This window comes from Streptomyces cyslabdanicus (assembly GCF_052663305.1).
Map to the genome: position 1 here is coordinate 57,672 of NZ_JBQRUW010000048.1, position 57,090 is coordinate 114,761.

The following is a 57,090-nucleotide window of genomic DNA, read 5'->3' on the forward strand; positions in this document are numbered from 1 at the left end:
CCAGGAGCAGCCCCTCCACCGGCAGCCGCGTGAACGCCGCGACCTGGAACTGCGCCTGCTTGTTCGGCAACAGGAGCGCGACGGCGACCAGCAGGAGCGCGAGCAGAGTGACCCCGTGGGACAGCCTCCGCGCGGCCACGGGGTGCGCCCCCTTCCACCCGCACCAGGCCCGGCGCACGACCCGGGGCCGTATCGCCCGCAGGACCCGTAGGGGGAACACCGGGGAGGCGACGGGCCCTGCGGGCGATACGGCGGGTTCGGCGGCTTGGGCGGGCGCCGTGGCCTCGGGCTCGCCGCCGTCGGCGACGGTTTTCGCCTCGTCGGTCTTCGACACCGCCGGGAGCCCGTTGTCCCCGGGCGCCACCGTCCCCTCGGCGGGCGTGTCCCCGGCCGTCGCCGGCGTCGCCTGCGGGGTGTCGTCCACCGGGGAAGCGGTCGGGGCGGGGATGTCTCCGGTGCGGGGCGTGGTCGTCGCCCCCGGCCTGCGCGCGGCGGGAACGGACACCGCGGGCCGGGCTGGTGTGGCAGCGGGCGCCTCGGCCTCCGGCTCCGCGCGCTCGCCCGTGCTCGGCACCGCGCCCGTGCTCGGCACCGCGCTCGTCCCCGGTTCCGCGCTCGTCCCCGGCTCCGCGCTCGTCCCCGGCTCCGCCGGGGGCGGAACGGAGGCCTTCGGTTCGTGTCCGTGCGACGCCGGTTGTCCGGCCGAGTCCGATGGTGCACCCGATGACGGGCTTGTATCCGTGTGCTGAGGCACCCGAAGGTCCTTCCGTGCGCGGCGTCGCTGAGGAGGCGGACCACGCCGGGGCCCGCCGCACTCCCGTACGGGAAGGGCCTCACCCGTGTTCACCGGTGCCGGGCAAACACCCGGCAAACGGAGCCCCGCCCACGCGGCCGGGAGCCGTCCGCATGGTGAAATTCCGGCGCCTGTGGCAGCGTGATTCTCGCCACCCTTGATAAGGGATGCGCTCAGATGAGCGGATCATGGGCGGCTGCACTTCTCCAAAGGGTGGCACTCAGTGCCAGGTGTTGATCGTTCATCGATCGAAATCAGACGTGCCGAGAGCCGCTCATGTGAGCGGGTGGGCCCGTCTGCGAGCCTTGATTCGTTCAAGAAGTGAAAACATCCGCACCCTACGGCTTGCCAAGCCTTGACTTTCGATCCGCTGGCGGACGACTGGTTACGGGCGTATGACCCACGAGTGGACGTACCCATAGGCCTTTGATCTGGGTATGTTCCTCGCCGTCAGGGCAGCCACCGCGTCCTCGAGGAGTCGAGACCCGTGTCGGAAAACAAAGATCTTCAGGCAGCCGATCGCGGCAACAGTGTTGAGGGCGTGAAGTTCGTCTACGACTTCACCGAGGGCAACAAGGACCTCAAGGACCTCCTCGGCGGCAAGGGCGCGAACCTGGCCGAGATGACGAACCTGGGTCTTCCGGTCCCGCCGGGCTTCACGATCACCACCGAGGCCTGCAAGGTCTACCTCGGCAGCGGCGAGGAGCCCGCGGCACTCCGTGACGAGGTGAGCGCGCACCTCGACGCGCTCGAGCAGAAGATGGGCAAGAAGCTCGGCCAGGCCGACGACCCCCTGCTGGTCTCCGTCCGCTCCGGCGCCAAGTTCTCCATGCCCGGCATGATGGACACCGTCCTGAACATCGGCCTGTCCGACAAGTCCGTCCAGGGCCTGGCCAAGCAGGCCGGCGACGACCGGTTCGCCTGGGACTCCTACCGCCGCCTCATCCAGATGTTCGGCAAGACCGTCCTCGGCGTCGAGGGCGAACTCTTCGAGGACGCCCTCGACAAGGCCAAGGAGACCAAGAAGGTCACGGTCGACACCGAGCTCGAGGCCGCCGACCTGAAGAAGCTGGTCACCACCTTCAAGAAGATCGTCAAGAAGGAGGCCGGCCGGGACTTCCCGCAGGACCCGCGCGAGCAGATGGACCTCGCCATCAAGGCGGTCTTCGACTCCTGGAACGGCGAGCGCGCCAAGCTCTACCGCCGTCAGGAGCGCATCCCGCACGACCTCGGCACCGCCGTCAACATCTGCTCCATGGTGTTCGGCAACCTCGGCCCCGACTCCGGCACCGGCGTCGCCTTCACCCGCGACCCCGCCTCCGGCCAGCAGGGCGTCTACGGCGACTACCTCCAGAACGCGCAGGGCGAGGACGTGGTCGCGGGCATCCGCAACACCGTCCCGCTGGCCGAGCTGGAGCGGATCGACAAGACGTCGTACGACCGGCTGATGCAGATCATGGAGACGCTGGAGAACCACTACAAGGATCTCTGCGACATCGAGTTCACCATCGAGCGCGGCCAGCTGTGGATGCTCCAGACCCGCGTCGGCAAGCGCACCGCCGGTGCCGCGTTCCGCATCGCCACCCAGCTCGTCGACCAGGGCCTGATCGACGAGGCCGAGGCCCTGAAGCGGGTCAACGGAGCCCAGCTCGCGCAGCTGATGTTCCCGCGGTTCGACGAGGAGGCCAAGGTCGAGCAGGTCGCCCGCGGCATCGCCGCCTCCCCGGGCGCGGCGGTCGGCAAGGCGGTCTTCGACTCGTACACCGCCGTCAAGTGGTCCCGCTCGGGCGAGAAGGTCATCCTGGTCCGCCGGGAGACCAACCCCGACGACCTGGACGGCATGATCGCGGCCGAGGGCATCCTGACCTCGCGCGGCGGCAAGACCTCCCACGCGGCCGTCGTCGCCCGCGGCATGGGCAAGACGTGCGTCTGCGGCGCGGAGGACCTGGAGGTCGACACCAAGCGCCGCCGGATGACGGTCCCCGGCGGGCACGTCGTCGAAGAGGGCGACGTGATCTCCATCGACGGTTCCACGGGCAAGGTGTACCTGGGCGAGGTCCCGGTCGTCCCGCCCCCGGTCGTCGAGTACTTCGAGGGCCGGATGCACCCGGGCGCCGACGACGCGGACGAACTCGTCGAGGCGGTTCACCGGATGATGGCCTTCGCCGACCGCAAGCGCCGCCTGCGCGTCCGTGCCAACGCCGACAACGCCGAGGACGCGCTGCGCGCCCGCCGCTTCGGCGCCCAGGGCATCGGCCTGTGCCGCACCGAGCACATGTTCCTCGGCGACCGCCGCGAGCTGGTGGAGCGGCTGATCCTGGCCGACACCCAGGCCGAGCGCGAGGAGTCCCTCAAGCAGCTCCTCCCGCTCCAGAGGCAGGACTTCGTGGAGCTGTTCGAGGCCATGGACGGCCTGCCGGTCACCGTCCGCCTGCTCGACCCGCCGCTGCACGAGTTCCTGCCCGACATCACCGAGCTGTCGGTGCGCGTGGCGCTCGCCGAGTCCCGCCAGGAGCCGCACGAGAACGAGCTGCGCCTGCTCCAGGCCGTGCACCGCCTGCACGAGCAGAACCCGATGCTCGGACTGCGCGGCGTACGCCTCGGCCTGGTCGTCCCCGGCCTGTTCACCATGCAGGTCCGCGCCATCGCCGAGGCGGCCGCCGAGCGCCGGGCCGCCAAGGGCGACCCGCGTGCCGAGATCATGATCCCGCTGGTCGGCACCGTCCAGGAGCTGGAGATCGTCCGCGAGGAGGCCGACCAGGTCATCGCCGAGGTGGAGGCGGCGACCGGCACGCGGCTCAAGCTGGCGATCGGCACGATGATCGAGCTGCCGCGCGCCGCGCTGACCGCGGCCCAGATCGCCGAGGCGGCGGAGTTCTTCTCCTTCGGCACGAACGACCTGACCCAGACGGTGTGGGGCTTCAGCCGCGACGACGTCGAGGCGTCGTTCTTCACCGCCTACCTGGAGAAGGGCATCTTCGGGGTGTCGCCGTTCGAGACGATCGACAGGGACGGCGTCGGCTCCCTGGTGAAGTCCGCCGTCCAGGCGGGCCGGGCCACCCGCCCGGACCTCAAGCTCGGTGTCTGCGGCGAGCACGGCGGCGACCCCGAGTCCGTCCACTTCTTCCACGAGGTGGGCCTGGACTATGTCTCCTGCTCCCCCTTCCGCATCCCGGTGGCACGCCTGGAGGCCGGCCGGGCCTCGGTCGAGGCGGAGGGCAGCGACCACCGGTAACCGGTGACAGACCCCGGAGTCCTCGTCGTGGTCCCCGACCCTCACTACCGATTGCGACGAGGACTCCGGTCCACGAAAGGAGAGAGGCGGCATCCCGTGCGGGGGTGCCGCCCCTCTCCTACGTTGGATCCACGGTGGACCACAGGCGCCCGCCGTCCACCGCCACCAGGGAGCCGTCGATGCCCGGCTGGAACACACGCGACATGCCCGACCAGAGCGGCCGTACGGCCGTCGTCACCGGGGCCAACAGCGGGCTCGGTCTCGTCACCGCGCGGGAACTGGCGCGCAGGGGCGCCCGGGTGGTGCTGGCGTGCCGGAGCGCGGCGCGGGGGAGTGGAGCGGCCGATCGGGTGAGGCGTGCGGCGCCGGGGGTCGAGGTCGAGTTCGCGCGGCTGGATCTCGGGGACCTGGGATCCGTGCGGGAGTTCGCGGAGTGGTACCCGTACCAGCGGCTCGATCTGCTCGTCGACAACGCCGGGGTGATGGCGCCGCCGTACGGGACGACGGCGGACGGGTTCGAGACCCAGTTCGGGGTCAACCACCTGGGGCACTTCGCTCTCACCGGGCTGCTGCTGCCCCGGCTGCTCGACACCCCGGGCGCCCGCGTCGTGACCGTCTCCAGCGTGATGCACGCCCTGGCCAACGTCGATCCGCGCGACCTCAACAGCGCGCGCCGCTACCGGCGTTGGATCGCCTACGCCCGCTCGAAGACCGCGAACCTGCTCTTCACGCACGAGTTGGCCCGCAGGCTCGCGGCCACCGGGTCCGACGTGGTCGCGGCCGCCGCCCACCCCGGCTACGCCGCCACCAACCTCCAGACCGCGGGGCCCCGGGCGGAGGGCCGCCGGACGGCCGAACGGCTCATGGAGGCCGGCAACCGGGTCCTCGCCCAGCCGGCCGAGGCGGGCGCCCTGCCCACGCTGTACGCGGCGACCTCCCCCGGCGTGCGCCCCGACTCCTTCCACGGCCCGTCCTTCGCCATGTGGCGCGGCGCTCCGGCCCCCTCCTGGCGGGCACCCTGGACCCTCGACGACCGGGGCGGCCGGCTGCTCTGGGAGGCCTCCGAGCGACTCACCGGGGTGTCGTACGACGCCCTGGAGGGCTGAGCCCGAGCCTGAGCCGGCCGTTCGGGTCACAGACCGTCGGGCCTCGTAGGACCCCCGCACCTCAAAAGACCCTCAGATACATGGACCACCCACGCATCCCTGCCTAGGGTCGTGATCATGCCCGACATATCGCTGACCGTGGTCGTCCTGCTGTGCCTCGCCGCCTTCGCGGCCGGGTGGATCGACGCCGTGGTCGGCGGGGGCGGGCTCCTGCTGCTGCCGGCGCTGCTGCTGGGTCTGCCCGGCAGTACCCCGGCCGCGGTCGCGCTCGGCACCAACAAGGCGGTCGCCATCACCGGCACGGCCGGTGCGGCCGTGACCTACGTCCGCCGGGCACCCGTGGACGTCCGCACCGCCGTCCGCATCGGGCTGGCCGCACTCGCCGGGTCCTCGGCCGGGGCGTTCTTCGCGGCCGGGATGAAAACCGACGTGCTCAAGCCGGTGATCATGGTGGTGCTGCTCGGGGTGGGCGCCTTCGTGATCCTGCGCCCCTCGTTCGGCACCGCCCCGGCGCCCGGTCCCGCGACCCGCCGCCGGATCCTCGCGGCGATCGGCCTCGCGGGCCTCGGCATCGGCTTCTACGACGGCCTCATCGGCCCCGGCACCGGCACGTTCCTCGTCCTGGCGCTGACCGCCGTACTCCACCTGGACCTGGTGACCGCCTCCGCCACCGCCAAGATCGTCAACTGCTGCACCAACGCGGGAGCCCTGGCCACCTTCGCCTGGCAGGGCGCGATCCTGTGGCAACTGGCCGCCGTCCTGGCCGTGTTCAACCTGGCGGGCGGCGCCCTGGGCGCGCACACCGCGCTGAAGAAGGGCAGCGGCTTCGTCCGGATCGTGCTGCTGACGGTGGTGTTCGCGCTGGTGGCGAACATGGCCTACCAGCAGTGGGTGGCCTAGTGCCCCGGCGCTCAGCGGCTGCCGGTCAGATGGGCGAAGACGACCACGTTGCCCTGGTAGCCGGTGGACTTCGAGTAGCCGCCGCCGCAGGTGATGACGCGCAGCTCCGGGCGCTTGGCGGGGCCGTAGACCTTCTCGTCGGGGAAGTCCTTGGACTCGTAGACCTCGATGGCGTCCACGGTGAAGACGGCGACCCCGCCGTCCCGGCGGTCGATCTCCACGGTGCTGCCCTTCTTCAGGGCGCCGAGGTTGTAGAAGACGGCGGGCCCCTGGGCGTTGTCGACGTGGCCGGCGACGATCGCGGTGCCGCGCTCGCCGGGGGTGGTGCCGGCCTCGTACCAGCCGGCCAGGTTCTTCTTGTCGGCGGGAGGGACGTCGAGGCTGCCGGACTTCGTCAGACCGAGGCCGGTCAGGGGGGCGTCGATCCGGATGGAGGGGATGCGGATCCGCAGGGGCGGGGACGGCGGCAGCGCCGAGGCGGCGCCGGCTTCGTCACCGGGGTCGAACACGCCCTGCGCCGCGCCCGGTTGGGGCGGAACGTGGGTCTCGACGGCGCTGTGCAGCAGCCAGGCGCCGGAGAAGAAGGCGACCACGGTGACGGTCGCTATCGCGGTGTTGCCTATGCGCATACGGACGACCCCTTTCGGAACCCCGCGGGATTCCTTTCGGCCCCCCTTGCGGCCCCCGACCCCCTCCGACCCCTTCCCCCTCCGGGCCCGAGGGGCGTCGCGCCCGGAGGGGGAAGGGGCGTGCGGCACCGGCGGACGGACAGCGGAGGATGCCCGTCAGATCCCGTCGCCTCTCGCCCGGCGATGCAGGAGCCAGGTACCGCCCGCGGCGGCGACGGCGAGAGCCGCCACACCGGCCGCGGTCCGCAGGGGGTCGCCGTCCAGCGCGCCGCCCACCCCCGTCTTCACACTTCCCCGGGGCTCCACCTGCCCCTGCGCGGCCATCAGCGAGACGACCAGGTCGCCCTTGACCTCCCGGTCGCCCTCGGCGCACTGCGCGACGATCTCGTAGGTCCCCGGCTGCGCGCTCTCCGGCACCCGGAACCGCCCGACCGCCTCGCCCGCGCGCGAGCCGGGCGCCAGCGTGAAGGGACCCGCACCGACCGCGCTGGCGTCACCCGCCGCGGACGCCTTCTTGCCGCACCCCGTGGTGTTCACCGTGACCTGCCCGCCCGGCTCGACCGAGTACGGACTCACCTCCAGACTGCCGCCGGTCGCGCCGTACGCGGGCGCGGCCAGACCGCCCACGGCGGCCACGGCGGCCACGGCGAGCACGGCTCCGGCCATGGCCCTGGCCGGTGGACGGGCGGCGGCGGTACGTCGCATCGGTGCTCCTCCGGGCTCTGCTGGGGGCCACGGCCCGCGACACCCGGGTGTGCCGCTGTCGGCCGTGTCCCTGCCCTTTCGAGGTAACGGGCACACCGCCGCTCCCGCTTGCTGAAGGCGCGTCAGAAATAGGATGAACGGGTGCCAAAACACCCGTCCCGCGTGGGCTCGAGCCGCACGTTTCGGCAGGTCAAGGCCCCTTTGCCGACAGAACATCGAAGACCACCCGGAAGGGCGCGGGGCGCGGGGGTGAATGAGGGCGGACGGACGGAAAGGGGCGATGCTCGAACAATGAGGATTCTCGCTCTCGAATCCGCACATACACCCTATGGTGTGGCGTTCGCCATAGACCGCTCGTCGTCGCCGCGCCCACAGTGGGCGATGACCCTATTCACCGTCGGCGTTCACTGGCGGCGGACGCCCGCTGTCGAGGATTCAGAGGGAATTCAGAGGTTGCCTGTCGCGCGGCGCCGCCTTCGACTGGAGCGTGAGGATTTAGTGGCATTTCACCAGCGCGTCTCACGCTCGGTGAACATCTCGCGGTCGACGTGATGGTGTAGCGTCTGCCGCCGAGCGAAGGGCCCGACCGTGAACCGACCACCGGTTGCCCCGCTCTCGGGGGACGTTTGCGTCATTTCTGCAGGAATGCGCATTCAGGCTCGACAGCAGCCCGCCAGGTTATCTGTCCTGCCCGTTTATGGACGTCTAAGTAGGGAGTTCGCAGTATGGGCACGCAGGTGCCGTCAGTCGGCCGCGGACGGAATGCCGCCGCGGTCGGGACAGTGCTCGCCCTTGTACTGACCGTGACGGTCGGCTGTTGCCTGACGGCGCCGGGCGCCTGGGCGGCCGAACCGCCGATCCCCGGGTCCCCGCTGGACGCGTACAACCACCATGTCCCCTACGACGTGGGCGTGCACAAGATCGCGCGCCTGGCGGCCATCATCGCCTACGTGCTGATGGTCGCGACCGTCGTGCTCGGGGTGATGCTGCGGCTGCGGTTCATGCAGCAGGCCGTCAACCGGTCCACCTTCTACGGCGCGCACATGACGCTGGCGTTGTCCGCGACGATCTTCGGCGGCATGCACGGTCTGACGTTCCTCTACCAGCCGATCTGGCAGATCGGCTGGACGCAGCTGACCGTGCCGTTCGTCGGCGGTGTCCAGCGTCTGCCGGTCGGATTCGGCATCCTCGGCACCGAGTTGGCCATCGCGGTGGCCTGTTCGCTCTGGCTGCAGCGGCGTCTGGGATACCACCGCTGGTTGAAATTCCACCAGCTGGCCTATGTGGCCTTCGCGCTGCTCTGGCTGCACATATTCCTCGTCCACCCAGAGCCGCGGCACCTCAACCCGGTGTCGGTCGGCATCGCGGCGGGCGCCGGAACCGTTCTTCTGGCCTTGCTGATCCGCATCTTCCCGTCGCGTTCCCGACTGCGGCAGCACGCGTTCCCGAGCAGCGCCGGCGGGATCAAGTGATACCAGCGCACCAGGGACATCCGCCGGGACGTTTCCACCCCGCCGGGGCCGGACCGGTACCCGCGCCGGCGACCGGACCGGTGCACAACCCGCCGTACGGCCAGGGGATCCCGGCTCCCCGCCCCGTCCCGTACGCGGCCCAGGGCGTCGCGAACCCCCATCCGACCACGGCGATCGAACCGCAGTCCCCGGCTGAGCCGATCCAGGCGGACTCGTTCGACCTGCCGCGCCCCGTCCTGGTTCCGGAGAAGGAGCCCGTCCGCGTCAGCGTGGACAACAACCGCTGCCACATCTACGGGATCTGCCAGCAGGAGGCGCCCGAGGTCTTCCGGATCTCACAGGGCGGTTCGCTCCACTACACCCGTAACGTCCCCGCCGAGTTCGCGGCCAAGGCACGGCAGGCCGTGCGCTGCTGCCCCATGCAGGCCATCGCGATCAACGGCGGCCAGAAAGTCGGCTCCCGCGTCACCGGCGACCGCCGTCCCGCACGTCCGCCGCGCAGCGGAACGGCCACCAGGAAAAGCCAGAAGCGCATCGTCGTCGCCGGCGCCGGACTGGCCGGCCTGAGCGCGGCGACCCGGCTCAGGGAACGCGGATTCGACGGAGAACTCGTCCTGGTCGGGGAAGAGTCGCACCGTCCCTACAGCCGCCCCCCGCTGTCCAAGCAGTTCCTCGCCGGCGAGCTGAGCGAGGAACAGCTCACCTTCCGGGCGGACGAGGCACTGGAGGCCCACTGGGTGCTGGACACCGGGATCGTCGGCCTCGACCTTCACCAGTCGAGCCTCCAGCTGCGTGGCGGCGAGCGGCTGCCCTTCGACGGGCTGGTCGTGGCCACCGGAGTGGACGCCAAACGCCTCCCCGAAGCGCCGGTCTTCAGCGAACGGGTGCGCACCATCCGCACGCTGCGCGATGCCGTCGCGGTGCAGCGGGCCATGCACGCGGCCAAAGCCCACCGCGTGGTGATCCTGGGCGGCGGATTCGTCGGCTGTGAACTGGCCTGCACCGCCAGGGAGCACGGCATGGACGTGTCCTTGGTGGTGCACAGCGCGCCGCTGCTGCGCCGGGTCCTCGGCGAGCGGCTCGGTGGTGTGGTCGGCGCCATCCAGCGCCGGGCCGGCGTCGACGTACGGCTCAGCACGAAGATCACCGAGTGGCAGGACCACGGCGACATGCTGAGGCTGCGACTGGATGACGACGACGTGATCGACTGCGACTTCGTCGTCCTGGGCCTGGGCAGCGAGCCGCGCACCGAATGGCTGCGCGGCAGCGGACTGGACGTCTCCGACGGCGTGCTGTGCGGCCCCAGCACCCATGTGATCGACGAGTGGGGCCGCACGATGCCGCACATCGTCGCCGCCGGCGACGTGGCGCGCTGGCCGAACGCGCGCTTCGACTCCGAGCCGCGGCGGGTGGAACACCTCATCCACGCCGTGGAGATGGGCCAGCACGCCGCCGACGCGCTGCTGCGCGGCCCGCACCACGCCCCGCGGTTCGCGCCCGTCCCGCGTTTCTGGTCCGAGCAGCACGGAACCAGGATCCAGGCCGCGGGGATCCCGGCCCTCGGTACCGACGTCGAGATCGTCGAGGGGTCGCTGCGCGCCGAGCGCTTCGTCGCCCGCTATTCCCGCGAGACGCCCTACGGGCCGCAGGTCGTGGCCGCCGTCGCCTTCGACATGCCGCTGGAACTCCTCGAATACCGCGACCAGATAGGCCGGTCCCGTCCGCGTCGCAACGTGAGCAGAAGGAAGAGACGATGAGCCGAGGTGGAGGTCCCCGCCGCCGCCGTACCCGCCACGTGTCCGCCGGCGGACTGGTGCCCTGGGCGCTGAGCCTGCCCGCCCGACTGCACGTGCGCTGGCTGGTGATCCTGCTCGTGACGGTGGCCGTGATGGGCGTGTACGGCAGGGCCCTGGTCACCGCGGATCCGATGCCCCCCAGCCAGGCACCCGCAGCCGAACTGGAAAACGGCTCCGAACAGGGCTCCGCCCCTTCGACGACCGCCGCCCCCACCCCCGAGATCCGCTGAGCAGGCAGCGCAACAGCCAATCGAGTGCGACGCCGGGTCCGTTCCGGGCGCCTTGAGGCGGGCCTGACGTCACAACGGACAGCCTGACCTCCGGGGGCCGGCCGTCGCGGTGCGGTGGGGAGGGGTGGAGGGGTTCTGGGTACCCGGGGTGTTTGGGGCGTCTGTAGATGGGGGCGGTGCTCAGAAGGGACAGTGGCATGGATTCTGACAACCGGACCAGGGCGGCGATCGAGGAGCACTGGCGGGCCTCGGAGCGTGGGGACAGTGAGGCCGAGCACGCCGTCTACGCCGTGGACGCGATCCTCGACTACCCGCAGTCGGGTGAACGGTTCCGGGGGCGCGCGGCGATCTCCGCGCAGCGTGGCGGGCACCCCGCCGACCGGCACTTCACCGTTCACCGGATCGTCGGCGGCGGTGACCTGTGGGTGAGCGAGTGCGTCATCACGTACGACGGGGTGCCCACCCGCTCGGTGAGCATCATGGAGTTCGCCCACGGGCAGGTGGTGCACGAGACGCAGTACTTCGCGGACGCCTTCGGCGCGCCCGACTGGCGGGCGGCGCTCGCGGAGCCGATGCCGGGCAGGGAGATCTCCCGGGCCTGACCCCGCTCCGTACAGGCCCTCAGTGCTCGTCGGTCTCCGTCGGCAGGCCGGGGGCGGGGCCCTCGTCCGGCAGCATGACCAGGCGTACGGCCATGTGGCGGGAGCCGGGGGGCCGGTCGCCCTCGCCCGGTTCCGGCGCGTACTTGTGCAGCAAGGTCCGGTACTCCTCGACGAACGCCGCCGTCTGTTCCTTCGTCAGCCACAGGCCGGAGCGGTAGATCTGGTTCCAGCCCGCCGAAGTGTCGTAACCGGCGTACGCCTTGACGACCAGGTTCAGGTCGTGCGTCATCTTGAGCGCACCGATCTTCACCGCGGCCTCGCGCTCGTCGGCCGTCATCTCCAGCCCCGGGGGCGTGAGGATGTCCGTCATGAGCGATCTCCACCAGCGTTCCCGGCCGCTGGACCGCTCCTCGATCTCGCCGATCAGCTTGAGCTCGGCGAGCTTGCGCAGGTGGTAGCTGGTCGTGCCGGTGCTCTCGCCCAGCGCCTTGGCGACGCTGGTGGAGTTCGCCTCGCCGTGCTCGCCGAGGTAGCTCAGGATGTCGCGGCGCACCGGGTTGGACAGTGCCTTGTAGAAGGCCTTGAGGTCCGGGCCGGTGAGAACCCTTGTCTCGGGACGCTCAGCCATGGGGCCACCCTACTGCAAAGGTTCTCTGCAATCATTGCAGAGAACCTTTGCAGAGAAGCTCTGCATTCGTTAGGTTGGGGGTGCGGCGGTCCACGGCGGGCCCGCCCGAACACCGGGGGCGAGATGCAGAGCGAAAAGATCAGGAACATGCCGGACTCACTGAGCGCCCGGATGCGCGACGAGATCGACGACCAGGTCGCCGAGGCCTTCGACGCGTACCTGGAGGACCGCCTCGCCGAGCCGGGCCCCCTGCGCGCCGCACTGGCCACCCGGCGCGGCGCGGGGGTGGTGCTGGGCTCGATCGGTCTCGGTGCGCTCGCCACGGCGGTGGCGCCGACCGGGGTCACGGCCGTCTGCTGGATCTGGGCCGCGATCACCGCCGTCGACGTGACATGGCTGCTGACGGCCCGCCGCCGCTGACGCGCCGCGAGGTGCCGCCCCGACGGTGAAGGTCGGGGCGGCCGCTTCGGTCGAGGCGGGGCGGTCAGTTCACGTTGACCGCGCTCCAGGCCGCCGCCACCGCGTTGTACTCGGTGCTGCCGGCGCCGTAGAGGTCCTTGGCGGCGTTCAGGGTCGCCGTCCTCGCGCCCGCGTACTTCGTGGAGGACGTCATGTAGACCGTCAGGGCCCGGTACCAGATCTGGCCGAGCTTGTCCCGGCCGATGCCCGTCACTGAGGAGTTGTCGCAGGTGGGGGAGTCGTAGCCGACGCCGTTGACGGTCCTGGCGCCGCTGCCCTCGGCGAGCAGGTAGGCGAAGTGGTTGGCGACGCCCGAGGAGTAGTGGACGTCGAGGTTGCCCACCGAGCTGCTCCAGCAGTCGGCCGAGCTGCCGTCCTTGGAGGGCTTGTCCATGTAGCGCAGGGCCGTGCCGCCGAAGCCGGAGCGGACGATCTTCTCGCCGATCAGGTAGTCGCCGGGGTCGGCGGGGTTGTTCGCGTACCACTCGACCAGCGTGCCGAGGATGTCGGAGGTGGCCTCGTTCAGGCCGCCGGACTCGCCCGAGTACGTCAGTGCCGCCGTCTTCGACGTGACGCCGTGGGTCATCTCGTGGCCGGCCACGTCCAGGGCCACCAGCGGGCCGAAGGTGGTCCCGTCACCGTCGCCGTACGTCATGCAGAAGCAGCTGTCGTCCCAGAAGGCGTTGTTGTAGTTGCTGCCGTAGTGGACGCGGTTGTAGGAGCCCTTGCCGTCGCCCGCGATGCCGTTGCGGCCGTGCACGTTCTTGTAGTAGTCCCAGGTCTCGTTGGTGCCGTACTGCGCGTCGACCGCCGCCGTCGCGCGGTCCGCGGCGGTGCCGGTGCCCCAGTGGTTGTCGGCGTCCGTGAACAGCGTGGCGGGGGCGCGCTGGAAGCAGATGCCGAAGATGCACAGGTCGGTCTTGTTCTCCGCGTCGCCGGTGTACGTGTTGCCGCGTGTCGGGTCCTTGAGCTGGTACGTCGAGCCCGAGAGCGTGGTCTCCAGCGACACCGTGCCGCTGTAGAGCGACTGGCCGTCGCCCGTCGCCGTCTCGATGCTGTCCCAGGCGTCGATCTGGGCGCCCGTGCGGGCGTCGGTCAGCACCGTACGGGCCACCGGGTTGCCGAGCGAGTCCAGCCCCACGGCGTTGGTGCGCCAGGCAAGGCGCGGGGTGCCGTGCAGGGCGTCGACGATCAACTCGGGCTTGGCCTTGACCTGTTGCAGCTTCGTACCCAGGTTCCTCGCGCGCAGCGCGTTCACCGCGAGGTCGGCCGCCTTCGGGGCGGAGAGCGTGGGCGTGGTGCTCGGGAGGGACACCGTGCCCCTCGAGGCCCGGTCGGCGCCGCGGTAGTCCCCGTCCGGAGTGAGATGGACGATGAAGTCACCGCCCAGTACGGGCAGTTGGTGGTACGTACGGTCGTAGCGGACGTGTTGTGCGCCGTCCTTGTCGACGATCACGTCCCGTACGGTGGCGGCCTCGGCGGAGGTGAGGCCCAGGGTCGTGGAGTGGTGCGCGAGTGCCGAGGCCGCGTTGTGGATCGCGGCGGCCCGGTCGGGTCTGCCCTCCGCGTGTGCGGCGGGGGAGAGGGCGGCGGCCAGCAGGGTGGCGGTGGTGGTGGCCACACCGGCTGTGGCAAGGCGGGAACCTCGGATGTGCCGTGTCCGACTCATCGGTCTCCTTGAGCGCGGGCGCCCTGGGGCGCGCGGGGGGTGCGCTGATGTCGAACCTAGGATTTAAGTGCTCATGACATGTCATGTCCATAGCACCGCAGGGTGGTGTGTGAGGCAGTGGCGGGTGAGAGGAGAGAATCGTTTCCGTGACGACTTCGAGCACGCCGACGCCGCCGCCCGCACCGCTTCCGTTCTTCGTCTACGGCACTCTGCGCCCCGGCGAGGGCAACCACGGCGAGTTCCTGCGCGGCCGCACCCGCTCAGAGGAGCCCGCCCGGCTGTCCGGCGCGGTGCTCTACGACGGGCCCGGCTATCCGTACGCCGTGGAGGAGCACGACGGGCTGGTCCTGGGCGACCTCGTCGCCGCCCGCCCTGAGGACTACGGAGAGGTGCTCGCCGCCCTGGACCGGCTTGAGGGGTACGTGGCCGGCGACCCGCGCAGCCTGTACGAGCGCATCGAGCGCGAGGTGGTCCGCGAGACCGACGGGACGACCGTACGCGCCTGGGTCTACGTCGCCGGACCGTCCGTCACCCGGCACCTGCGCACCGAGGGCAAGCTGATCGAGGGCGGCGACTGGCGGACACGGCACCGCGTCTGACGGTTCGGGACCGGCCGCCTCCCGCTCGGCCCGCCCGGACCCGGTCACGGGTGGGCGTCAGCGGGCGGCCGCCAGGGCCCGGGCCACGCCGTGCTCCGTGCGGCCCAGGAACTTCGGGTCCGGCTGGAACACCGCCTCCAGGGCCGCCTTGCCGGCCGCGAAGACCTCGCGGGTGCCGCCGTAGTACCAGGTGGCGTCGTGCTTGGCGTCGACGCCGACCCCGTAGGAGTCGATGCCCGCCGCGTCGCACAGGGCGACCGCGCGCCGGACGTGGAAGCCCTGGGTGACCAGGACCGCCCGGTCCACGCCGAAGATCCTCTTCGCGCGGACGCAGGAGTCCCAGGTGTCGAAGCCGGCGTAGTCGCTCACGATCCGGACGCCGGGCACGCCCCGCCGGGTCAGGTACGTGCGCATCGCGTCCGGCTCGTCGTAGTCCTCGCGGCTGTTGTCGCCGGTCACCAGGAGCACCTTGACCCGGCCCTCGTGGTACAGCTTGGCCGCCGCGTCCAGCCGGTGCGCCAGGTACGGCGACGGCTCCCCGTCCCACAGGCCCGCGCCGAAGACGACGGCCACGTCGGTGCGCGGCGCGTCCGCCGTGGTGCGCAGCCGGTCGCCGGCCGCGACGTACGTCCAGGTCGCCGGGGACAGCGCCAGTACGCATACGGCCATCACCACCTGCACCAGCAGCCGCCGCCCGGCACGCGTACGCGGCAGGCGCGGTCGTCCACGCGGCGGTCGGCGCGACGAGCGCGGCACATGCGTCAGACGCATCGGTCAGTCCCCTCCCCAGGCGGCCCCAAGCCCCCTTGGCCACCAAGGACGCGCCACGCGCCGCCCCGGTTCACCACCGCCCCACTCCAGCGACGATGATCGCCACACCGGGGCCCGGCACCTGCCTGGGCCCGTGCTCCCCACCGCCCCCGGGGCGCGGCGGGGCGTGTGCACGAGTGGTGCGGGTCGGGGGTGGACGGTGGCAGCCCGATTGTCGGTGGCTGCGCTTACTGTCGAACCATGGAAGGGATCACATCCGAGGCAGCCCGGTCACGCGAGCACGCTCCGCGGCCGCCCGAGAACCACGTGCCGCCGGCCGGCTACGAGGATCCGGCCGTCGAGCGGTGGGCCGCCGAGCCGGACAAGCGGCCGGGGCGTACGGCGTTCCAGCGCGACCGCGCGCGCGTGCTGCACTCCGCGGCCCTCAGACGGCTGGCCGGCAAGACCCAGGTGGTCACGCCCGGCGAGCACAGTCAGGTGTGGGACGCCAGCCCCCGCACCCGGCTCACCCACTCGCTCGAATGCGCCCAGGTCGGCCGTGAGCTGGGTGCCGCCCTCGGCAGCGACCCCGACCTGGTGGAGGCGGCCTGCCTCTCCCACGACCTGGGCCACCCGCCCTTCGGGCACAACGGCGAACAGGCGCTGAACGAGTTCGCGCGCGACTGCGGCGGCTTCGAGGGCAACGCCCAGTCCCTGCGCCTGCTCACCCGCATCGAACCCAAGCGGTTCGTCGTCGACGCCGAGACGGACGAACTCGTCAGCGTCGGCCTCAACCTCACCCGCGCCGCCCTCGACGCCGCCACCAAGTACCCCTGGCCGCGCGGCGCCCACCCCACCGACCCGGCCTCGCCCAAGTTCGGGGTCTACGAGGACGACCGGCCCGTCTTCGACTGGCTGCGCAAGGACGCGCCCGGCACCCGCACCTGCTTCGAGGCCCAGGTCATGGACTGGGCGGACGACGTGGCGTACTCGGTGCACGACATCGAGGACGGGCTGCACGCCGGCCACATCGACCCGGGCTGCCTGCACGCCGAACCCGAGCGGCAGGAGGTGTTCGCGGTCGCCGTCGGCCGCTACGTCCCGGCCGGCACCGACCCCGAGGAGCTCGCCGAGGCCCTCGACCGCCTCCTGGACCAGGAGTGGTGGCCGCACGGATACGACGGCTCGGCGGTCGCCCAGGCCCGCTTGAAGGACGCCACCAGCCAGCTCATCGGCCGCTTCTGCCTGGCCGCCGAGGGCGCCACCCGGCAGCGGTGGGGAAGCGGGCGCCTCACGCGCTACGGCGCGGAGCTCGTCGTCCCCCGGACCACCCGAATGGAGTGCGCGGTCCTCAAAGCCGTCGCCGACCGGTACGTCATGCAGCGCGCCGAGCAGGAGCGGCTGCGCGCCGACCAGCGGATCGTGGTCGCCGAGCTGGCCGAGGCGCTGACCGCCCGCGCCCCCTACGGCCTCGACCCCCAGTTCCGCGCCCTGTTCGACCAGGCCGCGGACGACCGTGCGCGCAAGCGCGTGCTCGTCGACCAGATCGCCTCCCTCACCGACGCCTCGGCCCGTTCGCTCCACGCACGGCTGGGAGGGCACGCATGACCTCGAGAGAGCACGCATGACATTGACGGCACGTTTGACAGCGCGTTTATGGACACCCGTGGTACGGCTGGGACCCGAGTGAACCCAGTGGCCCCGACCGGCACTCCAGGTGACCCTCCGTGGCCTGATCGGGCCACTCCCTCTTCCCGCACCACGCTCCGTGCGGGACGCTCCCATGTGGCGGCACCCTTACGAGGAGGCATCAAGTGGTCGACGCGGATCAGACATTCGTCATCGTCGGAGGAGGCCTGGCCGGCGCGAAGGCGGCCGAGACCCTGCGCGCGGAGGGCTTCAGCGGCCGCGTGATCCTCGTGTGCGACGAGCGCGACCACCCCTACGAGCGGCCGCCGCTCTCCAAGGGCTACCTCCTCGGCAAGGAGGAACGCGACAGCGTCTTCGTGCACGAGCCCGCCTGGTACGCGCAGCACGACATCGAGCTGCACCTCGGACAGACGGTCGTCGCGATCGACCGCGCCGCCAAGACCGTCCACTACGGCGACGACGGCACCCATGTGCGCTACGACAAGCTGCTCCTTGCCACCGGCGCCGAACCGCGCCGCCTGGACATCCCCGGCACCGACCTCGCCGGCGTCCACCACCTGCGCCGCCTCGCCCACGCCGAGCGCCTCAAACACGTCCTGACCCACCTGGGCCGGGACAACGGCCACCTCGTGATCGCGGGCGCCGGCTGGATCGGCCTGGAGGTCGCCGCGGCGGCCCGCGAGTACGGCGCCGAGGTCACCGTGGTCGAACCGGCCCCCACCCCGCTGCACGGCGCGCTCGGCCCCGAGCTCGGCCAGCTCTTCGCCGACCTGCACCGCGAGCACGGCGTCCGCTTCCACTTCGGTGCCCAGCTCACCGAGATCGTCGGGCAGGACGGCATGGTGCTCGCCGTGCGGACCGACGACGGCGAGGAGCACCCCTGCCACGACGTGCTCGCCGCCATCGGCGCCGCGCCGCGCCTCGCCCTGGCGGAGTCGGCGGGCCTGGAGCTGGCCGACCGCGCCCACGGCGGCGGCGTCAAGGTGGACGAGCGGCTGCGCACCTCCGACCCGGACATCCACGCGGCCGGCGACGTGGCCTCCTTCCCGCTCGGGCTGTTCGACACCCGGCTGCGGGTGGAGCACTGGGCCAACGCGCTGAACGGCGGCCCGGCCGCGGCCCGCGCGATGCTCGGCCAGGAGGTCCGCTACGACCGCGTGCCCTACTTCTTCACCGACCAGTACGACCTGGGCATGGAGTACAGCGGCTGGGCGCCCCCCGGCTCGTACGACGAGGTGGTGATCCGCGGGGACGCCGGAAAGCGCGAGTTCATCGCGTTCTGGGTGAAGGAGGGCCGCGTCCTGGCCGGGATGAACGTCAACGTGTGGGACGTCACGGACCCGATCCAGCACCTGATCCGTACGAGGGCACGGGTGGACACGGAGGCGCTCGCGGACCCGCACGTGCCGCTGCAGAGCCTGACCCCGTAGCCGGGCGAGAGCCTCGCCGGACCACCGTAGACTTCTGGCGTGGCTGGACGGATCAACGACGAGGACGTGAAGGCGGTACGGGACGCGGTCCCGATCGACGCCGTGGTGTCCGAGTACCTCCAGCTGCGGAACGCGGGCGGGGGCAACCTCAAGGGCCTGTGCCCGTTCCACGACGAGAAGTCGCCGTCCTTCCAGGTCAGCCCGAGCAAGGGACTCTTCCACTGCTTCGGCTGCCAGGAGGGCGGCGACACCATCGCGTTCGTGATGAAGATCGACCACCTCTCCTTCTCGGAGACGGTCGAGCGACTGGCCGCCCAGGCCGGCATCACCCTGCGCTACGAGGAGGGCGGGTACAACCCCGCCCACCAGCGCGGCGAGCGCATCCGCCTGGTGGAGGCGCACAAGCTGGCCGCCGACTGGTACGCCGAACAGCTCGCGACCTCCGCCGAGGCCGAGACCGGCCGGGTCTTCCTCGCCGACCGCGGCTTCGACCAGTCCGCCGCCGTCCACTTCGGCGTCGGCTACAGCCCCCAGGGCTGGGACCACCTCACCCGCTTCCTGCGCGGCAAGGGCTTCACCGACAAGGAGCTGGTCCTCTCCGGACTCTCCCAGGAGGGCCGCCGCGGCCCCATCGACCGCTTCCGGGGCCGGCTGATGTGGCCGATCCGCGACATCGGCGGCGAGGTGGTGGGCTTCGGCGCGCGCAAGCTGTACGAGGCGGACAACGGACCGAAGTACCTCAACACCCCCGAGACGGCGATCTACAAGAAGTCCCAGGTGCTGTACGGGATCGACCTGGCGAAGAAGGAGATCGCGAAGACCTCCCGGGCGGTGGTGGTCGAGGGCTACACCGACGTCATGGCCTGCCACCTGGCCGGCGTGCCCACCGCCATCGCCACCTGTGGCACGGCGTTCGGCGGCGACCACATCAGGATTCTGCGCCGGCTGCTGATGGACAACGGCTCGGCTCGCGTGATCTTCACCTTCGACGGCGACGCGGCGGGCCAGAAGGCGGCCCTGCGGGCCTTCGAGGACGACCAGAAGTTCGCCGCCGAGACGTACATCGCGATCGCCCCGGACGGCATGGACCCCTGTGACCTGCGCCTGGCCAAGGGCGACGAGGCGGTCGCCGACCTGGCCGAACCGCGCACCCCGCTGTTCGAGTTCGCACTGCGCCAGATCGTGGCCCGCTACGACCTCGACACCCCCGCCGGCCGCGCCGGCGCCCTGGACGAGGCCGCGCCGGTCGTCGCCCGGATCAAGAACAGCGGCGCCCAGCACGAGGTCGCGGTGCAGCTCGCCGGGCTGCTCGGCATCCTCGACACCCAGTTCGTGGTCAAGCGGGTGGCCCAGCTGGCCCGCTGGGCGCGCGAGCGCGGCGGCCGCGGCCCCGCGCCGGACCAGCGGCAGCGGGGCCCGCAGCAGGACCACGCGCCGACGCGTCCCGCGCCCCGGGGCCCGGCGCTCAACCTGCGCAACCCGGTCTTCGCCACCGAACGCGAACTGCTCAAGCTCGCCCTGCAACGCCCGGAGCTGGTCTCGCCGGCCTTCGACGCCTACGGCATGGACGAGTTCACCGCCCCGCCCTACGCGGCCGTACGCCAGGCGATCCTGGACGCGGGCGGCGCCGAGTACGGCGTGGGCGACCCGCAGGAGTACCTGGCCCGCGTCCGCGAGGCCGCCCCGGACGACACGGTCCGAGCGACGGTCACCGAACTGGCCGTGGAGGCGATCCTGCTGCGCCGGGAGGTCGACGAGGCCTACGCGGGCGCCCAGCTGGTGACGGTCCGCCGCCGCGCGGTCGAACGCCGCATCCGCGACCTCCAGAGCACGGTCGCCCGCCTCGGCACCGGCGGCGACCCCGCCCAACTGGCATCCGCCCAGAACGAGTTGTGGATCCTCCAGCAGTACGACCAGGCTCTGCGGGAGCGTGGCGCGGCGGCGCTGTGAGCGCGGGTCCGGCCGGCGGACGGTCTGCGTAACCGGCCGGTCACGGACGGGACGCAAAAAGTCGCCGCACGCCCCTCGTGGCGGTGATGTGTCGTACCCCACACTGGGTCCGGTTGCCTGAGTCCCCGGAGCGCGGCCGCTCCGTCCCCCACGGGTCCCCCCTTCCTGCGGCTGTGCTCCTCGCGTACGGGACGGACGCCGGCGAGACCGCCGACTCCGCCCCCTCTCGTACCGCTGCCGCACGCCTCAGCAGCGATCATCCTGGAGGTCGCCCCCGTGCAGACCCAGACCCTCACCCAGACCGACGTCGCCACCGGCCACCCCGAGGCGGAGGCGGAGGCGGAGGCGCCGCCCGAGCTGCCCGAGCCGGTTCCCGCCCGCGCCGAGAGCGGCGGTCCCTCCTCCGACCTGTTCCGCCAGTACCTGCGGGAGATCGGCCGGATCCCGCTGCTCACCGCCGCCGAGGAGGTCGAACTGGCCCGGCGCGTGGAGGCCGGCCTGTTCGCGGAGGAGAAGCTGGCCGGCACCCCTGACCTGGACAGCCGGCTCGCCCTGGACCTGGACCGGATCGTCGTCCTGGGCCGGATGGCCAAGCGTCGGCTCATCGAGGCCAACCTGCGGCTCGTGGTGTCCGTGGCGAAGCGGTACGTCGGCCGGGGGCTCACCATGCTCGACCTGGTGCAGGAGGGCAACCTTGGGCTCATCCGGGCCGTGGAGAAGTTCGACTACGCCCGCGGCTACAAGTTCTCCACCTACGCCACCTGGTGGATCCGCCAGGCCATGTCCCGCGCCCTGGCCGACCAGGCCCGCACCATCCGGGTGCCCGTGCACGTCGTCGAACTCATCAACCGGGTCGTACGGGTGCAGCGGCGGATGCTCCAGGAGCGGGGCCACGAGCCGGCCCCCGAGGAGGTCGCCGCCCACCTCGACCTGCCGCCCGAACGGGTGAGCGAGGTCCTGCGGCTCGCCCAGGAGCCCGTCTCCCTGCACGCCCCGGTCGGCGAGGAGGACGAAGTCGCCCTCGGCGACCTGATCGAGGACGGCGACGCCGCCTCGCCCGTGGAGTCGGCGGCGTTCCTGCTGCTGCGCGAGCACCTGGAGGCGGTGCTGTCCACGCTGGGGGAGCGCGAGCGCAAGGTCGTGCAACTGCGGTACGGGCTCGTCGACGGGCGTCCGCGCACGCTGGAGGAGATCGGCCGCATCTTCGGCGTGACGCGGGAGCGGATCCGCCAGATCGAGTCCAAGACCCTCGGCAAGCTGCGCGACCACGCCTTCGCCGACCAGCTCCGCGGCTACCTGGACTGACCCGGGGCCCGTCCGCCGGACAGGCCCCGGGGGCCGCTCACCCCGGGCGAGCGGCCCCCGGCACGAGCACCGCGGGTCAGTCGACCTCGGCGACCGCCTGCGCGAACTGCGCCTTGTACAGGCGCGCGTACGCCCCGTCGGCCTCCAGCAGCTCGTCGTGGGCACCCTGCTCGACGATGGAGCCGTTCTCCATGACGAGGATCGTGTCCGCGTCCCGGATCGTGGAGAGCCGGTGCGCGATGACGAACGACGTCCTGCCGTGCTGGAGTTTGGCCATCGCCTTCTGGATCAGCACCTCGGTACGGGTGTCGACCGAGCTGGTCGCCTCGTCCAGGACCAGGATCACCGGGTCGGACAGGAACGCCCGCGCGATGGTGATGAGCTGCTTCTCACCGGCGCTCACCCCGGAGCCCTCGTCGTCGATCACGGTGTCGTAGCCGTCGGGCAGCGTACGGACGAACCGGTCGGCGTGCGCGGCCCGCGCCGCCTCCTCGATCTCGCCGCGGGTGACCTCGCGGGAGGCACCGTAGGCGATGTTCTCCGCGATGGTGCCGCCGAACAGCCAGGTGTCCTGGAGCACCATGCCGATCCCGGACCGCAGTTCGTCACGCGACATCTTCGCGATGTCGATGCCGTCGAGCGTGATGCGCCCGCCGGTGACGTCGTAGAACCGCATGAGCAGGTTGACCAGCGTGGTCTTGCCCGCGCCGGTCGGGCCGACGATCGCGACCTTGTGGCCCGGCTCCACCGTCAGCGACAGGTCCTCGATGAGCGGCTTGTCGGGGTCGTAGCGGAACGACACGTGCTCCAGCGCGACCTGCCCGCGCAGTTCCTCGGGCCGCACGCCCGGCACCGGGTCCGCCGTCTGCTCCTCGGCGTCCAGCAGTTCGAAGACGCGCTCGGCCGAGGCGACGCCGGACTGCACCAGGTTCGCCATCGACGCCACCTGGGTCAGCGGCATCGAGAACTGCCGCGAGTACTGGATGAAGGCCTGCACGTCACCGATGGACAGCGTGCCCGACGCGACCCTGAGACCGCCGACGACGGCCACCAGCACGTAGTTGATGTTCGAGACGAACATCATCAGCGGCTGCATGACGCCGCTGTTGAACTGCGCCTTGAACCCGGCCTCGTACAGCGCGTCGTTCTGCTCGGCGAACTGCTTCGCCGACTCCTCCTGCCGCCCGAACACCTTCACCAGGGTGTGCCCGGTGTACATCTCCTCGATGTGCACGTTGAGCTGGCCCGTCGAGCGCCACTGCTGCACGAAGTGCGGCTGCGACCGCTTGCCCACGCGGGTGGCGACGACGAACGACAGCGGCACGGTCACCAGCGCGACCAGCGCGAGGATCCAGGAGACGTAGAACATCATGACGAGCACGCCGATGATGGTCAGCAGCGAGTTGATCAGCTGGCCCATCGACTGGTTCAGGGTCTGCCCGATGTTGTCGATGTCGTTGGTGGCGCGGGAGAGCACCTCGCCGCGCTGGCGCTTGTCGAAGTACGACAGCGGCAGCCGCGACAGCTTCGTCTGCACGTCCTCGCGCATCCGGAACATGGTCCGGTTCACCGACCGGTTCACCAGCCGGGTCGCCACCGCCATCAGCAGGCCGGCCACCAGGAACGTGCTCAGCGCGAACAGCAGGACCTCGCCGACGGCACCGAAGTCGATGCCCTTGCCGGGGGTGAAGTCGGTGCTCTTCAGCATGTCGGCGACCGAGCCCTCGCCGCGCTCCCGCATGGAGGCGAGGACCTCGTCCTTGGTCGCACCGGACGGCATCTGCCGGCCGACGATCCCCCCGAAGACCAGGTCGGTGGCCCTGCCGAGGATCTTCGGTCCGATCACGCTCAGCGTGACGCTCACGACCACGCACAGCACCAGGGCGGCGACGGTGACCCGTTCGGGCTTGAACTGGGCGATGAGCCGTTTGCTCGACTCCTTGAAGTTCAGCGAGCGGTTGTCGGGCCCGGATCCGCCCATCATCCGCCCCATCGGCCCGGCCATCAGGCAGCCTCCGCTTCCGTCAGCTGGGAGAGCACGATCTCCCGGTAGGTCTCGTTGTCCGCCATCAGCTCGTGGTGGCGGCCGGTGCCGACGACCCGTCCCTCGTCCAGGACGACGATCCGGTCGGCGTCGCGGATGGTCGACACGCGCTGGGCGACGATGACGACGGTCGCCTCGGCGGTCTCCCGCCCCAGCGCCGCCCGCAGGGCCGCGTCGGTGGCGTAGTCGAGGGCCGAGAAGGAGTCGTCGAAGAGGTAGATCTCCGGGCGCTGCACCAGGGTGCGGGCGATGGCCAGGCGCTGGCGCTGGCCGCCGGAGACGTTGGTGCCGCCCTGGGCGATCGGCGCGTCCAGGCCGCCCTCCAGCCCGCCGACGAAGCCCTTGGCCTGCGCCACCTCCAGCGCGTGCCACAGCTCCTCGTCGGTGGCGTCCGGGTTGCCGTAGCGCAGGTTGGTCGCGACCGTGCCCGCGAACAGGTACGGCTTCTGCGGCACCAGGCCGACCGTCCTCGCGAGCAGGTCCGGGTCCACGGTGCGTACGTCCACGCCGTCGACGAGGACCTCCCCGTCGGTCGCGTCGAACAGCCGGGGCACCAGGCCGAGCAGGGTGGACTTGCCGCTGCCGGTCGAGCCGATGACGGCGGTCACCTCGCCGGGGCGGGCGATCACGTCGATGGCCCGCAGGACGGGCTCCTCGGCTCCCGGATAGCGGAAGCCGGCGCCGCGGATCTCCAGGTGGCCGTGGCGGCGCAGCTCGGTCACGGGCGCGACGGGCGGCACGACGCTGGACTCGGTGTCCAGGACCTCCTGGATGCGCTCGGCGCACACCTCCGCGCGCGGCACCATCATGAACATGAAGGTGGCCATCATCACGGACATCACGATCTGCATCAGATAGGCCAGGAACGCGGTCAGGTCGCCGATCTGCATCCCGCCGCTGTCGATGCGGTGGGCGCCGAACCACACCACGGCGATGGACGACAGGTTCACCACCGTCATCACCATCGGGAACATCAGCGCGAGCAGCCGGCCGGTGGCCAGCTGCATCTCGGTCAGGTCCCCGTTGGCCCCGCGGAAGCGGCCCTTCTCGTACTCGTCGCGGACGAAGGCGCGGATCACGCGGTTGCCGGTGATCTGCTCGCGCAGCACCCGGTTCACCGTGTCCAGACGCTTCTGCATGGACCGGAACAGCGGACGCAGCCGGCGCACGATCAGGGTCACGCAGATGCCGAGCACGGGGACGACGGCGACCAGCACCGCGGACAGCGGCACGTCCAGGCCGAGGGCCAGGACGACACCGCCCACACACATGATGGGCGCCGACACCATCAGGGTGAACGTCATCAGGGCCAGCATCTGGATCTGCTGCACGTCGTTCGTCGTCCGCGTGATGAGGGAGGGCGCGCCGAAGCCGCCGACCTCGCGGGCCGAGAAGGACTGCACACGGTCGAACACGGCCGCGCGCACGTCCCGGCCGAGCGCCGAGGCGGTGCGGGCGCCGTAGTAGACGGCACCGATGTTGCACACGACCTGCACCATGGAGATGCCGATCATCACGGCGCCGAACGTCAGGATGTAACCGGTGTCACCCTTCACCACACCGTTGTCGATGATGTGGGCGTTCAGCGTCGGCAGGTAGAGCGTGGCGCAGGTCTGCAGGAACTGCAGCAGCACCAGGAGGGCTATGGGTTTCTTGTAGGGCCTGAGATAGGTCCGCAGAAGTCGTAGGAGCACGCTGGGTCTCTCGGAGTCGGCGGTGGGGGCGGTCGATGTCCCCTGGCACCTATCGTCGAACACTCCACCCGCGTTACCTCAACCGATTAATCCGACTGCGGGCCAACGGTGGGGGCCCGGTCGGCCCCTGACCCCGCGTCGTCCGATTCACCCCACGAGGGAACCGTTATGTCCCAAACACCCCCGTAAGGGTGGCTGTTATGGGTGATGCATGCAACCGGTATGTCCCATAAGTCCGAAAATCCCTGTGGGGTGGAAGGGCTGAGGGAGGGGCGGTCGTCACCCCCCGAAGGCCCCGGGGTGAACCTGCTCACGTACCGACACGTACTGCTGGCGCACCGCCTGGCCCACTGCCAGGTCCTCGCCGGGCTCCAGGATCTGGGCCACCGCGCCCTGCCAGGCCGGCGGGGTGCGCGGGTCGAGGGTGCCCTGGGAGGCGCCGAGCGCCCAGGCGGCCTGCCGGGCGGCGCCGAGCGCGGCGTAGTCGGCCGGCTGCGGTACGACGACCTGCGCGCCGAACACCGCCGGAGCGACGGCCTGCACGGCGGGCAGCTCGGCGGCGGGGCCGAGCAGGAAGACGCGGCGCACCTCCACGCCCCGGCCGCGCAGCACGTCCAGCGCGTCCGCGAGCCCGCACAGCATGCCCTCGAACGCGGCCCGCGCCACATGCTCCGGCTTCATCGACTCGCGCCGCAGCCCGGCGAGCATCCCGGCGGTGTGCGGCAGGCTGGGTGTCCGCTCGCCCTCCAGGTAGGGCAGCAGCACGAGTCCGTGCGAGCCCGGTGTCGACTTCATCGCCAGGTCCGACAGGTCCTCCAGACCGGGCGCGCCCAGCAGTTCGGCGGTGCCGCGCAGTGCCCGCACCGCGTTCAGCGTGGTCACGACCGGCAGGTGCATGCCGGTGGCGTCGGCGAGCGAGGTGATCATCCCCGTCTGGTCGACGAGCGCCTCGGGGTGAACGGCCATCACCGAACCGGAGGCGCCCAGAGAGACGACCGCGTCGCCCAGGCCCAGCCCCAGTCCGAGGGCGGCGGCCATGGTCTCCCCGGTCCCGGCCGAGATCAGCAGCCCCTCCGGGGTGGTGCCGGCCGCCTCGGCGGGACCGATCACCTCGGGCAGCACGACCTGCCGGCCGAGTGCCAGCTCGACCAGGTCGGGCCGGTAGGCGCCGCTGGCGGCGGACCAGTAGCCGGTGCCGGAGGCGCCGCCGCGGTCGGTGGTGCGGCGCGGCGGCCGGCCCAGCAGCTGCCACACCAGCCAGTCGTGGGCCTGGAGCAGGAGCGCGGTGCGCTGGGCGGCCTCCGGCTCGTTCTTGGCGAACCAGCGCAGCTTGGTCACCGGCAGCGGGGCCTGCGGCACGCAGCCGACCGCCTGCGCCCAGGCCTCGCGGCCGCCGAGCGCGTCGATCAGGTCGGCCGCGGCGACCTGCGCCCGCCGGTCGCCGCCGACCAGCGCGGGCCGCACCGTGGCGCCCTGGGCGTCGATCGGGATCAGCGCGTTCTGCTGCGCGGAGACGCCGATCGCCTGCACGCCCTCCAGGAGCCCACCGCCGGCGGCCTCCCCGAGGGACAGCAGCCAGGCCTGCGGATCGACGTCGGCGGAGCGTCCGCCCCCCTCCGGGGTCTCCACCGGATGCGGCGCATATCCCTGCCTGAGTACGGACCCCGTGTCCGCGTCACAAACGACGATACGAGTGAAATCGGGCGAACTGTCCAGCCCGGCGACTATCCCCATGGCCGAAATTCTGCCGTACCGCCGGGCTTGCCCGGGCCGCGGGCGCCTCACGTGTTGCTGGTGCCCCAGTCGTCCTCGCCGCTGCCGTTGGCGTGGGCCCGCAGGGTGCGCACCCGCTGGGCGACCGCCTCGGGAATGCGGTCGCCGACCTTCCCGCTGACCGTGTGGTACGCCTTGTCGGCGAACTGCCGGCCCTGCTGCGCCGCGGTCTCGGCGGTGTTGCGTACGGCGGGGTTCTCGGCGATCCGGAGGGCGGACCTCTTCAGCTGCTCGTAGCGCTCACGCCCGGCCCTGGTGCCCAGTACGTAACCCACGGCGATCCCTGCGATGAACGTGAGCCGGTAACGCATGGCGGCCACCCTTCCCTTGCCTCGAGGTCACAGCAGGCGGGAACCGATTGGCGGAGCACCCCCCTGCTTGCGCTAATGTATGTGTCGCAGCGAGCAAGCGCCCCCCGGCGGATACCCGGGTAGGTGCGTTCGATGCAACGAGGCATTCCTCCGTAGCTCAATTGGCAGAGCAGCCGGCTGTTAACCGGCAGGTTACTGGTTCGAGTCCAGTCGGGGGAGCTCGGTCCTCCGTAGCTCAATTGGCAGAGCAGCCGGCTGTTAACCGGCAGGTTACTGGTTCGAGTCCAGTCGGGGGAGCAGCTGAACGAGGACCCTCCGGGGTCCTTTTTCATGCCCGGTTTCATGCCCCCGGGGAACCGCCGCGTCGGCGACGCGGTCCTCAAGGTCATGAACGGCCGCGGAAGACGACCATCCGAAGCAGGAGATCGTATGAGCGGCTATGCTGCGGCAGACGGCGCGCACACTTGTACGCGACACGCCGCAACGGGGCGGTAGCTCAGCCGGTTAGAGCAGCGGACTCATAATCCGTCGGCCGTGGGTTCGAGTCCCACCCGCCCCACCAGGCGCTACTCGCGCAGAGTCGATGTGACCAGCGGTGTCGCCGGTCGTTCCCAGCAAGTGTGCGGCCCCCGGAAATGGATCCGGGGGCCATCGGCGCGTGTTGGCCCGTTTTGCACTCGGCCGGAGCAACGGCTCGCGCGGACGGGCCACTCAGGAACGGTCGTCGGCGGGGTCGGCGGTCTCCGGCAGATCGTCGCGGTCGCCCTCGGCCTGGGAAGGGGTCGGGTACGGCGTGTCCGGCGGTCCTGCGGCGCGCTGCGTGTCCTCGTCGTCGCGTTCGCCCTCGGCCTGGGAAGGGGTGTGCTCTCTCATGATGGTGACTCCCGCGCAGTGATGACTCCTGCGGACGGGGCCGGTCCTCGTCCGCCCACCGGGTACCCCGGCAGCCGGGCCCGTCACCGCGCGTCTTGGCGGTGATCGCGGCGGCCATCGTGCGCGGCGGCTCGGTGTCGGACCGCTGGGAGGCGTCCCGGAGGATGCCTCAGGGCGCGGCGCGGCGCGGCGTCTGGAGCCACGGAGCACCGGCTGGCGCTCCCAGCGACTGTCCGCTCCCCGCACGCCTGCACGCGCCCGGGAACGGGCCTTCCCGGGCGTACGGGGGGAGGGGCACGGGAGCGGTCCGGCCCGCCGCGGTCGTCCCGCGTCGCGCGTCCGCGCCCGGTGTCCGTGTCCGGTGGGTCGGGCTGGGGCGGGCGTGACTCGAACGCGGCCTGCCAGGGTCGCGAGGTCACCGTCCTGTGCCTGTGTTTGTACGACGCCCTCCGCCTCGACGAGCGGGCCCTCGCCGACGCCCAGCCGGCCGCCCCGCGGTCGTCCCCGCCGGTGCCACCGGGCCCCGGGGGGAGTGCCGCCCACCCCCCTCGGGCAGGTCGTCGCCCGCTGCGACGAGCCGCTGACGCACGGGTGCCGGACGCGCTGTCGCTCTCGTACGCGACGCGCACGCCGTGCAGGTCCGGCGCGTCGCCGTCGCCGAGCTGACCGCCAACAGAGCCGTGCACGGAGGGGGTTGGGGCGAGCTGAAGGGCCGCCTGAGCGATTCGCCGGCCGGCCGTCGGCCGCCCGCCTCGCGATCAGCGTGGCGGACGCGGTCTGCTGCCGGTCAGCCTTGTCGCCGGCCTGGTCCGGGCGCATTCGGACGCGCTCGGGCGCGGCGGGCGCCACCGTCCGCTGCCGGTTCGCCGGCCTACCGCCACCAGGGGCCCGGCACCCCGGGCGGTCAACACACCTACGCCCCCAGCGGGTTCAGCGCCAGCGGCTCGATCTCGCCCTCCAGCATCGCGCCCAGCCCCTGGATCGCGCACACGTCGGGGCGTTCGGCGATGTGCACCGGCATGCCGGTCGCCTCGCGGAGCATCTGGTCCAGGCCCGGCAGCAGCGCGGAACCGCCGACCATCATGATCCCGCGGTCGGCGAGGTCGGCCACCAGATCGGGCGGGCACTCGCGCAGCACCTTGTAGATGCCGTCCAGCACGGCGGTCAGCGGCGTCTGGATGGCCTCCCGCACGGCGGCGGTGTCGATCCGCACGGACCGGGCCAGTCCGGTGGCCACGTCCCGCCCGTGGACCTCGGTGGACACCGGACCGGACGGGGTGATCCCGTTCCCCGACAGGGCGATCTGGAGCGGCCGCAGGGACTGGCTGGGCAGTGTCAACGCGTGTGTGTGGCGCAGGTGTTGCACGATGGCCTGGTCGACGGCCTCCCCGCCGACGGGAATGCGCTCGGCGGTGACGATCGAGCCGAGCGAGAGGACGGCCACCTGGGTGGCCGCGGCCCCGCACACCATGATCATGGTGGCCTCGGCCCGCTCCACGGGCAGCCCGCAGCCGACGGCGGCGGCGATGAGCGTGTCGACGAGTTCCACCCGGCGCGCGCCGAGCCCGACGAGCGTCTCGATCGTGGCCCGTTGGGCGAGCGGATCCGCGTCGTGCGGGGTGCAGGCGGCGGCCCGCAGCCGGGCCGCCTTGCGGCGCAGGGTGCGGCGCATCCCGTCGCCGAGCAGATGGCGCAGCATGCGCTGCGCCATCTCGATGTCGACGACCGTGCCGCCGGAGACCGGGCGGACGACCCGGATGTAGGCGGGGGTACGGCCCGTCATCCGCTCCGCGAACTCGCCGACCGCGATCAGGGCTCCGTTGCGGGTGTTCACGGCCGCGACCGAGGGCTGGTCGACGACGAGCCCCGGGCCCTTGACGTAGACACGGGTCCGGGCCGCTCCCAGGTCGACGGCGAAGTGGCAGCGGCGCAACTGCTCCAGACTGGCGGACATGACGGAGCCTCCTGAGAGCGCGGACCGTGGCGGCCGCCGGGCGGCGGCCTCCCTGGCATCGTGCTGGGGTGGCCCGGCGGGCGCCTGTTCAAGGGGGCCGGGCGGGGCGCCGCTGGACGGGTGGAACCCGGCGCACCGCGCCTGACGGGTGAGACACGCGGCCGGGCGGACGGCTCCCGCCACCGACCGGGCCGGGACCTGATCCACTGGCGGGAACCCGCCTGGCGCGAACTCGTTGGCCTCTTCCAACTCCCCTGCCACAGAAGGCTTCTGCCACTCTCTCTTCGCGGCGCCGAGGACGCGGCACCGAGGACGCGGCACCGCGGCTGTGCGGCGCGGAGAGGAGAGGCACGATGCGCGCAGGACCTCCCGGACGGAGAGCGGCCCTTGTGTCGGCCGGGCTCGTGATCGCCCTGCTGCCGGCGGGACCGGCGGCGGCGCGGCAGCCGGCGCAGCCCCCCGGCCCCCCGTCGGCGTCCCCGGGCGGCACCCGCACCGTCACCCTCGTCACCGGCGACAAGGTCACCGTCACCGACCTCGGCGGCGGGAGGAGGACCGTCGCGGTGAGCCGGCCGCAGGGCGCCACGGGCGCCGTGCGCACGCAGATGGCGGACGGCGCCCTGACCGTCGTACCGGACGAGGCCCTGCCGTATCTGCGGGCGGGCCGCCTGGACCGGCGGCTGTTCGACGTGGACACGTTGTTGCGGCAGGGCCTTGCGGACTCCCGCACCGGCGAGCTGCCGCTGATCGTGACCTACGGCAAGGGCATCCCGGTGGCGGCACCGCGCGGGACGGAGCGGACACGGAGTCTCGCCAGTGTGCGCGGCGCCGCGGTCGAGGCCGCCAAGGGGCGGGTGTTCTGGCGGGAGTTCACCGGCCGGGGCGCCCTGTCCGGTGGCGTCGACAAGGTGTGGCTCGACGGGCGGGTCACCGCCGACATGGCCGTGAGCAACGCGCAGATCGGCACCGGCGAGGCCTGGGCGTCCGGTCTGACCGGCAAGGGCGTCACCGTGGCCGTCCTCGACACCGGCGTCGACACGTCCCACCCCGACCTCGCCGGACGGGTCGCCGTCACCAGGAACTTCGTCGACGGCGAGGACGGCACCGACCGCAACGGCCACGGCACCCATGTGGCATCCACCCTCGGCGGCAGCGGCGCGGCCTCCGGCGGCGAGGAGAAGGGGGTCGCCCCGGACGCCGTCCTCGCCGTCGGCAAAGTGCTCGGCGACCAGGGGACCGGCAGCGAGTCGCAGATCATCGCCGGCATGGAGTGGGCCGCGCGGGACGTGCGCGCGCGGATCGTCTCCATGAGCCTCGGCTCCAGCGAGCCCAGCGACGGCACCGATCCCATGGCGCAGGCCGTCGACACGCTCTCCGCGGAGACCGGCGCCCTCTTCGTGGTCGCCGCGGGCAACACCGGCGCCCCCTCCTCCCTCGACTCGCCCGGTGCCGCCGACGCCGCCCTCACCGTCGGCGCGGTCGACCCGTCCGACCGGGCCGCCTACTTCACCAGCGCCGGACCCCGCAGCGGCGACAACGCCCTCAAACCCGACCTCGCGGCACCCGGCGTCGACATCCTCGCCGCCCGCTCCCAGCTCGCCCCCGGCAGCGGCGCGTACACCTCCATGAGCGGCACGTCCATGGCGACGCCCCATGTCGCCGGTGCCGCCGCGCTGCTCGCCCAGGAGCATCCGGACTGGAGCGGGGCCCGGATCAAGGACGCGCTGATGTCGACGTCGAAGCAGCTCGACGAGTCCGCCTACGTGCTGGGGGCGGGCCGGGTGAGCGTCCCGGACGCCGTGCACGCGTGGATCACCGCCACCGGAAGCGCCGACCTCGGGTTCCACCGCTGGCCCTACGGCACGGACAAGCCGGTGACCAGGACGCTCACCTACGCCAACTCCTCCGACACCGACGTCGCGTTGACTCTCTCCGTCCAGGGCGCCCCGGACGGCGTCGCCACGCTCGCCGACTCCACGCTCACCGTGCCCGCGCACGGTACCGCCGCCACCACCGTGACCTCGGACGCCGCCAGGGCGCCGGTGGGCCCGACCAGCGGGCGGATCGTGGCCTCCGCGGCCGGCACCCCGGTCGCGCACACCGCGTTCGGGCTGGTCAAGGAGGGCGAGCGGTACACGCTCACCGTGCATGTCAAGGACCGCGACGGCGCCCCCGTGCCCGCCGACCTCACCGTGCGGCGGCTCGCCGCGGGCGCCGACCCCACCCCCGCGCACGTCGGCGACTCGGGCACCCTGAGCCTGCGGCTTGAGCCGGGCACGTACAGCCTGACCTCCTTCCTCGACGTACGCGGCGCCCACGGGGCCGACTCCCTCGGACTCGGCTTCCTCGCGGCGCCCGAGATCACGCTGGACCGGGACCGCGAGGTCACCCTGGACGGGCGCCGGCTGCGGGAGATCAGGGCCGAGACCGGACGGCGGACGGAGGTCCGGCAACTGCTCATGGAGTACGACCGGGCGGCGGACGGCTCCGACCTGTTCGACGCCGTCCAGGTGCCCGTCGGCTACGACAGCGTCTTCGCCGGGCCGACCGAGCCGGTCACGCGGGGCACCTTCGAGTACCGGACCGTGTGGCGGCTGGCCAAGCCGCTGCTGGAGGTCGAGGGGGTCGCCGAGGCGCTCGTCCAGCCCGGCGGCACGCTGATCGAGGGCCGCAGCAGGCTGCCGCTCGTCGACGTCGGCGACGGGGACTTCACCGGCAAGGACGTACGCGGCCGGGCGGTCCTGGCCCGGCTCACCGACTCCGTCGAACCGGCCGCGCTGGCCCAGGCGGCCCAGGACGCGGGCGCGAAGGCCCTGTTCGTGACGGACGACGCGCCCGGCCGGCTGAGCGCCTGGTGGGGCACCGACGACAACGCCGACCGCCCCCTCCAGATCGCCACGGTCGACGCGGCCGACGCGGCACGGCTGCGGGCGGCGGGTCGCGTCGACATGACGGGCACGCGGAACACCCCGTACGTCTACGACCTCGCGCAGAGCCATCGCGGAGCGATCCCCGACACGGAGCTGACGTACGTGCCCGGCCCTCGCCAACTGGCCGCGGTGCGCACCCGGTTCCACGCCGTGCGGCCGACCGGAGGCAGCGAGTTCCGGTACGCGGTCACCGACACCTTCCCCGTCGGCATCGGCTTCCAGGAGCGGATCGACCTCCCGGCGGAGCGCACCGACTACGTTTCCACCGGGCCCGGCCTGCGCTGGCAGGAGTCGGTGACCGTCGGCGACGGCACGCTGGAGCAGCGCGGCGGCCCGGTCCGCTACGAGGGCGGAACGCGCCCCGCGCTCGACTGGTTCAAGCCGGTCTGGCACCCCTGGCTCGGCACCGGCCTCGACTGGGGCCAGCAACGGGCGGGCGACCGGCTCCAGTTCAACGTGCCCGGCTGGGGCGACTCCGGGCCCGACCACACCGGCTTCGGGGACGTGTGGAGCACGGACAGCGGCATGTCCCAGACGACCGCCGTCCACCTGGACGGGCAGGTGGCCGGCCGGGGCGCGGGCGCCACCGCGTACGTCGCGGACGCGCCCGCGGCCGAGCACACGTACCGGCTCGTCACGGACACCGCGCTGGACCCCGGTAGATGGCGGCTCGCCACGCGGGGGCACGCCGAGTGGACGTTCCGCTCGTCGGCCACCCCCGAGGACCACTGGACCACCCTGCCCCTGATCAACCTCGCCTTCGACGTCGGCACCGACCTCGCGGGCGACGTGCGGGGCGGCGCACGGGTGCCGGTCGGCGTGCGCGCGCGGTACGTGGCGGGCGCGACCGGCACCGGGACCGTCCGCGACGGCGGCCTGGAGGTGTCCTACGACGAGGGCGCGACCTGGCGGCCGGTCCCGCTGACCGGCGGGCGCGGCTCCTGGCGCGGCACCCTGTCGGTGCCGCGCGGCGCCGCCTTCGTCTCCCTGCGGGCCACCGCGCGCGACGACCGGGGCGGTTCGGTACGCCAGGAGGTCGTCCGGGCGGTGGGGGTCCGGGCAGCGGGGTCCGGGGCAGTGGGGGGCGGGCAGGAGGGCCGTCCCCCGGCCTGATCGGGCCGGGGGACGGCGGGCGTTCGCCGTTCAGCCCTGTGTCAGCGCCCGCTTCATGATCTTCCCCATGTCGTTGCGGGGCAGGGCGTCGAGGAGCCGGACGACCCGGGGCCGCTTGTGCGGGGCCAGCCGCCGGGCCACGTGGTCGGACAGCTCCTCGGCGCCCGGCGGGGACTGCGGATCGGCCGGGACGATCCAGGCGACGATCCGCTCACCGAGGTCGGCGTCCGGCTCCCCGGTGACGGCGGCCTCGCGGACCCCCGGGTGTTCCAGGAGCGCGTTCTCGATCTCACCCGCGCCGATCTTGTAACCGCCGCTCTTGATCAGGTCGGTGGCCTTGCGGCCGACGATGCGGACCTGGCCGTCGGGGTCGCGCACCGCCATGTCGCCGGTGCGGAAGAAGCCGTCGGCGGTGAACGCGGCGGCCGTCGCGTCGGGCCGGTTGAGGTACTCCGTGAACAGGTTCGGCCCGCGCACCTGGATCTCGCCGACCGTCTCCCCGTCGTACGCGGTGATCTCCGTACCGTCCTCCTCCACGAGCCGCAGCTCGACGCCCGGCAGCGGCACCCCGACCGTCCCGGCGCGGGCCTCGCCGTCGGCCCGCGCACTGGTGTTCATCAGCGTTTCGGTCATGCCGTACCGCTCGATCACCCGCCGTCCGGTCGCGGCCGTGATCCGCTCGTGGTCGTGCACGGGCAGCGCGGCCGACCCGGAGACCAGCAGCCGTGCCCCGCCGAGGGCCTTCGCCAGCTCCGGGTCGCCGGGCAGCGCCTCCGCGATCCGGTGGTACATGGTCGGGACCCCGAACAGCATGGTCGCCCCGCCGTTCAGCTCGCGCGCCACGCCGTCGGTCGTGAACCGCCCCAGGTGCCGTACCGTCCCGCCGCGCCGCAGCGGCCCGAGGACGCCCAGCACCAGCCCGTGCACGTGGAACAGCGGCAGCCCGTGCACCAGCACGTCGTCACCCGTCCACTGCCAGGCGTCGGCCAGCGCGTCCAGGGTGGCGGCGAGCGCCCGGCGGGGGAGGACGGCGCCCTTGGGCGGGCCGGTGGTGCCGGAGGTGTAGACGACGAGCGCCGGGTCGCCGTCGCCGGCCCGGTCCTCGGGCACCTGCCCCGCCTCCCGCACCTCTACATCCACCCGCTCCAACCCCGCGAGCGCGTCGGGCAGTTCGTCGCCGGGCGCGGCGAGCACCACGGGCGGCGCGCTGTCGGCCAGGATGTGCCCGAGCTCCTTCTCGCCCGACCTCGGGTTGAGCGGCACGGCGGCCGCCCCGGCCAGCAGCGTGCCCACGACCCCCACGGCCGTTTCCAGCCCCTCCGTCGCCCACACCGCGACGCGGGCCCTGCCGCGCACCCGGGCGGCGACGGCCCCGGCGGCCGCCGCGAGTTCCGCGTAGGTCGACGAACGGTTGGCGAACCGCAGCGCGAGCCGCTCACCGGGATCCTTCGTCAGGGCGGGGAAGAGGGAGGACACGTGGGGACTCCTTGCGACGCTCGTACGAACCGACCGACCGGCCCGGGCCGGTGACTTCGTTCCTACACCAGGGGCGACCGTACGTGCCGGGGCGGAAGGTTGTTAGCCTGCGAGGCCCGTCACTGTTCGAAGCGTCGTACGACGATGTCCGAAGAGGGAGTCCATCCGTGCCCCGCGTCGCGCTCGTCACCTGCCGGCCCGCGCCCGGTATCAGCGACGACCGGGACCTGCCGGTGCTGGTCGAGGCGCTGGAGTCGGCCGGGGCCGAGGCACGGGCCGTGGCCTGGGACGATCCCGGGGTCGACTGGGCCCGGTTCGATCTCGCCGTGATCCGGTCGACCTGGGACTACAGCTGGCGGGTCGGGGAGTTCACGGAGTGGGCCGACCGGTGCGCGAAGGCCACACGGCTGGCCAATCCCGCCGAGGTCGTGCGGTGGAACGTCGACAAGCGGTACCTCGGGCAGCTCGGGGCGGCCGGTGTGCCCGTGGTGCCGACCCGGTACCTGGCTCCCGGGGACCCGGCCGACCTGCCCGACGACCACGAGTACGTGATCAAGCCGGCGTCCGGGGCCGGGGCGCGCTTCGCCGCCCGGTACACGCCCGACGAGCGTGACACCGCCGTACGGCAGCTCGCGCGGATGCACGCCGAAGGGCTCACGGCCCTGGTGCAGCCGTACATGCGGCGCATAGACGCCGGTGGGGAGCGGGCGCTCCAGTTCTTCGGCGGACGTCTGCTGCACGCCGGCCGCAAGGGTGCCGTCCTCGCCCCCGGCGTCGCCTACGACGCACGCAAGCTCGCCCACCCGGGCATCGCGCCCTGGACCCCGACCCCGGCCGAACTCTCCGTCGCCGAGCGTGCGCTGGCCGCCGTGCCCGGCGCTCCCGAGCTGCTCTGCGCCCGGGTCGACCTGGTGGACGGGGAGGACGGCGAACCCCGCCTCATGGAGCTGGAGCTGGTGGAGCCGAACCTGTTCCTGTGGCTGCATCCGGAGTCGGTGGGGGCGGTGACGGAGGCGATCCTCGCCGCGGCGGGCTGAGCCGCTGCCGCGCCGCCGTCCCCGCGCGTCTACTCAGCCGTGCTCACTCGTCCGGGTCCGTTGCAGCAGGCCCCAGGTGAACTCGGCGACGACCTCCCGGTGGACGCCCTGACCGTCCGGGGCCCGGAACGCCAGGCCCCAGCGGGTCGGGGCGGTGCCCTCCAGGGGACGGACCGGGGCGAAGGCGCGGGCGGCCTCGTCGACCGTGCAGGACCAGGGGGTCAGGTCGGCCGTGGTCCGCAGGTCGGGCCCGGCGGCCCCCGGGGCGCGGACCAGCCACTCGTTCCAGACCCGGCCGTCCGGGCCGGCCAGCACCTCCAGGCGCAGGTCGGGCCAGAGCGGGACGGGCCAGTTGCGGGCCTCGCAGTCCAGGTCGCCGATGCGGCGGGCGGTCGTCGACTCGGGCTCGCCGAGGATGGAGCGGATGGGGGTACCTCCCATGCCGCTCAGGCTATGGGGGAGCGAGGCGGCCGAGCGGGCCCGTGGTGAGCGGACCATCGCCTGCCAGCGCTTGTTGGCCTCGCGCATCCGCGCGCGGGAGACGCCCAGCGTACGGAGGGCGTCCTCCACCAGGTCCGGGTTGTGGTCGGCCATGCGGCGCAGCAGCACCAGCTGGAAGTCCAGCGGGGTGAAGGGGCCGGCGGGGCGCTCTCCGGAGGACGTGGTCATGGGATCCATCGTCGCCCACCCGGCCCCGCCCGGCGCTTTCCCGTCCGGCCCCTTCGCCGGGTCAGGTGTTCGTCCGGTCCAGTCCCTCAAGGATCTTGCGTTCGGCCGGGGTCAGCGGCGGCCCTGCCAGCGGCGGGAGCAGAGGGCCGTTGAGCACGTCGAGGAGGGTGTCGGGGCGCAGGAGGCGCTGCGGCCCGGCGCTGAGGCTGGTGACCTCCCAGAGGGCGGCCGCGGCGCGGTAGGAGCCGGTGGCCGCCTTCGTCAGCCGGCGGCTGTAGGAGGTGACCAGACGGTCGGCGGGTCCGGGCCGGGCGCCGCGGCTGTTCGGGTACCAGACGTCCTGGCCGACCGCGGCCGCCCAGGCCGCGTCGACCGGACGGGCGGCGCCGCGCTGCACCCGGCGGGCCAGACCGGGCGCGTCCGGGCCGAAGCGGCGCAGCTCCTCGCTCAGCAGCCGGGCGCCGAGCGCGGCGACCGACATGCCCTGCCCGTAGGCCGGGTTGAAGGTGGCCACCGCGTCTCCGAGCGCCACGAAGCCCTCCGGCCACCGCGGCAGCTTCTCCAGGTAGCGGCGCGCGTTGCTGGTGCTGCGGCTGATGTGCACGTCGGTGAGGGGCTCGGCGCCGGAGACGAGCCGGCCGACGATGGGCGACGGCAGATCGAGGGCGTAGCGCAGGAACCCGTCGGGGTCCGCCGGCGGCTCACCGCCCCGCGAGCCGGCCAGGCTGACCATCCAGCGGTCGCCCTCGATCGGCAGCACCATGCCGCTGCGGCCGGGCCGGCCCACGTACGGGTCGGCCTGCACCATCGTCAGCGGGAACTGCTCGGCCCCGGCGGGCGTGCGGTACACGCGGGTGGCGTTGACCAGCCCGGCGTCCACGCCACGCTCGCGCACCCCGGAGATCCCGAGTTCCCCGAGCCAGGTCACCACCCGCGACCCGCGCCCGCTCGCGTCGACCACGAAGTCCGCGGCCAGCACCTCCTCCGCCGCGGGGGTGGCGACGCGCACCCCGCGCACGCGCCGCACGTCGCCCACCAGGCCGACCGCCTGCGCCTTGCGGATCACCGTCCGGGTGTGGGCGAGGACGGTGGAGCGGACCGTGAAGTCCAGCAGGGCGCGGGTGCAGCTGAGCATCCGCGGCCCGTCGTGCCGCCAGCGCCGCAGCCAGCCCTCGGGGGTCAGGGCCACCATGCCGTGGCCCAGGGGTATCTCCCGGGCGTCCGCGGCCAGCAGCCGCCGCCGGATGCTCCCGCCCGGCATCAGCTCCTCCATGGCGGCCAGGCCACCGGCCATGAGCAGATGGGCGTGGCGCCCCTGCGGCAGGCCCCGGCGGTGCTCCGGCCCCTCGGGCAGGTCGTCGCGGTCGATCACGACCACGTCGTCCACGACGTCGGACAGCACCGCCGCGGCCAGCATGCCGGCCAGTCCGGCACCGATGACGACAGCTCTACGGGGCATGGGGCTCCTCGAAGTCGGCCATGGACTCAGCCATGGGAGGTCCTCACCGTTCCTGCTTGTACGGCGGTTTCGGCGGCCGTGCGGACCAGCGCCTGCGCCAGTTCCACAAGACCGCCGGTTCCGGACACCTCCGTGGCGTGGAGGCGGTATCCGCTCGGCGCCGTGAGCGGCTCCTCGCGGGCGGCGGCGCGGTGCGCGGCGTCGGCGAGCATCGCCGCCTCCGCCGCGATCCGCGCCTCGTGCGCGCCGCGGCCCGCACGCCGGGCGGCGGCCAGCGCGCGCTCGCGGACCTCGTCGTCGAAGTACGGGGCGAGCCCGAGCAGCGCGTCGTGGATGGACACCTCGCGCCACTGAAGGCGCGCCAGCGGCAGCTGCCACCACGGGCTCGGCGGCTTGGGCGCGGTGGACACGAAGCGCACCCGCGACCACAGCGGGCCCAGCCGCCGGTGGTCGCGCAGGCCGCGCGCCTGGGCGAGGACCGCCGGGAGCAGCCTGGGCAGCACGAGACCCGCCGAGCACAGCAGCGCGCCGAGCGAGGCCATCGGCGGGGCGACCTTCGTGGACAGCACGTCCAGGTCGTGCCCCGTCCAACGCGCCGTGATCGCCGTGTACTTGGACAGCTGGAAGCCCACCACGTCCAGCACCGAGCCGGCCAGGAACAGTCGCAGCCCGGCCCGCAGCAGCCCGGTGACCTCGCGGCTCCACTTGACGCACAGCGCGCACGCCGCGAGCGTCGCCGCGCTGTGCCCGAGCAGGTAGAGCAGGATCATCTCGCGCAGGTACGGAGTGTTGGCGTAGTAGGTGTCCAGGTCCGTGAGCCGCTCGGTGCGGGCGTCGCCCAGCGCGAACAGCACGACGATGACGACGATCAGCGAGGCGTAGGCGGCGATGCTGCGCAGCACCGTGCGCCGCACCCGCTCGCGCGGGCCGCCGCGCCAGTTGATCAGCAGGATGAGCAGCGAGCAGCTGTACGCGGAGAGCATCCCGTAGGTCAGCGGGGCACCGAAGTTGGGGATGCCGGTGAGCTCGTTGACGGAGGCCAGGGTCAGCGGCGCCGAGCAGACGAAGACCAGCGAGCCGAGGACGATCGCCGCGCAGGTGGACATGGTCAGCGGGTTGTGCACCGCGGTGCGCGGCCGCCGCAGCAGCACGGCGGCGGACAGCCCGAAGATTCCGGCGGCCAGATACACGACGAGACTCACCCCGACCACCTCCCACCGGCGAACCCGCGGCGGACCACTGTCCTCGTGGCTGTCGTGGCTGTCGTGGCTGTCGTGGCGGGCCTGCGGTGCGGGCGGTGTGCTGTGCGTGACGTGGTCATGGTGTGCTCGTGGGGGTCGTACCGCTGGGAACTCGGGCGGCCGTCACGGGGGCCGGTGCGGCCAGCGCGTCCGCCACGCGGACCAGGGCGGCCGGACCCGGCACCCGGACGGGCAGCCGGCCCGCCTCGCCGGGCAGCGGCCCGCCGCTCTCCTCGCGCACGGCGGCGGCGATGACCGCCGCCCACGCGGCGGCCTCGGCGCGCTCGGCGTCACCGGTCGCCCCCAGCACCGCCGCGTGGGTCCGCTCGTACAGGGACCGGTCGAAGGACGCGTCCAGGTAGCTGAGCGCGTTGTGGATGCTGGTCTGACGCCACATCAGCCGTGTGGTGGGCGTGGCCCAGCGCGGCCGCGGCAGCCGCAGGCAGCGGCGGGTGAGCAGTTCGTCCAGCTCGCGCTCCAGCGGTTCCAGCCGCGCGTACGCCCGCCCGGACCGCCGCCACTCGGTGAGGTGGGGCCCGGCCAGCGGCACCAGGATGCCCGCCGACGTCAGCAGGGCGCCCAGCCCGGCCACGGCCGGCGAGACGTTCGTGCTCAGCCCCGACCAGTCCCGCCCGCACCAGCGGGCGACCACGGCGACCAGCTTGGACACGCTGTACCCGGCGCCGCACAGCGACCCAAGACCCAGGACCAGCAGCCCCGCGCGCAGCCAGCCGTCCACCTCGCGCGCCCACCGCACCGCGGACACCGCGGTGACGCTGACGGCGGCGAGGTGCCCCACCAGGTACAGCACGATCATCTCGGCGACGAACGGCGTCGTCGCGTAGTAGGTGTCCAGGTCGGTACGGCGCTCCACCGGCGCCTCGCCCAGCGCGAACGTGGCGGCGATGCCGACGAGTACCAGCGTGTAGGCCGCCATCCAGCGCCGGGCCACCCGGTGCACGTGCCCGCCGCCCCGCCAGTAGACGACGAGGACCTGGGAGGCCGCGCTGTAGGCGGTGATCGACCCGTACGTCAGCGGCGCGGCGAGGTTCGGCACACCGCTGAGCCGGTTGATCGCGCCGACCGTCGGCGGGGCCCCGAGCAGGAAGCAGAAGCCGCCCAGACCCAGCACCGCGCAGATCGCGCGCAGATAGGGATCGCTCCGGTGGCGGGCCAGTTCGGGGGCCTTCACCGCGAGGCCCAGCCACAGCACGCCGCAGCTGACGTAGTTGATCAGGCCGCTCATCTTCCCCGGTTCCCCCGGTAGTTGAGCGCGGCTCCGATACGTCCGGCGAGGTCCTGGCCGTGGTCGGGGCCGTCGTTGGGCGACGGTTCCGCCGACGCCTCCAGCCAGGTCCGCAGCCGACGGCCCATCAGCATGCCGAAGCGGTCCGCCTCCTGCTCGTCGGCCAGGCTGAAGTCGGTGCGCGCCGCGACCGGCCGGGGCGGCCCCCCGGCGGGAGCGGCATCCGCGCCGGTCTGCCGCCGGCTCATGTGCCACACCTCGTGGCAGAAGATCACGATCTGGTGCCACACGGCGGCCCGCTGGTCGACGACGACCACGTCCTGGGTCTCGCCCTCCAGCCACAGCCCGCTGGCGGTGTGCGGTGGGAACACCTCCCGCCGGACGACGACCGGGCGGCCCCGCCAGGCGCTGACGGAGTCGACGAGCGCGGCCAGCAGCACCTCGGGGTCGGCGGGGACCGGAACCCGGATGGGGTCGACGAGCGCGTCGGCGAGCCGACGCATCTCCCTTCTCCTACGCACGATGTTCCCCCGTGGATCTCCCAGGCCTGCCCTCATCATCCCCGGGCCGCCCGCGGTGGCGGAAGGTCCTTCCCCCCTCACCCGCGTCACTCATGAGCGGGCACGCTCCCGGCCGGTCCTGCGGCCCCGCGCTGAGCCCATCGGCGCACCCCTTCCGGCCCTCCACCACGGAGGGCCGTCCGAGCCTACGCGGCCCAGGTTGCCCGCGTCATGCGATCCGACGCCCGTGCCACGGCCCCGAACGCGCGGTCACCGCCCCGGCGAGGGCAGCGGCGTCACCGGCACCCCGCCGGCCGCCGCGCCCAGCAGCGTCAGCCGCACCTGCCCCGGGCCGGACAGCGTGGTGAACTCCGACAACACCGCCAGGGCCAGGGTGTTGACGCCCCGGGTGCGCAGGATCCCGTTCGGCAGGACGAACGTGTGCTGCGGACCGACGCCGTTGACGTACTGGCCCAGGTTCCAGCCGTTGAGGAAGATCTGCGCGCGGTAGGAGCGGTACCGGTCGTCGTCCAGGGTGAGCCCGATCGAGGCGTCGACGCCCGGCTCGACGGCCGCCCGGAACGTGGTCCGGTACCAGGTCACCCCCTGCCGCCGCACCGCGCGCGGGAACGTCACCGGCTCCCAGTCGCGGTCCGGGAAGCCCGGCAGGTGCCAGCCCTCCCGCTCCCCGTACAGCCCGCCGTTGTTCAGCGGCCCGCGCACCGGGTCGGGAGCGGCCTCGCCCTGGATCCGCCACCGCACCTTCGGCGCGCCCCCGGTGAAGGTGACCGCCGTCAGGCCGCGCGCCGCCTTGTGGGTGTCGCGCGCCGCGTCGTCCTGGTCGTGCTGCATCCGCCGCACCAGGACCGACAGCACGTGCCGGCCGGGCCCGCGCAGCGCTCCGCGCACCGGGAAGACCGCCGTGTCCGACCAGCTTCCCCGCCGCGGAGTGCCGCCTTCGGGCACCGGCAGCCGGTGGGTGCCCAGCGGCTCCCCGTCCAGCCAGGCCATCAGCAGCCCCTGCGTGCCCGCGCTGTAGGCGAGGGAGACCGATGCGATGCCGGTGGCGTCCGTGAACGTGCCGCGGTACCAGACGTCCCCGTAGTGGAAGCCGTAGTCGTCGGCGAACAGCACGGGCCCGCCCTTCGGCACGGGGGTCGTGCTGTACGAGGACGTCCGGTCGGCGGCCCGCCACGCCGAGTCGTCGAAGGCCGGCCCGGCCTCGGGGTTCTCGGCACGCATCCGCCAGCCGCCGAGCGCGGGCAGTGTCACCTCGGGCACGCCCGGCAGCGGCACGTCGGCCCGCAGGCTCTTCGAGCCGGTCGCCGACACCGGCACCGCCCGGCCGTTCCACGTCACACCGTCGACGCCGCGCGGGCCCCACACCTCCAGGCCGGTCTCCTCGACGGTGTCGCCGGTGAGGTGCACCGTGGAGCCGCGCACGGTGGCGGTGCGCAGCAGCGCCGGGCCGTGGACCAGCAGGGAGCCCGACGGGGTGTCGTACGGCCACAGGCGCGTCGAGGTCGCCTCGTCGGCGAAGAGCAGCATCAGCGGCCGGCCGTTCCCGTCGCCCTCCACCCGGACCCCGATCAGCCCGCCGGCGCCGAGCGGGACGGTCAGGCGCAGCAGGCCCCGGTCGTAGGCGTACGCGGCCTGCTGGCTCAGCCGGGTGACCCGCGGCTCCTGGGCGGACTCCAGCACCACGCGTGCCAGTTCGCCGTACCGGCCGCAGAACACGACGACGTCCTGCCCCCCGGCGGTGAGGAACAGCATCGGCTGCGCGGTGGAGTACCGCACGGTGCGCCGCCCCAGGGTCAGCCCGGTGACCATCAGCCGGGCGTCCCGGGCCGGCACGGTCACCGGCAGGTCCGCGCCGGCCGTGCGCAGCGTCGAGGAGACCTCCCGGTCGCCGTCGTTGCGCAGGACGTGGACGTGGGTGCCGGTGTCCGGGTTCCTCAGGTGGTACGTCGTCAGCCCGCGCACCTTCACGTCGGCCGCGCGGTCCAGCCTGGCGAAGTCGGGAAAGCGCTGGAGCATGTGCCCGATCTGGTGCATCGGCACCAGCTTGTCGGTGGGCCGGCGGCCCTCGTCGAGGGCCGCCCCGTAGTCGTACGACGTGTAGACGGCCGGCGAGGGCAGCCAGCCCCAGGAGGTGCCGCCGAAGGCCATGTACACGTTGTGGACGGTGATGCCGTTGGCGAGGTGGGTCAGGTAGCAGCGCCGCTCGTACGCCGCGTCCCGGGTGCGCCGCGACTCCGCGTACCCCGTGCCGTTCGACGAGGCACCGCCCCACGGATCGGGCCGGCCGCCGCCGGACTGCGGCATGAACCCGGGCGTGCGGGGACTGGCGCTCGCCCCGCCGGTCCTCCCGCCGGCGCCGAAGTGCCCCCAGTCGGGCGGGGTTCGGGACGGCGAGGGGGACCCGTCGAACCCGTACAGCCAACCTCGCTTCTCGCCACCGGTGTCGAACGACCCGGGCGTCCAGTGGCCGTTCCTGCCCTTGTCGTTGTGGAAGAGGGGGACGTCGATGCCGTCGGCGCGCACCTTCCGGTACAGGTGGGCCATGTAGGCGCGCCCGGTCGGCTTGTTTACGTGGGCGTCGTACTCGTTCTCGATCTGGTACAGCAGCACCGTGCCGGTGCCCCGGGTGAACAGGTGCCGGACGGCGATGGTGTTGACGTGGCTCAGCCACTCGTCGACGTGCTTGAGGTAGGCCGGATCGGCGGTCCGCGCGGTGCCCTCGGTGGTGGTCAGCCAGCCGGGGAATCCGCCGCCGTCGACCTCGGCGCCGATGTGGGGGCCGGGGCGCAGGATGACGTACAGGCCGGTCTCGGCGGCCGTGCGCAGGAAGAGGTCCAGGTCGCGCACCCCGGTGAAGTCGTACCGTCCCGGGGCGGGGGAGTGGTAGTTCCAGGCCACGTGGATGCTGACGGCGTTGAAGCCGTACGCGCGCATCTTCTGGAGCACGTCCCGCCACAGGTCGGGGCTCGGCAGCCGGAAGGGGTGCATCTCGCCCGACCACAGCACCAGCCGCCGGCCGTCGACCAGCAGCGAGTAGCGGTCGTAACCGACGTTGTGCCACCGTCCGTCGGCGCTCGGCGGGGGTGGCGGCGGGCCCGTGGGCGCGGAGCGCGCGGCGTAGGCCGACGGTGCCCCCGGTCCACCGCTGCCGCCCAGGGCCAGTCCGAGCGCGGCGGTGCCCGCGAGGGCGCTGAATGAACGTCTGCTGAGCGCCAAGGGTGTGCCTCCGGGGCGATCTTACGGGGCGCGGGTTCCGCTATTTTGCACGGCGGCCGTCCCGCGCCACGCACGCGCACGGAACCGGTACGGGGCGCCCGGCACAGCACGGGCGCCGCCGCAGCCCCACGGAGCAGGCGGGCCGCCCCTGGCCCCGCGCTACCCCGCCTGCCCCATGCCCGCCGCGTCCGGCCAGTTCTGGTGGCTGGGCCAGCCGGTCGCCGGGGCCGGGGCCAGGCCGTGGGCGCCCGGGGGCGGGGCGGTCATGCCGCGCACCTGGGCGGCGGTGAGGCCACCGCGGGCGGGGACGCCCGGCGGGGTGAGCGGGGGAGCGGACGCCGGAACGGGAGCGGGTGCCGGCATGGGAGCCGGGGTGGGGAAGTGGGCCGGCGCCGGTATGGGGGCCGGTGCCGGGGCCTGTTGCGCCGCCGGTGCCAGGGGATGCGTCGGGGCCGGTGCGGCGCCCGGCGGAGGGGTGGCCGCCGGCAAGGACGTGCGGGGGTCGGCGGGTTGGGCGGCGAGAGCCGCCGACGCCGCGACGGGGAGTGGCATCGCGACGCCGACGGCTGGTCCGGGGACCGCGGCGGCCGGGACGGCCGTTCCCGGGATTGCGGCCGCCCCGGGAGCGGCGGCGACCGCGGGGGCGGCCATCCCCGGCATTGCGGCTGCCGCTGGAGGGGCGGAAGCCGGCGAGGCGGCGACCGCGGGAGGGGTGGCGGCGACCGCGGGAGCGGCGGGGGCGATCGCGGGAGCGGCGGCGGCCGCGGCGGTCCAGGCGGTGGCCGCCATCCGCATGCCGCCCCCGTTGGTCTCACTCATCAGCCGGTCCACCGCGGCCGTACCCGAGCTGTAGGTGGTCCCTGTCCCCGGCTCGGGTACGGCCGCTTCCCTTCCGCTCCCGTAGAGCACCTGTTCCAAGGCGGACGCGAGACGACGCACGTCGACCTCGGGGCGCACCACGAGCCGCAGGAAGCGGCTGGAGGAGCCGATCTTGTTGCCGCACTCGCGGACCAGGATCCGGTGCTCGGTGAGCAGCCGGTCCCGGACCACGGTGCCCTCGGCGCCCACGGGAAGGCGCACGAAGAGGAAGTTGCCCTGGGACGGGTAGACCGTCAGACCGGGCAGCGCCGAGAGGCGGGAGGCCATCTCCATCCGGTCGCGGCGCACCTGCTGAAGACTCAGCCGGTACTCCGTGCCGTGCTCCTTGAGCATGAACACCACGTGCTCGGCGAAGGAGTTGAGGTTCCACTTCGGCAGCATCGAACGGACCCTGCCCGCCAGCGCCGGGTTGGCGACCAGGTACCCGAAGCGGATGCCGTGCAGGCCGAAGTTCTTGCCCAGGCTGCGCAGCACGACCACGTTCGGGCGCAGCATCGCCTCCTGCACGACGCTCGGCTCGGCCTCGGCGTCGGCGAACTCCAGGAACGACTCGTCGATCACCACCAGGTCCAGGTCGGCGAGGGCGTCCATGAACTGCACCAGGGCGTGCTTGGGCACGAAGCCGCCGTCGGGGTTGTTGGGGTTGCAGACCACGGCGACCCTGGTCCCCCGCGCCCGGATGAACTCGGCGTACCGGGCCGGGTCCAGGACGAAGCCGTCGGACTCCTGGAGCGGGAACATGTCGACCCGCTTGTCGGTCTCCATGGGCTGGTCGGTCCAGCGGCCGAAGGTGGGGACGGGAACGGCCAGGGACTCGCGCACCAGCAGGTGGTCGATCCAGGTGATCAGCTCGGTGGAGCCGTTGCCCATCGCCACGCACTGCGGCGGCAGCTGGAGCAGGCTGCACAGCTCGGCCGTGATCGTGTCGGCGCCGGACGGGTAGTACGTGATGATCTCGCGCAACCGGGTCGCCATGTCCTGGAACATGGTGGGCGTGGGGAAGTAGGGGTTGCACGGAATGCAGAAGTCCACCGGCCCGGCCCCGTCGCCGCCCTCCCGTGTCAGCGCCGCCATCGACGGGCTGTGCGCCGCGGCGCCGCGGAACAGCGAGGTGACGTTGTCGGCCATGGAACCTCCGTGTGTGGCGGGCCCGGTGGGGACGACCGGGCCCGTCGACCTGGGGTGGCCCGCGCGGGGGAGCACGGGCCGCCCATGGATACGGAGGCGGAGGCGGCGTTGTTCAACTCATGTGTGGGACGTGTGGTTTTCGGGTAGCCGGAGCCTCGGCGGGCGGAGTGGGTGCCGAAGAGTCCGACAGGCGCGGGTTTCGGTGAACCTTTCGACAATTTTTTCGATCCCGCACAGAACCTTCACAGAGGTGCCTAGGAACCGAGCCCATCCGGAACTTACTCTTCCCGCGTCATGAACTACTGCCACCCGTGCCGACGGCACCTCAACGGCGCCCTCGCCTGCCCGGGGTGCGGCACCCCAGTGGAGACGCTCCCCGCATACGCGGAGGATCCCGGGGTGGGCGCGGAGGCGGTGACCGCCCAGGTCCCGCAGGAGAGCGGGGAGTCGCGCCTCGCCCAGGACCACGGCGACGACGGTGGACCTGACGGGGGCGGCGGCGACACCGAGGACACCGAGGACACCGAGGACGCGGAGAGCGCGGAGCCTGCGGAGACTGCCGGGCGCCGGGGTGCGAGCCGGCGGGACCGCAAGGCGGCGGCCCACCGCAGGCGCCGCCGCCGGATCCTGCTGATCACCGCAGGCTTCGTCCTGGCGGGCAGCGGCCTGAGCCTGGCCGAACTCGGCGTCGACGCACCGGCCCTGCCAGGCTTCTCCCATCCCGAACCGGCGGCGGTCGGCGACGACGCGGGGGAGGACGAGGCATCCCCCTCGGGCGCCGGCGGTACGGCCGCGCCGGCCGGCGGCACGCCGGAGACCGGCGCGGCCACGGCCGCACCGGACGCCTCGGCGTCGGCCTCACCCTCCGCCTCCGCCTCCACGAAGGACGGGAAACCGAACCCGGACGCGAGCGACGCGAGCAGCCCCGGGCGGTCGCCCGAGGCGACGGCGCAGGACGGCACGGGCGCAGGCACGGACGGGCCCGGTGCGCCGGCCCCGGCGACCTCGGAGGCGCCCCGGCCCGCGGACCCCCCGACGACCGCCCCCGCCCCGCCGGCCCCTCAACCGGACCCGACCCCCACCCCGACCCACAAGTGCGACCGCTTCCTGTGGTGGTGCACGTAGGGCGCGATCCACTGCCGCGGGCCGCGCGGGCGCCGCAGGTGTCGAGCGGCACTCGTCGGCGCTGGGCCGTACAGCCCCGTGACGCCGGCCGCGGTCAGCCCGGTTCCCCTTGGTCCGTCATCCGCCGCAGCAGGTCCCGCAGCGCCAGCCGCTCCTCCTCGGACAGGCCCGCCAGCGGCTCCCGGGCGAAGCGCAGCCCCTCCCGCAGTTCCCGGGCCACCCGCCGCCCCTCCTCCGTCGCCGCCGCCAGCTTCACCCGCCGGTCACCCGGATCCGGCCGCCGCTCCACCAGTCCCCGTGTCTCCAGCCGGTCCACGATCCCGGTGACGTTCGACGGCTCGCACTTCAGCTTCTGCGCCAGCTTCCGCATCGGCAGCGGTTCCAGCGACAGCAGACTCAGCAGCCGCGCCTGCGCCCCGGTCAGCGCGTGCTCCCCGGCGGCTTCCTCGTAGTCCTCGTAGAACCGGGCCACGACGTCCCCGATCAGTTCGACGACCTCGAGGGTCAGCGCGTCGGGGCGGCGGGTGTTCGGTGCAGCGGCCATGCGACCAGCCTACCCGCTTACTTGACTTCGTTAAATATTCAGGCGCATGGTTGTTTCAGGAACTGAAGTAACGGAAAGGCGCTGGTCGTGATCAACCGAGAATGGCACCTGCTCAGCCGCCCGGTCGGCTGGCCGCAGCCCGAGGACTTCGCCCTGGTCGAGACCGAGGTCCCGCGGCCGCGCGAGGGGCAGGTCCTCGTACGCAACGAGTACCTCTCCGTCGACCCTTATATGCGGGGCCGGATGAGTGCGGCCAAGTCGTACGCCGAGCCGTACGAAGTGGGCAGGCCCATGCAGGGCGGCGCCGTCGGCGAGGTCGTCGCCTCCGAGGCCGAGGGGATCGCCGTCGGCGACCACGTCCTGCACTTCGGCGGCTGGCGCGAGTACGCCGCCGTGAACGGCCGCAGCGCCGTCAAGGTGGACCCCGCGGCCGCGCCCCTTCCGGCGTACCTCGGCGTCCTGGGCATGACCGGGCTGACCGCCTACGCCGGCCTGCTGCGCGCCGCCTCCTTCACGGCGGGCGACGCCGTCTTCGTCTCCGGGGCGGCCGGTGCGGTCGGCGGGCAGGTCGGGCAGATCGCCAGGCTCAAGGGCGCCTCGCGGGTGATCGGCTCCGCCGGCTCCGACGAGAAGGTCCGGCTGCTGACCGAGGAGTACGGCTTCGACGCCGCCTTCAACTACAAGAACGGTCCGGTGGCCGAGCAGTTGAGGGCCGCTGCCCCGGACGGCGTCGACGTCTACTTCGACAACGTCGGCGGCGAGCACCTGGAAGCCGCCATCGGCTCCCTCAACCTGGGCGGCCGCATCGCCGTCTGCGGGATGATCTCGGTCTACAACGACACCGAGCCCGCCCCCGGCCCGCGGAACCTCGCCCGGCTGATCCAGACCCGGGGCCGCATCCAGGGCTTCCTCGTCGGCGACCACTACGACCTCCAGCCCGAGTTCGTGCGGGAGGTCGGCGCCTGGGTGCGCTCGGGCGAACTGAAGTACCGCGAGACCGTCGTCGAGGGCATCGGGAACACACTTGAGGCCTTCCTCGGCGTGCTGCGCGGCGACAACACCGGAAAGATGATCGTCAGGCTGTGACCGCTCCCCGTGGCCGTTCCCTGGAGTTTCGGTATGCGGTAACTTCTTTCCGAAACCGCCGGGTGCGACCGTGGGCGCGAGTCGCGGCGGACGAAGGAAGGAACTCAATCCCATGTCCAGCCCCGCAATCCGACCCTCCGACGTCCTGTACACCGCCGTCGCCACCGCCGAGAACGGCCGCGACGGCCGGGTCGCCACCGACGACGGCAGGCTCGACGTCGTCGTCAACCCGCCCAAGGAGATGGGCGGCAGCGGCGCCGGCACCAACCCGGAGCAGCTGTTCGCCGCCGGCTACAGCGCCTGCTTCCAGGGCGCCCTCGGCGTCGTCGCCCGCCAGGAGGGCGCCGACATCTCCGGCTCGACCGTCACCGCGAAGGTCGGCATCGGCAAGAACGAGGACGGGTTCGGGATCATCGTGGAGATCTCCGCGGACATCCCGAACGTCGACGCCGCGACGGCCAGGAGTCTGGTGGAGAAGGCCCACCAGGTGTGCCCCTACTCGAAGGCGACCCGGGGGAACATCACGGTGACCCTGGGCTGAGCCCGCCGGCGCCCGCCCGGCCGGTGATTGTGAAGGGTTCGTACGGGATCGCGGCGCCGTGCCCGATCACCGGCCGCTTCCTCCCCCCGGCGGTTAACGTCTGGTCCGGGCCGAGTCCGCCCACCTGCAGCCCCGGCCCGGGACCTGACCCCCGGGCCGGGGCTGGTGCGTTCAGCGGGCCGAGAAGCCGTACACCGTCCGCGAGCGGAAGACCTCGCCCGGCCTGAGCACGGTGCTCGGGAAGCCCGGGCGGTTGGGGGAGTCCGGGAAGTGCTGGGTCTCCAGGGCGATCCCGTCGCCGGGAGCGAAGGGCGCGGGAAGGTGGTCGCCGGTGTAGAGCTGGAGGCCCGGCTCGGTCGTCGCCACCGTCAGGACCCGGCCGGACGCCGGATCGTGCAGTTCGGCGACCTCCACCGGCACGTCCGTGACGCCCTTGTCGAGGACCAGGTTGTGGTCGTAGCCGGAACCCACCTTGCGCGTCCGCCGGAAGTCGAAACGGGTGTCCGCCACCTCGTCCAGAACGCCGGTCGGGATCAGCTGCGCGTCCACCGGGGTGTACCGGGAGGCGTCGAGCCGCAGTTCGTGGCCGCCCGCGTCGCCGGCGCCGCCGAGGTTCCAGTACGAGTGGCTGGTGAGGTTGACGACGGTCGGCGCGTCCGTGACCGCCGAGTAGGCGATGTCCAGGGCGCCCGCCTCGTCCAGGGTGTACGTCACCGAGACCTCCAGGCGGCCGGGGAAGCCCTCCTCACCGTGCGGGCTGACCCGGCTGAGCCGTACGCCGTGCCCGACCGGCGTCATCTCCCACATCCGCCTGTCGAAGCCGCCGTCACCGCCGTGCAGCGAGTTGTCGCCCTCGTTCTGCTCCAGCGCGTACGTCCGCCCGTCCAGCGGGAAGCGGCCCTGGGCGATCCGGTTGGCGTACCGCCCGATCAGCGCGCCGAGGAACGGCTCGGGGTGGGCCAGGTAGCCGTCCAGGCCGGGGAAGCCCAGCACCACGTCCGCCGTGCGTCCGTCCCGGTCCGGGACCTCGACGGACTGCACGATCCCGCCGTACGACAGCACCCGTACCCGCACCCCGGCCCGCTCCAGCGTCCAGCGGTGCACCTCGGTGCCGTCGGCCAGCGTGCCGAAGAGTTCGCTCATGGGGAAACCCTAAGTCCTGTCGGCAGGGGGCCGTTCGGGGGTTCTGCGGGGGCCGTTCAGGGGATTTTCGCGGTGACGGTCCGGTAGGCGATCTCGGCGAGCCGGGCCTGGCCGTTCCGGCTCGGGTGGAACCAGTCCCAGGGACTCAGCTGCTTGGTGTCGAAGCGGTAGTCGAAGACCGCGTTGTTGTCGAAGCGGCAGCGGGGGTCCTTCGCGCAGACCTCCTTCAGCACCTCGTTGTACGCCCGCACCCGGGCCTGCACCGTGTCGCGCCGCTTGGTGGCCGCGGCGTCCAGCGCGTCGGCGTCGCCCAGCATCGACGGACAGAGGCCGAGCTTCCAGATCTGCTTGCCCAGAGCGTTCGTACGGCCCGCGGACCACAACCGCTTCAGATCCGGCACGCTGGCGACGTACACCTGAGTCTTGGGCAGCGCCTGACGCAGCGTGTTCATCGCGGTCTGGAACCCGGAGCGGAAGTCCGCCACCGTGGTCATCGTGTCCAGGGTGTCCCGGCAGGCGTCGTTGGCGCCCGCCATCACCGTGACCAGTTGCGGCTTCTTCGGCACGGCCTGCTTCATCTGGCCGTTCAGATCGGCCATCCGGGACCCGGTCACCGCGAAGTTCCAACTGTGCTGGGCCGCCCCGGTCGCCCCGAGCAGCCGCACCGCCAGGCTGTTGACCGACGCGTCACTGCCCGTCGCCCAGGACGCCGCCGGGCAGTCCGTCAGCACCATGCAGGTGTCGAAGCCGCGGGTGATGGAGTCGCCGACCGCGGCGATCGAGTCCGGGCTGGTGTTCCAGACGGGCGGCGCCGCCGCGGGCGGGCGGGAGGCACCGGAGCCGGCTTCCGCTCCGGCGGCGCTGCAGCCCGTGATGGTCAGTACGGCCGCCGCCACGACGGCGCGGGCGGCCCGGGTACGGTGACGTCGTTTCCGCATGCCGTGATCCCCTCGGTCGTCGTGAAGTGCTCCCCTCCATGAGAACGCGCGAGGGTTCCCGCCCCCACTCGAGTGGGCGGCTCGCACCCGTACAAGCGTCCCCCTGGGTGAATGGAGGGCGTTTCCTGGCACCGGGACCGACGGTACGTCACACTCCTTGCCCCGTCTCACGGTAGCCTCGCCATCAGCGTGGCCTCACCCGCCACCGCTGTCCGCCCGCCCGCACCATGTCCCGCTCTGCCCGGAGGTCCAGGTGACGACACGTGGAGTTCTGTACGTGCACTCCGCGCCGCGCGCGCTGTGCCCGCACGTCGAGTGGGCCGTCGCCGGGGTGCTCGGTACGCGCGTCAGCCTGGACTGGATCCGGCAGCCCGCCTCGCCCGGCACCTGGCGCTCGGAGTTCTCCTGGCAGGGCCAGCCCGGCACCGCCTCCAAACTCGCCTCCGCGCTGCGCGGCTGGCAGTTGCTGCGCTTCGAGGTCACCGCCGAGCCCTGCCCCACCGCCGAGGGCGAGCGCTACAGCTGCACCCCCGACCTCGGCATCTTCCATGCCGTCACCGGCATCCACGGCGACATCCTCATCCCCGAGGACCGGCTGCGCGCCGCCCTGCTGCGCTCCCAGCGCGGCGAGAGCGACCTGGAGGCCGAACTCGCCAAGCTCCTGGGCAAGCCCTGGGACGACGAACTGGAGCCGTTCCGCTATGCGGGTGAAGGCGCCCCCGTGCGCTGGCTGCACCAGGTGGTCTGACGGCGTCGCCTCCGCGACGACCGCTCGCGGAACCCGACAGCAGAACCCGGAGGGCCCCACCGATCGGTGGGGCCCTCCGGGTTCTGCTGGGTGCTGTCGGTGCTGCCCGTGCCGGCTGGGGCGATCAGACCGTCCGGAACGCCAGCACCACGTTGTGCCCGCCGAAGCCGAACGAGTCGTTCAGCGCGGCGATACGGCCCTCGGTGGGCAGCTTGCGCGCCTCGCCGCGGACCACGTCCGCGTTCGCCTCGGCCTCGGGGTCGATGTTCTCGACGTTGATGGTCGGCGGAGCCACCCGGTGGTACAGCGCCAGCACGGTCGCCACCGACTCCACACCGCCCGCGCCACCGAGCAGGTGGCCGGTCATCGACTTGGTCGCGGAGACCGCCATGTGGTCGGCGTCGTCGCCGAAGACCTTGCGCAGCGCCTTCAGCTCGGCGATGTCACCCGCCGGCGTCGAGGTGGCGTGCGCGTTGACGTGCACGATCTCCGCCGGGTCCAGGTCGGTGTTCTCGAGCAGGTGCTGCAGGGCGTGCGAGATGCCGCGGCCCTCCGGCTCCGGCTGGACGATGTCGTGGGAGTCGGCGGAGATGCCCTGGCCGACCGCCTCCGCGTAGACGCGGGCACCGCGCCTGGCGGCGTGCTCGGCGGACTCCAGGACGAGCACACCCGCGCCCTCGCCGAGGACGAAGCCGTCCCGGTCGACGTCGTAGGGGCGGGAGGCGCCCTCGGGGTCCTCGTTGTTCTTCGACATCGCCATCATGTTGCCGAACGCGGCGATGGGCAGCGGGTGGATCGCCGCCTCCGTACCGCCGGCGACGACGACGTCGGCCCGGCCGGTGCGGATCATCTCGATGGCGTAGCCGATGGCCTCGGCGCCCGAGGCACACGCGGAGACCGGCGTGTGCACGCCCGCGCGGGCGCCCACGAGCAGGCCCACGTTGGCCGACGGGCCGTTCGGCATCAGCATGGGGACGGTGTGCGGGGAGACGCGGCGGACGCCCTTCTCCTTCAGCACGTCGTACTGGTCCAGCAGGGTGGTCACACCGCCGATGCCGGAGGCGACGACCGTGCCGAGCCGGTCCGGGTCGACGGTGCCGTCCTCGCCGGCCTTGCCGGTGAACCCGGCGTCCTTCCAGGCCTCCTGGGCCGCGATCAGCGCGAACTGCGCGGAACGGTCGAGCCGGCGCGCCTGCGGCCGCGGGATGACCTCGGTCGGCTCCACGGCCACCAGGGCCGCGATACGGACGGCCTGGTCGGCGGCCCACTCCTGAGTCAGGGGCTTGACGCCGGACTTGCCGGCGACCAGGCCCTCCCAGGTGGAGGCCACGTCGCCACCCAGCGGTGTGGTTGCGCCGATACCGGTGACGACCACGGTGCGATTGGTCGAGCTCACGGGAATTCTTTCTCCAACGGAACGAGGATTCGTACGGCGCCACCGCCGGGTGGCGGGGCAGTCAGCCCAAGGCTGTGATCGGTCGATCAGCCCTGGTGCTTGAGGATGTAGTCGGTCGCGTCGCCGACCGTCTTGAGGTTCTTGACGTCCTCGTCGGGGATCTTGACGTCGAAGCGCTCTTCGGCGGCGACGACGACCTCGACCATGGACAGCGAGTCGACGTCCAGGTCGTCGGTGAAGGACTTGTCCAGCTGGACGTCCTCGACCGGGATCCCGGCGATCTCGTTCACGATCTCCGCGAGACCGGCGACGATCTCTTCCTGAGTGGCGGCCATGTCGGCGCTCCTTCGTAGATTTCCAGAGGGTGTGGCGCCCGCCGCGTCAGCGGCAGGGGTGTGCGGTCCCGCACCGGAAGCATGATCCGGCACGGAGTGCCTAGGGGAGGGTAACGACCGTCGCGGCGTACACGAGACCCGCCCCGAAGCCGATGACGAGCGCGGTGTCGCCGCTCTTCGCCTCGCCGGTCGCCAGAAGCCGCTCCATGGCGAGCGGGATCGAGGCGGCCGAGGTGTTGCCGGTGGTGCGGATGTCACGGGCGACCGTGACGTGCTCCGGCAGCTTGAGCGTCTTCACCATCGAGTCGATGATCCGCACGTTGGCCTGGTGCGGGATGAAGACGTCCAGGTCGTCCGGCGAAAGCCCGGAGGCGTCCAGCGCCTCCTTGGCGACCTTCGCCATCTCGAACACGGCCCAGCGGAACACCGCCTGGCCTTCCTGCGTGATCGCGGGGAACTTGACGTTCCCCTCGCTGTCGACGGGCAGCGAGGACTCGTCGCCGCTGTGGAAGCGGTCCCACGGCACGGTCTGCTTGATGGTCTCGGACTTGTCGCCCTCCGAGCCCCACACGGTGGGGCCGATCCCGGGCTCCTGGGAGGGGCCGACCACGACCGCGCCGGCGCCGTCGCCGAACAGGAAGGCCGTGGCCCGGTCCTCCAGGTCGGTCAGGTCGGAGAGCCGCTCCACGCCGATGACCAGCACGTACTCCGCCGAGCCCTCGACGACCATGCCCTTGGCCAGGGTGAGGCCGTAGCCGAAGCCGGCGCAGCCCGCCGAGATGTCGAAGGCGGCCGCCTTGTCCGTGCCGAGCCGGTCCGCGATCTCGGTGGCGATGGCCGGGGTCTGGCTGAAGTGCGAGACCGTCGAGACGACCACGGCGCCGATCCGCGAGGCGTCGATCCCGGCGGCGGCGATCGCCTTGCCGGAGGCCTCGATCGACATGGCCGCGACGGTCTCCTCGGGCGACGCCCAGTGCCGGGTCTCGATGCCCGAGCGCGAGCGGATCCACTCGTCGGACGAGTCGATCCGCTCGAGGATCACCTCGTTGGGCACCACCCGGGTGGGCCGGTAGCCGCCCACACCGAGGATGCGCGCGTACGGGGCACCCTTGCTCGGCTTGATCTTCGACATGCTCGTCGGCTCCTTAAGGCGTCAGGCGCTCGCGTGCTCGGTGATGAGCTCGCGGGCCGCGTCGAGGTCGTCGGGGGTCTTCAGCGCCAGCGTCTTCACGCCGGGCAGCGCGCGCCGGGCCAGACCGGTCAGGGTGCCGCCGGGGCACACCTCGATCAGGGCGGTGGCGCCCAGCTCCTTGAAGGTCTCCATGCACAGGTCCCAGCGGACCGGGTTGGCGACCTGACCGACCAGCCGCTCGACGACCTCGTCGCCGCTGTGCACGGGACGGCCGTCCTTGTTGGAGACGTAGGTGATCTTCGGGTCGGCGGGCGAGAGCGCCTTGGCGGCCTCCGCCAGCTTCTCGACCGCGGGGGCCATGTGGCGCGTGTGGAAGGCGCCGGCCACCTTCAGCGGGATGACCTTGCGCACGCCCTCGGGCATGTCCTCGTTCAGTGCGGCGAGCTGCTCCATGGTGCCGGCGGCCACGATCTGGCCGGCCCCGTTGACGTTCGCCGGGGTCAGGCCCAGCTTGAGCAGGTGCGCCGTGGACACGTCCGGGTCGCCGCCCAGCAGCGCCGACATGCCGGTCTCGGTGATCGCGGCGGCCTCGGCCATGGCCAGGCCCCGCCGGCGGACCAGGGTCAGCGC

Annotated in this window: 45 protein-coding genes, 3 tRNA genes and 1 pseudogene (2 of these 49 running past the window's edge); 22 read left to right on the plus strand and 27 right to left on the minus strand. The window is 72.6% G+C overall.

Features of this window, described 5'->3' with window-relative positions; all coding sequences use genetic code 11:
- Positions 1-202: the 5' portion of an alkaline phosphatase family protein gene (locus ACTYVM_RS27855; protein WP_445528652.1), read on the minus strand. The gene continues 1,493 nt to the left of window position 1, outside the view; the window shows 202 of its 1,695 coding nt (coding positions 1-202); its start codon is at positions 200-202; its stop codon lies off the left edge, out of view.
- Positions 203-1,280: 1,078 nt separating this feature from the next.
- On the opposite strand from ACTYVM_RS27855, the gene ppdK reads away from it, so the two are divergent.
- From ppdK to ACTYVM_RS27870, 3 genes are all read left to right on the plus strand, one after another.
- Positions 1,281-4,028, plus strand: a complete 2,748-nt coding sequence (gene ppdK / locus ACTYVM_RS27860; protein WP_445528593.1) for a pyruvate, phosphate dikinase — start codon at positions 1,281-1,283, stop codon at positions 4,026-4,028.
- Between the two features lie 179 nt (positions 4,029-4,207).
- Positions 4,208-5,134 carry an oxidoreductase gene (locus tag ACTYVM_RS27865; protein WP_445528594.1) on the plus strand — a complete coding sequence of 309 codons (927 nt, stop codon included), beginning with the start codon at positions 4,208-4,210 and terminating at the stop codon, positions 5,132-5,134.
- A 117-nt stretch (positions 5,135-5,251) separates the two neighbouring features.
- Positions 5,252-6,034, plus strand: a complete 783-nt coding sequence (locus ACTYVM_RS27870; RefSeq protein ID WP_445528595.1) for a sulfite exporter TauE/SafE family protein — start codon at positions 5,252-5,254, stop codon at positions 6,032-6,034.
- 11 nt (positions 6,035-6,045) lie between these two features.
- Here ACTYVM_RS27870 and ACTYVM_RS27875 read toward each other — a convergent pair whose 3' ends face one another.
- Both ACTYVM_RS27875 and ACTYVM_RS27880 read right to left on the minus strand, forming a co-directional pair.
- Positions 6,046-6,663: a class F sortase gene (locus ACTYVM_RS27875; RefSeq protein ID WP_445528596.1), complete on the minus strand. Its 618-nt coding sequence runs from the start codon at positions 6,661-6,663 to the stop codon at positions 6,046-6,048.
- Between the two features lie 156 nt (positions 6,664-6,819).
- On the minus strand, positions 6,820-7,368 hold the full coding sequence (locus ACTYVM_RS27880) for a GVDTG sorting domain-containing protein (RefSeq protein ID WP_445528597.1): 549 nt from the start codon (positions 7,366-7,368) through the stop codon (positions 6,820-6,822).
- Between the two features lie 725 nt (positions 7,369-8,093).
- On the opposite strand from ACTYVM_RS27880, the gene ACTYVM_RS27885 reads away from it, so the two are divergent.
- The 4 genes from ACTYVM_RS27885 to ACTYVM_RS27900 all read left to right on the plus strand — a co-directional run bounded on the left by ACTYVM_RS27885 (position 8,094) and on the right by ACTYVM_RS27900 (position 11,468).
- Positions 8,094-8,840, plus strand: a complete 747-nt coding sequence (locus ACTYVM_RS27885) for a ferric reductase-like transmembrane domain-containing protein (protein ID WP_445528598.1) — start codon at positions 8,094-8,096, stop codon at positions 8,838-8,840.
- Positions 8,841-8,920: 80 nt separating this feature from the next.
- Complete coding sequence (locus ACTYVM_RS27890) at positions 8,921-10,597, plus strand: FAD-dependent oxidoreductase (RefSeq protein ID WP_445528599.1); 1,677 nt, start codon at positions 8,921-8,923, stop codon at positions 10,595-10,597.
- Complete coding sequence (locus ACTYVM_RS27895; RefSeq protein ID WP_445528600.1) at positions 10,594-10,866, plus strand: hypothetical protein; 273 nt, start codon at positions 10,594-10,596, stop codon at positions 10,864-10,866. The genes ACTYVM_RS27890 and ACTYVM_RS27895 overlap by 4 nt, the downstream gene beginning before the upstream one ends.
- 197 nt (positions 10,867-11,063) lie before the next feature.
- Entirely contained in the window at positions 11,064-11,468 is a 405-nt protein-coding gene (locus tag ACTYVM_RS27900; RefSeq protein ID WP_445528601.1) for a nuclear transport factor 2 family protein, read from the plus strand.
- Positions 11,469-11,487: 19 nt separating this feature from the next.
- On the opposite strand, the gene ACTYVM_RS27905 is transcribed toward ACTYVM_RS27900, so the two are convergent.
- Positions 11,488-12,096: an ArsR/SmtB family transcription factor gene (locus ACTYVM_RS27905; protein WP_445528602.1), complete on the minus strand. Its 609-nt coding sequence runs from the start codon at positions 12,094-12,096 to the stop codon at positions 11,488-11,490.
- A 147-nt stretch (positions 12,097-12,243) separates the two neighbouring features.
- Between ACTYVM_RS27905 and ACTYVM_RS27910 the strand changes: the two genes are divergently transcribed.
- Positions 12,244-12,516 carry a hypothetical protein gene (locus ACTYVM_RS27910; RefSeq protein ID WP_445528603.1) on the plus strand — a complete coding sequence of 91 codons (273 nt, stop codon included), beginning with the start codon at positions 12,244-12,246 and terminating at the stop codon, positions 12,514-12,516.
- Positions 12,517-12,580: 64 nt separating this feature from the next.
- Here ACTYVM_RS27910 and ACTYVM_RS27915 read toward each other — a convergent pair whose 3' ends face one another.
- Positions 12,581-14,224, minus strand: coding sequence for a M4 family metallopeptidase (locus tag ACTYVM_RS27915; protein ID WP_445528604.1), 1,644 nt, complete (start codon positions 14,222-14,224; stop codon positions 12,581-12,583).
- A gap of 146 nt (positions 14,225-14,370) precedes the next feature.
- Between ACTYVM_RS27915 and ACTYVM_RS27920 the strand changes: the two genes are divergently transcribed.
- A complete protein-coding gene (locus tag ACTYVM_RS27920) occupies positions 14,371-14,823 on the plus strand; it encodes a gamma-glutamylcyclotransferase family protein (RefSeq protein ID WP_445528605.1) in 453 nt (150 codons plus the stop codon).
- A 57-nt stretch (positions 14,824-14,880) separates the two neighbouring features.
- Here ACTYVM_RS27920 and ACTYVM_RS27925 read toward each other — a convergent pair whose 3' ends face one another.
- Positions 14,881-15,594 (minus strand): SanA/YdcF family protein, encoded by a 714-nt coding sequence (locus ACTYVM_RS27925; protein WP_445528606.1) that lies wholly within the window; start codon positions 15,592-15,594, stop codon positions 14,881-14,883.
- 240 nt (positions 15,595-15,834) lie between these two features.
- On the opposite strand from ACTYVM_RS27925, the gene ACTYVM_RS27930 reads away from it, so the two are divergent.
- From ACTYVM_RS27930 to ACTYVM_RS27945, 4 genes and pseudogenes are all read left to right on the plus strand, one after another.
- Positions 15,835-17,181: a deoxyguanosinetriphosphate triphosphohydrolase gene (locus ACTYVM_RS27930; protein WP_445528607.1), complete on the plus strand. Its 1,347-nt coding sequence runs from the start codon at positions 15,835-15,837 to the stop codon at positions 17,179-17,181.
- A 206-nt stretch (positions 17,182-17,387) separates the two neighbouring features.
- Positions 17,388-18,653 carry an NAD(P)/FAD-dependent oxidoreductase gene (locus ACTYVM_RS27935; protein WP_445528608.1) on the plus strand — a complete coding sequence of 422 codons (1,266 nt, stop codon included), beginning with the start codon at positions 17,388-17,390 and terminating at the stop codon, positions 18,651-18,653.
- 39 nt (positions 18,654-18,692) lie between these two features.
- Complete coding sequence (dnaG, locus tag ACTYVM_RS27940) at positions 18,693-20,603, plus strand: DNA primase (RefSeq protein ID WP_445528609.1); 1,911 nt, start codon at positions 18,693-18,695, stop codon at positions 20,601-20,603.
- 113 nt (positions 20,604-20,716) lie between these two features.
- Positions 20,717-21,908: pseudogene (locus ACTYVM_RS27945) on the plus strand (RNA polymerase sigma factor).
- Between the two features lie 76 nt (positions 21,909-21,984).
- Here the strand turns inward: ACTYVM_RS27945 and ACTYVM_RS27950 are convergent.
- From ACTYVM_RS27950 to ACTYVM_RS27965, 4 genes are all read right to left on the minus strand, one after another.
- Positions 21,985-23,913 carry an ABC transporter ATP-binding protein gene (locus tag ACTYVM_RS27950; RefSeq protein WP_445528610.1) on the minus strand — a complete coding sequence of 643 codons (1,929 nt, stop codon included), beginning with the start codon at positions 23,911-23,913 and terminating at the stop codon, positions 21,985-21,987.
- A complete protein-coding gene (locus tag ACTYVM_RS27955; RefSeq protein WP_445528611.1) occupies positions 23,913-25,646 on the minus strand; it encodes an ABC transporter ATP-binding protein in 1,734 nt (577 codons plus the stop codon). The genes ACTYVM_RS27950 and ACTYVM_RS27955 overlap by 1 nt, the downstream gene beginning before the upstream one ends.
- A 279-nt stretch (positions 25,647-25,925) precedes the next feature.
- Positions 25,926-27,380, minus strand: coding sequence for an FGGY family carbohydrate kinase (locus ACTYVM_RS27960; RefSeq protein WP_400025379.1), 1,455 nt, complete (start codon positions 27,378-27,380; stop codon positions 25,926-25,928).
- A gap of 47 nt (positions 27,381-27,427) precedes the next feature.
- Positions 27,428-27,730 carry a YtxH domain-containing protein gene (locus ACTYVM_RS27965; protein ID WP_445528612.1) on the minus strand — a complete coding sequence of 101 codons (303 nt, stop codon included), beginning with the start codon at positions 27,728-27,730 and terminating at the stop codon, positions 27,428-27,430.
- Positions 27,731-27,876: 146 nt separating this feature from the next.
- Here ACTYVM_RS27965 and ACTYVM_RS27970 point away from each other — a divergent pair.
- The 3 genes from ACTYVM_RS27970 (at position 27,877) to ACTYVM_RS27980 (ending at position 28,292) form a co-directional block, all read left to right on the plus strand.
- Positions 27,877-27,949, plus strand: a tRNA-Asn gene (locus ACTYVM_RS27970).
- A gap of 5 nt (positions 27,950-27,954) precedes the next feature.
- Positions 27,955-28,027 (plus strand) — tRNA-Asn (locus ACTYVM_RS27975).
- Positions 28,028-28,215: 188 nt separating this feature from the next.
- A tRNA-Ile gene (locus ACTYVM_RS27980) sits at positions 28,216-28,292 on the plus strand.
- Between the two features lie 149 nt (positions 28,293-28,441).
- On the opposite strand, the gene ACTYVM_RS27985 is transcribed toward ACTYVM_RS27980, so the two are convergent.
- The gene (locus ACTYVM_RS27985; RefSeq protein ID WP_172632976.1) at positions 28,442-28,603 is read right to left on the minus strand and encodes a hypothetical protein; all 162 of its coding nucleotides are present in this window, start codon (positions 28,601-28,603) and stop codon (positions 28,442-28,444) included.
- 913 nt (positions 28,604-29,516) lie between these two features.
- Complete coding sequence (locus ACTYVM_RS27990; RefSeq protein ID WP_445528613.1) at positions 29,517-30,557, minus strand: rod shape-determining protein; 1,041 nt, start codon at positions 30,555-30,557, stop codon at positions 29,517-29,519.
- A 353-nt stretch (positions 30,558-30,910) separates the two neighbouring features.
- Here ACTYVM_RS27990 and ACTYVM_RS27995 point away from each other — a divergent pair, with 353 nt between their 5' ends.
- The gene (locus ACTYVM_RS27995; protein ID WP_445528614.1) at positions 30,911-34,600 is read left to right on the plus strand and encodes a S8 family serine peptidase; all 3,690 of its coding nucleotides are present in this window, start codon (positions 30,911-30,913) and stop codon (positions 34,598-34,600) included.
- Between the two features lie 30 nt (positions 34,601-34,630).
- Here the strand turns inward: ACTYVM_RS27995 and ACTYVM_RS28000 are convergent, their stop codons facing one another.
- Positions 34,631-36,076: an acyl-CoA synthetase gene (locus ACTYVM_RS28000; RefSeq protein WP_445528615.1), complete on the minus strand. Its 1,446-nt coding sequence runs from the start codon at positions 36,074-36,076 to the stop codon at positions 34,631-34,633.
- A 167-nt stretch (positions 36,077-36,243) separates the two neighbouring features.
- Between ACTYVM_RS28000 and ACTYVM_RS28005 the strand changes: the two genes are divergently transcribed.
- Positions 36,244-37,113 (plus strand): ATP-grasp domain-containing protein, encoded by an 870-nt coding sequence (locus tag ACTYVM_RS28005; protein ID WP_445528616.1) that lies wholly within the window; start codon positions 36,244-36,246, stop codon positions 37,111-37,113.
- Positions 37,114-37,146: 33 nt separating this feature from the next.
- On the opposite strand, the gene ACTYVM_RS28010 is transcribed toward ACTYVM_RS28005, so the two are convergent.
- From ACTYVM_RS28010 to ACTYVM_RS28040, 7 genes are all read right to left on the minus strand, one after another.
- Positions 37,147-37,791 (minus strand): hypothetical protein, encoded by a 645-nt coding sequence (locus ACTYVM_RS28010; protein WP_445528617.1) that lies wholly within the window; start codon positions 37,789-37,791, stop codon positions 37,147-37,149.
- Between the two features lie 52 nt (positions 37,792-37,843).
- Positions 37,844-39,241 carry an FAD-dependent monooxygenase gene (locus tag ACTYVM_RS28015; protein ID WP_445528618.1) on the minus strand — a complete coding sequence of 466 codons (1,398 nt, stop codon included), beginning with the start codon at positions 39,239-39,241 and terminating at the stop codon, positions 37,844-37,846.
- A 26-nt stretch (positions 39,242-39,267) separates the two neighbouring features.
- On the minus strand, positions 39,268-40,443 hold the full coding sequence (locus tag ACTYVM_RS28020) for an MAB_1171c family putative transporter (protein WP_445528619.1): 1,176 nt from the start codon (positions 40,441-40,443) through the stop codon (positions 39,268-39,270).
- A gap of 115 nt (positions 40,444-40,558) precedes the next feature.
- Positions 40,559-41,728, minus strand: a complete 1,170-nt coding sequence (locus ACTYVM_RS28025) for an MAB_1171c family putative transporter (protein WP_445528620.1) — start codon at positions 41,726-41,728, stop codon at positions 40,559-40,561.
- Complete coding sequence (locus ACTYVM_RS28030; protein WP_445528621.1) at positions 41,725-42,231, minus strand: toxin; 507 nt, start codon at positions 42,229-42,231, stop codon at positions 41,725-41,727. The genes ACTYVM_RS28025 and ACTYVM_RS28030 overlap by 4 nt, the downstream gene beginning before the upstream one ends.
- 267 nt (positions 42,232-42,498) lie before the next feature.
- Entirely contained in the window at positions 42,499-45,465 is a 2,967-nt protein-coding gene (locus ACTYVM_RS28035; protein ID WP_445528622.1) for a glycoside hydrolase family 35 protein, read from the minus strand.
- Between the two features lie 159 nt (positions 45,466-45,624).
- Positions 45,625-47,472, minus strand: a complete 1,848-nt coding sequence (locus tag ACTYVM_RS28040) for a pyridoxal phosphate-dependent aminotransferase (protein ID WP_445528623.1) — start codon at positions 47,470-47,472, stop codon at positions 45,625-45,627.
- Positions 47,473-47,766: 294 nt separating this feature from the next.
- Between ACTYVM_RS28040 and ACTYVM_RS28045 the strand changes: the two genes are divergently transcribed.
- The gene (locus ACTYVM_RS28045) at positions 47,767-48,597 is read left to right on the plus strand and encodes an SCO2400 family protein (RefSeq protein ID WP_445528624.1); all 831 of its coding nucleotides are present in this window, start codon (positions 47,767-47,769) and stop codon (positions 48,595-48,597) included.
- Positions 48,598-48,691: 94 nt separating this feature from the next.
- On the opposite strand, the gene ACTYVM_RS28050 is transcribed toward ACTYVM_RS28045, so the two are convergent.
- Positions 48,692-49,141 carry a MarR family winged helix-turn-helix transcriptional regulator gene (locus tag ACTYVM_RS28050; protein WP_445528625.1) on the minus strand — a complete coding sequence of 150 codons (450 nt, stop codon included), beginning with the start codon at positions 49,139-49,141 and terminating at the stop codon, positions 48,692-48,694.
- A gap of 87 nt (positions 49,142-49,228) precedes the next feature.
- Between ACTYVM_RS28050 and ACTYVM_RS28055 the strand changes: the two genes are divergently transcribed.
- Together ACTYVM_RS28055 and ACTYVM_RS28060 are read left to right on the plus strand one after the other, a co-directional pair.
- Entirely contained in the window at positions 49,229-50,227 is a 999-nt protein-coding gene (locus tag ACTYVM_RS28055) for an NADP-dependent oxidoreductase (protein ID WP_445528626.1), read from the plus strand.
- Positions 50,228-50,339: 112 nt separating this feature from the next.
- The gene (locus ACTYVM_RS28060; RefSeq protein WP_445528627.1) at positions 50,340-50,768 is read left to right on the plus strand and encodes an organic hydroperoxide resistance protein; all 429 of its coding nucleotides are present in this window, start codon (positions 50,340-50,342) and stop codon (positions 50,766-50,768) included.
- A 171-nt stretch (positions 50,769-50,939) separates the two neighbouring features.
- Here the strand turns inward: ACTYVM_RS28060 and ACTYVM_RS28065 are convergent, their stop codons facing one another.
- Positions 50,940-51,911 carry an aldose epimerase family protein gene (locus ACTYVM_RS28065; RefSeq protein WP_445528628.1) on the minus strand — a complete coding sequence of 324 codons (972 nt, stop codon included), beginning with the start codon at positions 51,909-51,911 and terminating at the stop codon, positions 50,940-50,942.
- 56 nt (positions 51,912-51,967) lie between these two features.
- Positions 51,968-52,849 carry an SGNH/GDSL hydrolase family protein gene (locus tag ACTYVM_RS28070; protein WP_445528629.1) on the minus strand — a complete coding sequence of 294 codons (882 nt, stop codon included), beginning with the start codon at positions 52,847-52,849 and terminating at the stop codon, positions 51,968-51,970.
- 253 nt (positions 52,850-53,102) lie between these two features.
- On the opposite strand from ACTYVM_RS28070, the gene ACTYVM_RS28075 reads away from it, so the two are divergent.
- Positions 53,103-53,597, plus strand: coding sequence for a DUF3145 domain-containing protein (locus ACTYVM_RS28075; RefSeq protein WP_445528630.1), 495 nt, complete (start codon positions 53,103-53,105; stop codon positions 53,595-53,597).
- 124 nt (positions 53,598-53,721) lie between these two features.
- Here ACTYVM_RS28075 and fabF read toward each other — a convergent pair whose 3' ends face one another.
- The 4 genes from fabF to ACTYVM_RS28095 form a co-directional block, all read right to left on the minus strand.
- Positions 53,722-54,993: a beta-ketoacyl-ACP synthase II gene (gene fabF / locus ACTYVM_RS28080; RefSeq protein ID WP_445528631.1), complete on the minus strand. Its 1,272-nt coding sequence runs from the start codon at positions 54,991-54,993 to the stop codon at positions 53,722-53,724.
- A gap of 86 nt (positions 54,994-55,079) precedes the next feature.
- A complete protein-coding gene (locus ACTYVM_RS28085) occupies positions 55,080-55,328 on the minus strand; it encodes an acyl carrier protein (protein WP_003989952.1) in 249 nt (82 codons plus the stop codon).
- 100 nt (positions 55,329-55,428) lie between these two features.
- Positions 55,429-56,460 carry a ketoacyl-ACP synthase III gene (locus ACTYVM_RS28090; protein WP_445528632.1) on the minus strand — a complete coding sequence of 344 codons (1,032 nt, stop codon included), beginning with the start codon at positions 56,458-56,460 and terminating at the stop codon, positions 55,429-55,431.
- Positions 56,461-56,481: 21 nt separating this feature from the next.
- Positions 56,482-57,090 carry the 3' portion of an ACP S-malonyltransferase gene (locus ACTYVM_RS28095; protein ID WP_445528633.1) on the minus strand. The gene runs 309 nt beyond the window's last position, so 609 of the gene's 918 nt are visible here — the last part of the coding sequence; its start codon lies beyond the right edge, outside the window — the gene reads right to left on this strand; its stop codon occupies positions 56,482-56,484.

Excerpts from the sequence above, each read along its gene's own strand:
- ACTYVM_RS28070 (WP_445528629.1), bottom strand. The coding sequence starts at position 52,849 with ATGCGGAAACGACGTCACCGTACCCGGGCCGCCCGCGCCGTCGTGGCG.
- ACTYVM_RS28050 (WP_445528625.1), bottom strand. The coding sequence starts at position 49,141 with ATGGCCGCTGCACCGAACACCCGCCGCCCCGACGCGCTGACCCTCGAG.
- ACTYVM_RS28090 (WP_445528632.1), bottom strand. The coding sequence starts at position 56,460 with ATGTCGAAGATCAAGCCGAGCAAGGGTGCCCCGTACGCGCGCATCCTC.
- ACTYVM_RS27870 (WP_445528595.1), top strand. The coding sequence starts at position 5,252 with ATGCCCGACATATCGCTGACCGTGGTCGTCCTGCTGTGCCTCGCCGCC.
- ACTYVM_RS28065 (WP_445528628.1), bottom strand. The coding sequence starts at position 51,911 with ATGAGCGAACTCTTCGGCACGCTGGCCGACGGCACCGAGGTGCACCGC.
- ACTYVM_RS27985 (WP_172632976.1), bottom strand. The coding sequence starts at position 28,603 with ATGAGAGAGCACACCCCTTCCCAGGCCGAGGGCGAACGCGACGACGAG.
- ACTYVM_RS27880 (WP_445528597.1), bottom strand. The coding sequence starts at position 7,368 with ATGCGACGTACCGCCGCCGCCCGTCCACCGGCCAGGGCCATGGCCGGA.
- ACTYVM_RS28030 (WP_445528621.1), bottom strand. The coding sequence starts at position 42,231 with ATGCGTCGGCTCGCCGACGCGCTCGTCGACCCCATCCGGGTTCCGGTC.
- ACTYVM_RS27865 (WP_445528594.1), top strand. The coding sequence starts at position 4,208 with ATGCCCGGCTGGAACACACGCGACATGCCCGACCAGAGCGGCCGTACG.
- ACTYVM_RS28015 (WP_445528618.1), bottom strand. The coding sequence starts at position 39,241 with ATGCCCCGTAGAGCTGTCGTCATCGGTGCCGGACTGGCCGGCATGCTG.
- ACTYVM_RS28085 (WP_003989952.1), bottom strand. The coding sequence starts at position 55,328 with ATGGCCGCCACTCAGGAAGAGATCGTCGCCGGTCTCGCGGAGATCGTG.
- ACTYVM_RS27875 (WP_445528596.1), bottom strand. The coding sequence starts at position 6,663 with ATGCGCATAGGCAACACCGCGATAGCGACCGTCACCGTGGTCGCCTTC.
- ACTYVM_RS27930 (WP_445528607.1), top strand. The coding sequence starts at position 15,835 with ATGGAAGGGATCACATCCGAGGCAGCCCGGTCACGCGAGCACGCTCCG.
- ACTYVM_RS27905 (WP_445528602.1), bottom strand. The coding sequence starts at position 12,096 with ATGGCTGAGCGTCCCGAGACAAGGGTTCTCACCGGCCCGGACCTCAAG.
- ACTYVM_RS27990 (WP_445528613.1), bottom strand. The coding sequence starts at position 30,557 with ATGTCCGCCAGTCTGGAGCAGTTGCGCCGCTGCCACTTCGCCGTCGAC.
- ACTYVM_RS27900 (WP_445528601.1), top strand. The coding sequence starts at position 11,064 with ATGGATTCTGACAACCGGACCAGGGCGGCGATCGAGGAGCACTGGCGG.
- ACTYVM_RS28025 (WP_445528620.1), bottom strand. The coding sequence starts at position 41,728 with ATGAGCGGCCTGATCAACTACGTCAGCTGCGGCGTGCTGTGGCTGGGC.
- ACTYVM_RS28040 (WP_445528623.1), bottom strand. The coding sequence starts at position 47,472 with ATGGCCGACAACGTCACCTCGCTGTTCCGCGGCGCCGCGGCGCACAGC.
- ACTYVM_RS28060 (WP_445528627.1), top strand. The coding sequence starts at position 50,340 with ATGTCCAGCCCCGCAATCCGACCCTCCGACGTCCTGTACACCGCCGTC.
- ACTYVM_RS27895 (WP_445528600.1), top strand. The coding sequence starts at position 10,594 with ATGAGCCGAGGTGGAGGTCCCCGCCGCCGCCGTACCCGCCACGTGTCC.
- ACTYVM_RS27910 (WP_445528603.1), top strand. The coding sequence starts at position 12,244 with ATGCCGGACTCACTGAGCGCCCGGATGCGCGACGAGATCGACGACCAG.
- ACTYVM_RS27915 (WP_445528604.1), bottom strand. The coding sequence starts at position 14,224 with ATGAGTCGGACACGGCACATCCGAGGTTCCCGCCTTGCCACAGCCGGT.
- ACTYVM_RS28010 (WP_445528617.1), bottom strand. The coding sequence starts at position 37,791 with ATGGATCCCATGACCACGTCCTCCGGAGAGCGCCCCGCCGGCCCCTTC.
- ACTYVM_RS27965 (WP_445528612.1), bottom strand. The coding sequence starts at position 27,730 with ATGCGTTACCGGCTCACGTTCATCGCAGGGATCGCCGTGGGTTACGTA.
- ACTYVM_RS27885 (WP_445528598.1), top strand. The coding sequence starts at position 8,094 with ATGGGCACGCAGGTGCCGTCAGTCGGCCGCGGACGGAATGCCGCCGCG.
- ACTYVM_RS28045 (WP_445528624.1), top strand. The coding sequence starts at position 47,767 with ATGAACTACTGCCACCCGTGCCGACGGCACCTCAACGGCGCCCTCGCC.
- ACTYVM_RS27995 (WP_445528614.1), top strand. The coding sequence starts at position 30,911 with ATGCGCGCAGGACCTCCCGGACGGAGAGCGGCCCTTGTGTCGGCCGGG.
- ACTYVM_RS27960 (WP_400025379.1), bottom strand. The coding sequence starts at position 27,380 with ATGGGGATAGTCGCCGGGCTGGACAGTTCGCCCGATTTCACTCGTATC.
- ACTYVM_RS27925 (WP_445528606.1), bottom strand. The coding sequence starts at position 15,594 with ATGCGTCTGACGCATGTGCCGCGCTCGTCGCGCCGACCGCCGCGTGGA.
- ACTYVM_RS27950 (WP_445528610.1), bottom strand. The coding sequence starts at position 23,913 with ATGGCCGGGCCGATGGGGCGGATGATGGGCGGATCCGGGCCCGACAAC.